Annotated in this window: 46 protein-coding genes and 1 pseudogene (1 of these 47 running past the window's edge); 28 read left to right on the top strand and 19 right to left on the bottom strand. The window is 57.3% G+C overall.

Features of this window, described 5'->3' with window-relative positions; all coding sequences use genetic code 11:
- The 5 genes and pseudogenes from ACI2JR_RS14175 to glgP form a co-directional block, all read left to right on the top strand.
- A pseudogene (locus ACI2JR_RS14175) lies at positions 1-105 on the top strand (1,4-alpha-glucan branching protein); the annotation flags it as partial.
- On the top strand, positions 102-2,078 hold the full coding sequence (glgX, locus tag ACI2JR_RS14170; protein WP_462478809.1) for a glycogen debranching protein GlgX: 1,977 nt from the start codon (positions 102-104) through the stop codon (positions 2,076-2,078). The pseudogene ACI2JR_RS14175 and the gene glgX, both read left to right, overlap by 4 nt.
- 80 nt (positions 2,079-2,158) lie before the next feature.
- Positions 2,159-3,454: a glucose-1-phosphate adenylyltransferase gene (gene glgC / locus ACI2JR_RS14165; RefSeq protein WP_132731594.1), complete on the top strand. Its 1,296-nt coding sequence runs from the start codon at positions 2,159-2,161 to the stop codon at positions 3,452-3,454.
- On the top strand, positions 3,454-4,887 hold the full coding sequence (gene glgA, locus ACI2JR_RS14160; protein ID WP_462478808.1) for a glycogen synthase GlgA: 1,434 nt from the start codon (positions 3,454-3,456) through the stop codon (positions 4,885-4,887). The genes glgC and glgA overlap by 1 nt, the downstream gene beginning before the upstream one ends.
- A gap of 17 nt (positions 4,888-4,904) precedes the next feature.
- The gene (glgP, locus tag ACI2JR_RS14155) at positions 4,905-7,352 is read left to right on the top strand and encodes a glycogen phosphorylase (protein WP_132731596.1); all 2,448 of its coding nucleotides are present in this window, start codon (positions 4,905-4,907) and stop codon (positions 7,350-7,352) included.
- Positions 7,353-7,421: 69 nt separating this feature from the next.
- Here the strand turns inward: glgP and glpD are convergent, their stop codons facing one another.
- Positions 7,422-8,930 carry a glycerol-3-phosphate dehydrogenase gene (gene glpD, locus ACI2JR_RS14150; RefSeq protein ID WP_132731597.1) on the bottom strand — a complete coding sequence of 503 codons (1,509 nt, stop codon included), beginning with the start codon at positions 8,928-8,930 and terminating at the stop codon, positions 7,422-7,424.
- 216 nt (positions 8,931-9,146) lie between these two features.
- Here glpD and glpE point away from each other — a divergent pair, with 216 nt between their 5' ends.
- The 3 genes from glpE to ACI2JR_RS14135 all read left to right on the top strand — a co-directional run bounded on the left by glpE (position 9,147) and on the right by ACI2JR_RS14135 (position 11,208).
- Entirely contained in the window at positions 9,147-9,473 is a 327-nt protein-coding gene (gene glpE / locus ACI2JR_RS14145) for a thiosulfate sulfurtransferase GlpE (RefSeq protein WP_462478807.1), read from the top strand.
- A 77-nt stretch (positions 9,474-9,550) separates the two neighbouring features.
- Positions 9,551-10,381 carry a rhomboid family intramembrane serine protease GlpG gene (gene glpG / locus ACI2JR_RS14140; RefSeq protein WP_462478806.1) on the top strand — a complete coding sequence of 277 codons (831 nt, stop codon included), beginning with the start codon at positions 9,551-9,553 and terminating at the stop codon, positions 10,379-10,381.
- A gap of 68 nt (positions 10,382-10,449) precedes the next feature.
- Positions 10,450-11,208 (top strand): DeoR/GlpR family transcriptional regulator, encoded by a 759-nt coding sequence (locus ACI2JR_RS14135; protein ID WP_004868507.1) that lies wholly within the window; start codon positions 10,450-10,452, stop codon positions 11,206-11,208.
- A 6-nt stretch (positions 11,209-11,214) separates the two neighbouring features.
- On the opposite strand, the gene malT is transcribed toward ACI2JR_RS14135, so the two are convergent.
- Complete coding sequence (gene malT, locus ACI2JR_RS14130) at positions 11,215-13,920, bottom strand: HTH-type transcriptional regulator MalT (RefSeq protein WP_462478805.1); 2,706 nt, start codon at positions 13,918-13,920, stop codon at positions 11,215-11,217.
- Positions 13,921-14,542: 622 nt separating this feature from the next.
- Between malT and malP the strand changes: the two genes are divergently transcribed.
- Entirely contained in the window at positions 14,543-16,933 is a 2,391-nt protein-coding gene (gene malP, locus ACI2JR_RS14125) for a maltodextrin phosphorylase (RefSeq protein WP_462478804.1), read from the top strand.
- A 10-nt stretch (positions 16,934-16,943) separates the two neighbouring features.
- Positions 16,944-19,040, top strand: a complete 2,097-nt coding sequence (gene malQ / locus ACI2JR_RS14120; RefSeq protein ID WP_132731603.1) for a 4-alpha-glucanotransferase — start codon at positions 16,944-16,946, stop codon at positions 19,038-19,040.
- 119 nt (positions 19,041-19,159) lie between these two features.
- On the opposite strand, the gene gntT is transcribed toward malQ, so the two are convergent.
- From gntT to gntX, 3 genes are all read right to left on the bottom strand, one after another.
- A complete protein-coding gene (gntT, locus tag ACI2JR_RS14115) occupies positions 19,160-20,476 on the bottom strand; it encodes a gluconate transporter (protein WP_132731604.1) in 1,317 nt (438 codons plus the stop codon).
- A gap of 352 nt (positions 20,477-20,828) precedes the next feature.
- Entirely contained in the window at positions 20,829-21,404 is a 576-nt protein-coding gene (gene nfuA / locus ACI2JR_RS14110; protein ID WP_132731605.1) for a Fe-S biogenesis protein NfuA, read from the bottom strand.
- Positions 21,405-21,462: 58 nt separating this feature from the next.
- Positions 21,463-22,137, bottom strand: coding sequence for a DNA utilization protein GntX (gene gntX / locus ACI2JR_RS14105; protein ID WP_462478803.1), 675 nt, complete (start codon positions 22,135-22,137; stop codon positions 21,463-21,465).
- Between the two features lie 38 nt (positions 22,138-22,175).
- Here gntX and bioH point away from each other — a divergent pair, with 38 nt between their 5' ends.
- Together bioH and ACI2JR_RS14095 are read left to right on the top strand one after the other, a co-directional pair.
- Positions 22,176-22,958 carry a pimeloyl-ACP methyl ester esterase BioH gene (gene bioH, locus ACI2JR_RS14100; protein ID WP_132731607.1) on the top strand — a complete coding sequence of 261 codons (783 nt, stop codon included), beginning with the start codon at positions 22,176-22,178 and terminating at the stop codon, positions 22,956-22,958.
- Between the two features lie 54 nt (positions 22,959-23,012).
- A complete protein-coding gene (locus tag ACI2JR_RS14095) occupies positions 23,013-23,162 on the top strand; it encodes a hypothetical protein (RefSeq protein ID WP_462478802.1) in 150 nt (49 codons plus the stop codon).
- Here the strand turns inward: ACI2JR_RS14095 and feoC are convergent.
- The 5 genes from feoC to greB form a co-directional block, all read right to left on the bottom strand.
- The gene (gene feoC, locus ACI2JR_RS14090) at positions 23,159-23,395 is read right to left on the bottom strand and encodes a [Fe-S]-dependent transcriptional repressor FeoC (RefSeq protein ID WP_132731677.1); all 237 of its coding nucleotides are present in this window, start codon (positions 23,393-23,395) and stop codon (positions 23,159-23,161) included. The genes ACI2JR_RS14095 and feoC overlap by 4 nt on opposite strands.
- A 9-nt stretch (positions 23,396-23,404) precedes the next feature.
- The gene (feoB, locus tag ACI2JR_RS14085; protein WP_132731608.1) at positions 23,405-25,723 is read right to left on the bottom strand and encodes a Fe(2+) transporter permease subunit FeoB; all 2,319 of its coding nucleotides are present in this window, start codon (positions 25,721-25,723) and stop codon (positions 23,405-23,407) included.
- A gap of 29 nt (positions 25,724-25,752) precedes the next feature.
- A complete protein-coding gene (feoA, locus tag ACI2JR_RS14080) occupies positions 25,753-25,980 on the bottom strand; it encodes a ferrous iron transporter A (protein WP_004868486.1) in 228 nt (75 codons plus the stop codon).
- 403 nt (positions 25,981-26,383) lie between these two features.
- A complete protein-coding gene (locus ACI2JR_RS14075) occupies positions 26,384-28,714 on the bottom strand; it encodes a Tex family protein (protein ID WP_462478801.1) in 2,331 nt (776 codons plus the stop codon).
- 101 nt (positions 28,715-28,815) lie between these two features.
- A complete protein-coding gene (gene greB, locus ACI2JR_RS14070; protein ID WP_132731611.1) occupies positions 28,816-29,289 on the bottom strand; it encodes a transcription elongation factor GreB in 474 nt (157 codons plus the stop codon).
- Positions 29,290-29,536: 247 nt separating this feature from the next.
- On the opposite strand from greB, the gene ompR reads away from it, so the two are divergent.
- Both ompR and envZ read left to right on the top strand, forming a co-directional pair.
- The gene (gene ompR, locus ACI2JR_RS14065; protein WP_006177890.1) at positions 29,537-30,256 is read left to right on the top strand and encodes an osmolarity response regulator transcription factor OmpR; all 720 of its coding nucleotides are present in this window, start codon (positions 29,537-29,539) and stop codon (positions 30,254-30,256) included.
- Complete coding sequence (gene envZ, locus ACI2JR_RS14060; protein WP_462478800.1) at positions 30,253-31,614, top strand: two-component system sensor histidine kinase EnvZ; 1,362 nt, start codon at positions 30,253-30,255, stop codon at positions 31,612-31,614. Before ompR ends, envZ begins: the two co-directional genes overlap by 4 nt.
- Before the next feature lie 111 nt (positions 31,615-31,725).
- Here envZ and pckA read toward each other — a convergent pair whose 3' ends face one another.
- The 5 genes from pckA to ACI2JR_RS14035 all read right to left on the bottom strand — a co-directional run bounded on the left by pckA (position 31,726) and on the right by ACI2JR_RS14035 (position 37,906).
- Complete coding sequence (gene pckA, locus ACI2JR_RS14055) at positions 31,726-33,348, bottom strand: phosphoenolpyruvate carboxykinase (ATP) (protein WP_462478799.1); 1,623 nt, start codon at positions 33,346-33,348, stop codon at positions 31,726-31,728.
- A 363-nt stretch (positions 33,349-33,711) separates the two neighbouring features.
- The gene (gene hslO, locus ACI2JR_RS14050) at positions 33,712-34,590 is read right to left on the bottom strand and encodes an Hsp33 family molecular chaperone HslO (RefSeq protein WP_132731614.1); all 879 of its coding nucleotides are present in this window, start codon (positions 34,588-34,590) and stop codon (positions 33,712-33,714) included.
- 45 nt (positions 34,591-34,635) lie between these two features.
- Positions 34,636-35,037: a ribosome-associated heat shock protein Hsp15 gene (gene hslR / locus ACI2JR_RS14045; protein WP_132731615.1), complete on the bottom strand. Its 402-nt coding sequence runs from the start codon at positions 35,035-35,037 to the stop codon at positions 34,636-34,638.
- A complete protein-coding gene (gene yrfG / locus ACI2JR_RS14040) occupies positions 35,034-35,717 on the bottom strand; it encodes a GMP/IMP nucleotidase (protein WP_132731616.1) in 684 nt (227 codons plus the stop codon). The genes hslR and yrfG overlap by 4 nt, the downstream gene beginning before the upstream one ends.
- Before the next feature lie 59 nt (positions 35,718-35,776).
- Positions 35,777-37,906: an intracellular growth attenuator family protein gene (locus ACI2JR_RS14035; RefSeq protein ID WP_462478798.1), complete on the bottom strand. Its 2,130-nt coding sequence runs from the start codon at positions 37,904-37,906 to the stop codon at positions 35,777-35,779.
- Between the two features lie 330 nt (positions 37,907-38,236).
- Between ACI2JR_RS14035 and nudE the strand changes: the two genes are divergently transcribed.
- A complete protein-coding gene (gene nudE, locus ACI2JR_RS14030) occupies positions 38,237-38,812 on the top strand; it encodes an ADP compounds hydrolase NudE (RefSeq protein ID WP_462478811.1) in 576 nt (191 codons plus the stop codon).
- A 59-nt stretch (positions 38,813-38,871) separates the two neighbouring features.
- On the opposite strand, the gene mrcA is transcribed toward nudE, so the two are convergent.
- The gene (mrcA, locus tag ACI2JR_RS14025) at positions 38,872-41,430 is read right to left on the bottom strand and encodes a peptidoglycan glycosyltransferase/peptidoglycan DD-transpeptidase MrcA (protein WP_462478797.1); all 2,559 of its coding nucleotides are present in this window, start codon (positions 41,428-41,430) and stop codon (positions 38,872-38,874) included.
- 118 nt (positions 41,431-41,548) lie between these two features.
- Here mrcA and ACI2JR_RS14020 point away from each other — a divergent pair, with 118 nt between their 5' ends.
- The 12 genes from ACI2JR_RS14020 to trpS all read left to right on the top strand — a co-directional run bounded on the left by ACI2JR_RS14020 (position 41,549) and on the right by trpS (position 51,635).
- Positions 41,549-42,340, top strand: coding sequence for a type IV pilus biogenesis protein PilM (locus tag ACI2JR_RS14020; RefSeq protein ID WP_132731620.1), 792 nt, complete (start codon positions 41,549-41,551; stop codon positions 42,338-42,340).
- Entirely contained in the window at positions 42,337-42,876 is a 540-nt protein-coding gene (locus tag ACI2JR_RS14015; protein WP_462478796.1) for a PilN domain-containing protein, read from the top strand. Before ACI2JR_RS14020 ends, ACI2JR_RS14015 begins: the two co-directional genes overlap by 4 nt.
- The gene (locus ACI2JR_RS14010) at positions 42,860-43,309 is read left to right on the top strand and encodes a HofO family protein (protein ID WP_132731622.1); all 450 of its coding nucleotides are present in this window, start codon (positions 42,860-42,862) and stop codon (positions 43,307-43,309) included. The genes ACI2JR_RS14015 and ACI2JR_RS14010 overlap by 17 nt, the downstream gene beginning before the upstream one ends.
- Positions 43,299-43,682 carry a HofP DNA utilization family protein gene (locus ACI2JR_RS14005; RefSeq protein ID WP_462478795.1) on the top strand — a complete coding sequence of 128 codons (384 nt, stop codon included), beginning with the start codon at positions 43,299-43,301 and terminating at the stop codon, positions 43,680-43,682. Before ACI2JR_RS14010 ends, ACI2JR_RS14005 begins: the two co-directional genes overlap by 11 nt.
- Positions 43,621-44,859, top strand: a complete 1,239-nt coding sequence (hofQ, locus tag ACI2JR_RS14000; RefSeq protein WP_462478794.1) for a DNA uptake porin HofQ — start codon at positions 43,621-43,623, stop codon at positions 44,857-44,859. The genes ACI2JR_RS14005 and hofQ overlap by 62 nt, the downstream gene beginning before the upstream one ends.
- A gap of 393 nt (positions 44,860-45,252) precedes the next feature.
- On the top strand, positions 45,253-45,774 hold the full coding sequence (gene aroK, locus ACI2JR_RS13995; RefSeq protein ID WP_004868452.1) for a shikimate kinase AroK: 522 nt from the start codon (positions 45,253-45,255) through the stop codon (positions 45,772-45,774).
- A gap of 56 nt (positions 45,775-45,830) precedes the next feature.
- Positions 45,831-46,925 (top strand): 3-dehydroquinate synthase, encoded by a 1,095-nt coding sequence (gene aroB / locus ACI2JR_RS13990; protein ID WP_462478793.1) that lies wholly within the window; start codon positions 45,831-45,833, stop codon positions 46,923-46,925.
- A gap of 84 nt (positions 46,926-47,009) precedes the next feature.
- A complete protein-coding gene (gene damX, locus ACI2JR_RS13985) occupies positions 47,010-48,290 on the top strand; it encodes a cell division protein DamX (RefSeq protein WP_462478792.1) in 1,281 nt (426 codons plus the stop codon).
- Positions 48,291-48,366: 76 nt separating this feature from the next.
- Positions 48,367-49,191 (top strand): adenine-specific DNA-methyltransferase, encoded by an 825-nt coding sequence (dam, locus tag ACI2JR_RS13980; RefSeq protein WP_132731627.1) that lies wholly within the window; start codon positions 48,367-48,369, stop codon positions 49,189-49,191.
- Positions 49,192-49,206: 15 nt separating this feature from the next.
- Positions 49,207-49,884: a ribulose-phosphate 3-epimerase gene (gene rpe / locus ACI2JR_RS13975; RefSeq protein WP_132731628.1), complete on the top strand. Its 678-nt coding sequence runs from the start codon at positions 49,207-49,209 to the stop codon at positions 49,882-49,884.
- Entirely contained in the window at positions 49,877-50,638 is a 762-nt protein-coding gene (gph, locus tag ACI2JR_RS13970) for a phosphoglycolate phosphatase (protein WP_132731629.1), read from the top strand. Before rpe ends, gph begins: the two co-directional genes overlap by 8 nt.
- On the top strand, positions 50,631-51,635 hold the full coding sequence (gene trpS, locus ACI2JR_RS13965; RefSeq protein WP_132731630.1) for a tryptophan--tRNA ligase: 1,005 nt from the start codon (positions 50,631-50,633) through the stop codon (positions 51,633-51,635). The genes gph and trpS overlap by 8 nt, the downstream gene beginning before the upstream one ends.
- An 88-nt stretch (positions 51,636-51,723) precedes the next feature.
- On the opposite strand, the gene cysG is transcribed toward trpS, so the two are convergent.
- From cysG to nirB, 3 genes are all read right to left on the bottom strand, one after another.
- Positions 51,724-53,097 (bottom strand): siroheme synthase CysG, encoded by a 1,374-nt coding sequence (gene cysG / locus ACI2JR_RS13960; protein WP_132731631.1) that lies wholly within the window; start codon positions 53,095-53,097, stop codon positions 51,724-51,726.
- A gap of 155 nt (positions 53,098-53,252) precedes the next feature.
- The gene (nirD, locus tag ACI2JR_RS13955) at positions 53,253-53,579 is read right to left on the bottom strand and encodes a nitrite reductase small subunit NirD (protein ID WP_132731632.1); all 327 of its coding nucleotides are present in this window, start codon (positions 53,577-53,579) and stop codon (positions 53,253-53,255) included.
- Positions 53,576-56,119 (bottom strand): nitrite reductase large subunit NirB, encoded by a 2,544-nt coding sequence (nirB, locus tag ACI2JR_RS13950; RefSeq protein ID WP_132731633.1) that lies wholly within the window; start codon positions 56,117-56,119, stop codon positions 53,576-53,578. Before nirB ends, nirD begins: the two co-directional genes overlap by 4 nt.
- 240 nt (positions 56,120-56,359) lie before the next feature.
- Here nirB and ACI2JR_RS13945 point away from each other — a divergent pair, with 240 nt between their 5' ends.
- Positions 56,360-56,912, top strand: the 5' portion of a protein-coding gene (locus tag ACI2JR_RS13945; protein WP_132731635.1) for a cytosine deaminase. Its footprint extends 770 nt past the window's final position; only the first 553 of its 1,323 coding nucleotides appear in the window; its start codon is at positions 56,360-56,362; its stop codon lies beyond the right edge, outside the window.

Below are 56,912 nucleotides of genomic sequence, written 5' to 3'. Positions count from 1 at the left end.
GGCGGCGTGGCAAGCGAGGCGATCGCCAGCCACGGGCGGGAGCATTCGCTGTCGGTGACGCTGCCGCCGCTGGCGACAATCTGGCTGGTGCGGGAGGCGCAATGACGATACTCGCGGCAGGAAAGCCCGCGCCGTTGGGCTCCAGCTATGATGGTAAGGGGGTGAACTTCACGCTCTTTTCCGTCCATGCCGAACGAGTGGAACTCTGCGTGTTCGATGCGCAAGGGAACGAGCAACGCTTCGATCTCCCCGCGCGCAGCGGCGATATCTGGCACGGCTGGCTACCCGGCGCCGGTCCAGGATTACGCTACGGCTATCGCGTTCATGGGCCGTGGGATCCGGCGCAGGGGCATCGCTTTAACCCGGCGAAACTGCTGCTCGATCCGTGCTGTCATCGGGTCGATGGCGAGCTGCCTGATGATGAGCGGCTCCACGGCGGTGACCCGCATCCCGACAACCGCGATAGCGCGGCGATCGCGCCGAAATCGCAGGTCGTGGATCTGCATTATGACTGGCAGAACGACGCCCCGCCGCGGACGCCGTGGGGCCAGACGGTTATCTATGAAGCGCATGTTAAAGGGCTGACCTGGCTGCACCCCGACCTGCCAGAGGCGATTCGCGGAACCTATAAAGCGCTCGGTCATCCGGTGATGATCGATTATTTCACCACCCTTGGCATTACGGCGCTGGAGCTGATGCCGGTGGCGCAGTTCGCCAGCGAACCGCGCCTGCAGCGCATGGGGTTGAGTAACTACTGGGGCTACAACCCGCTGGCGATGTTCGCGCTCGATCCGCGCTATGCCAGCGCGCCAGCGCGCGCGCTGGATGAGTTTCGCGATGCGGTGAAGGCGCTGCACGCTGCGGGGATCGAAGTGATCCTCGATGTGGTGCTGAACCACAGCGCGGAAATCGATCTGGAAGGGCCGACCTTTTCGCTGCGCGGGATCGATAACCGTATCTATTATTGGTTGAGAGACGATGGCGATTACTACAACTGGACCGGCTGCGGGAATACGCTCAACCTCAGCCACCCCGGGGTGGTGGAGTATGCCCGCCAGTGTCTGCGCTTTTGGGTCGATGAGTGCCACGTCGATGGTTTTCGCTTCGATCTGGCCTCGGTGATGGGGCGTACGCCGGAGTTTCGTCAGGATGCGCCGCTGTTTGAGGCGATCCGTAACGATCCGCGGCTGTCCGGGGGGAAGCTGATTGCGGAGCCCTGGGATATTGGCGCCGGGGGCTATCAGGTCGGTAATTTTCCACCGCTGTTTGCCGAATGGAATGACCATTTCCGCGACGTCGCAAGGCGCTTCTGGTTGCAGCAGAATGTGTCGTTGGGCGAATTCGCCCGGCGCTTTGCCGCCTCCAGCGATGTCTTTCAGCGTAACGGGCGTCAGCCTGCGGCGGCGGTGAATCTGGTGACCGCCCACGACGGGTTTACCCTGCGCGACTGCGTTTGTTTCAATCAGAAGCATAATGAGGCGAACGGTGAAGAGAATCGCGATGGCACTAACAATAACTACAGCAGCAATCATGGTATAGAGGGATTAGGCGGCAGTCTTGACGTGATTGAGCGGCGGCGGAACAGCATCCATGCCCTCCTGACCACGCTGCTGCTGGCGCAGGGCACGCCGATGCTGCTGGCCGGTGACGAACACGGCCATAGCCAGCATGGCAACAACAATGCGTACTGCCAGGACAATGCATTGACCTGGCTTGACTGGCGGCAGGCAAACCGCGGGCTGACCGCATTTACCGCCGCGCTCATTCATCTGCGGCGCTGCATACCGGCGTTAACCGACAATCGCTGGTGGCAGGAAGGGGACGGCAACGTTCTCTGGCTCAACCAGCATGGGCAACCGTTAACGGCCGACGAATGGCAGCACGGCGCCGCGCGCATGCAAATACTGCTCTCCGACCGCTGGTTGATAACGCTGAATGCCACCCCGGAGGTGGCGAATATGGCATTACCCGTGGGGGAATGGCACGCCGTTCCTCCTTTCGCCGGAGAGGACAATCCGGTCATCATGGCTGTCTGGCATGGGCCCGCGCACGGAGTGTGCGTATTTCAAAGGTCGTAAGCCCTGAAGCTTCCGGTTGCACTCGCGGCGGCTGCGCGGTGAGAAGGACGGGAAGGCTGGGATGTAAAAAGGAGTTAATCATGGTTAGGCTAGAAAAGAACGATCCGTTGATGCTGGCGCGTCAGCTGCCCATCAAAACCGTGGCGTTGATTCTTGCGGGCGGACGCGGTACCCGGCTGAAAGATTTAACGATTAAGCGTGCCAAACCGGCCGTCCATTTTGGCGGTAAGTTTCGCATAATCGATTTCGCATTATCTAACTGCATTAACTCAGGTATTCGTCGCATCGGCGTGATCACCCAGTACCAATCACACACCCTGGTACAGCATATTCAGCGTGGCTGGTCGTTCTTTAGCGAAGAGATGAACGAGTTCGTCGATTTGCTGCCGGCGCAGCAGCGCGTGCATGGTGAAAACTGGTATCGCGGTACGGCAGACGCGGTGACCCAAAACCTCGATATCATTCGCCGATACAAGGCGGAATATGTGGTGATCCTCGCCGGTGACCATATCTACAAGCAAGACTACTCGCGCATGCTGATCGACCATGTCGAAAAAGGGGCGCGCTGCACCGTGGCCTGTATGCCGGTGCCCATTGAAGAGGCATCCGCGTTTGGCGTCATGGCGGTAGATGAGAGCGATAAAATTATCGAGTTCGTCGAAAAACCGGCCACCCCGCCGGCGATGCCGAGCGATGCCAGCAAATCGCTGGCCAGTATGGGTATCTATGTCTTTGATGCCGATTATCTTTATGAGCTGCTGGCCGAGGATGATAACGACGAAAACTCCAGCCATGATTTCGGCAAAGATATCATTCCGAAGATAACCGAAGCTGGCATGGCTTATGCACATCCTTTCCCACTCTCCTGCGTGCAGTCCGACCCGGATGCCGAACCGTACTGGCGTGACGTGGGGACGCTGGAAGCCTACTGGAAAGCGAACCTTGACCTGGCCTCGGTGACGCCGGAGCTGGATATGTATGATCAGGACTGGCCGATTCGAACCCATATGGAGTCGCTGCCGCCGGCCAAGTTCGTGCAGGACCGCTCCGGGAGTCACGGCATGACGCTGAACTCGCTGGTTTCCGGCGGCTGTATTATCTCCGGCTCCGTGGTGGTGCAGTCGGTGCTGTTCCCGCGCGTGCGGGTGAACTCATTCTGTAACATTGATTCGGCAGTCTTATTGCCAGACGTGTGGGTGGGGCGTTCATGTCGCCTGCGCCGCTGCGTGATCGATCGCGCCTGTGTGATTCCGGAAGGGATGGTGATCGGTGAACACGCGGAAGAGGATGCGCGTCGGTTCTACCGCTCAGAGGAAGGTATCGTGCTGGTTACACGCGATATGTTGCGGAAGTTGGGGCATAAACAGGAGCGATAATGCAGGTTTTACATGTATGTTCAGAGATGTTCCCGCTGTTAAAAACCGGCGGTCTGGCGGATGTAATCGGCGCGCTGCCTGCGGCGCAAATCGCTGAGGGGATTGATACGCACGTGCTGCTGCCGGCGTTCCCGGATATTCGGCGCGGTGTAACCGATGCGCAGGTCGTGACGCGCAGGGAGACCTTCGCCGGGCGCATGACGCTGCTGTTTGGTCATTTTAACGGCGTGGGGATCTATCTCATTGATGCCCCGCATCTCTATGACCGTCCAGGGAGCCCCTATCACGATACCCATCAACATGCTTACACCGACAACGTGCTGCGTTTTGCGCTGCTGGGTTGGGTAGGCAGCGAAATGGCCTGCGGGCTGGACCCCTTCTGGCGTCCTGATGTCGTCCATGCCCACGACTGGCATGCCGGCCTGACGCCGGCCTATCTGGCGGCGCGCGGACACCTGGCTAAATCGGTCTTTACGGTACACAATCTGGCCTATCAGGGGATGTTCTACTCCTGGCACATGAACGAGATCGAACTGCCATGGTCGTTCTATAACATGCATGGTCTGGAGTTCAACGGTCAGCTCTCCTTCCTCAAGGCGGGCCTTTATTATGCCGACCATATTACGGCGGTCAGCCCGACCTACGCTCGCGAGATCACCGAGCCGCAGTTTGCCTACGGAATGGAGGGACTGCTGCGCCAGCGCCAGCATGAAGGGCGGCTATCGGGGATTCTGAACGGCGTGGACGGCAACATCTGGAACCCGGAAAGCGACCTGCTGCTGGCGGCGCGCTATGACCGCGACTGTCTTGAAGATAAGGCGGAGAACAAGCGTCAGCTGCAAATTGCGATGGGGCTAAAAGTGGACGACAAGGCCCCGCTGTTCGCCGTGGTCAGCCGTCTGACCAGCCAGAAAGGGCTGGATTTAGTGCTTGAAGCGCTGCCGGGCCTGCTGGAGCAGGGCGGGCAGCTGGCGCTGCTGGGGGCGGGCGATCCGGTACTGCAGGAAGGCTTCCTCGCCGCGGCCGCCGAACACCCGGGTAAGGTGGGCGTACAGATTGGTTATCACGAAGCCTTTTCCCACCGCATTATGGGCGGCGCCGACGTGATTCTGGTCCCCAGCCGCTTTGAACCCTGCGGCTTAACGCAGCTGTATGGCCTGAAGTACGGCACGCTGCCGCTGGTGCGGCGCACCGGCGGGCTGGCGGATACCGTGACCGACTGTTCACTGGAAAACCTGGCCGATGGCCTGGCCAGCGGTTTTGTGTTTGAAGACAGCAACGCCCTCTCGCTACTGCGGGCGATTCGGCGCGCATTCGTGCTGTGGTCGCGCCCGTCGCTCTGGCGTTATGTGCAACGTCAGGCGATGAATATGGATTTTAGCTGGCAGGTGGCAGCGCACTCGTATCGCGAACTTTATCAACGCTTGATGTAACCACAGGAGTCATTGCGATGAATGTACCCTTTAGCTACGCATCACCCACGCTGAGCGTTGAGGCGTTAAAGCACTCTATTGCCTATAAGTTGATGTTTATCATCGGCAAAGATCCGGCTATCGCCAACAAGCATGAGTGGCTCAACGCCACGCTGTTTGCCGTTCGCGACCGTATGGTGGAGCGCTGGCTGCGTTCTAATCGCGCCCAGCTTTCACAGGAAGTTCGTCAGGTTTACTATCTGTCGATGGAGTTTCTGATTGGTCGTACTCTCTCTAATGCCTTGTTATCGCTGGGTATCTATGAGGATGTGAACAGCGCGCTGGAAGAGATGGGGCTGAATCTTGAAGAGCTGATCGATGAAGAGAATGACCCGGGACTGGGCAACGGCGGGCTCGGGCGGCTGGCTGCCTGCTTCCTCGACTCTCTGGCGGCGCTAGGTCTGCCGGGTCGGGGTTACGGCATTCGCTACGACTACGGGATGTTTAAGCAAAACATCGTCGACGGGCGGCAGAAAGAGTCGCCGGATTACTGGCTGGAATACGGTAACCCGTGGGAATTTGAGCGCCATAACACCCGTTACAAAGTTCGCTTCGGCGGTCGTATTCAGCAGGAAGGAAAACACGCGCGCTGGGTTGAAACCGAAGAGGTTCTCGCCGAAGCCTATGACCAGATTATCCCTGGTTTCGATACCGACGCCACCAACACGTTGCGCCTGTGGAGCGCCCAGGCCAGCAGCGAGATCAACCTCGGGAAATTTAACCAGGGCGACTACTTCGCGGCGGTCGAAGATAAAAACCACTCCGAAAACGTATCCCGGGTGCTGTACCCGGATGACTCGACCTATTCCGGGCGCGAGCTGCGTTTGCGCCAGGAGTATTTCCTCGTCTCCGCTACGGTGCAGGATATCCTCAGCCGCCATTATCAGCTGCATCGAACCTTCGCCAACCTGGCGGACAAAATTGCGATTCACCTCAACGATACCCATCCGGTACTGTCGATTCCGGAGCTGATGCGCCTGCTGATTGACGAACACAAGTTTAGCTGGGATGAGGCGTTTGAAGTGACCTGTCAGGTCTTCTCTTACACCAACCATACGTTGATGAGCGAAGCCCTGGAGACCTGGCCGGTCGATATGCTGGGGAAAATCCTGCCGCGTCATTTGCAGATTATCTTCGAGATCAATGATTATTTCCTCAAGACGCTGCAGGAGCAGTATCCCAACGATACCGCGCTGCTGGGGCGCACGTCGATTATCGATGAGTCCAACGGGCGCCGCGTACGGATGGCCTGGCTGGCGGTGGTGGTGAGCCATAAGGTGAACGGCGTCTCCGAGCTGCACTCGAGGCTGATGGTGGAGTCGCTGTTTGCCGAGTTTGCGAAAATTTTCCCGATGCGCTTCACTAACGTGACCAACGGCGTCACGCCGCGGCGCTGGCTGGCGCTGGCGAACCCGCCGCTGTCGAAGGTGCTGGATGAGAATATCGGTCGCACCTGGCGCACCGATTTAAGCCAGCTGCAGGAGCTGGAGCAGCATATCGATTACCCGACGGTGAATCTGGCGGTGCGTCAGGCGAAGCTGGAGAACAAACAGCGGCTGGCGAACTTTATCGCTCAGCAGCTTAACGTGGTGGTGAATCCAAAAGCGCTGTTTGATGTCCAAATTAAGCGTATTCATGAGTACAAACGCCAGCTGATGAACGTGCTGCACGTTATTGCCCGCTACAACCGCATTAAGGCCGATCCTGACGCGGAGTGGGTACCGCGAGTGAATATCTTTGCCGGCAAAGCGGCTTCGGCTTACTACATGGCCAAGCACATTATTCATCTCATTAACGACGTGGCGGCGGTGGTCAATAACGATCCGCAGATTGGCGACAAGCTGAAAGTGGTATTTATCCCGAACTACAGCGTCAGCCTGGCCCAGCTGATCATTCCGGCAGCGGACCTCTCCGAGCAGATCTCGCTGGCGGGAACGGAAGCTTCCGGGACCAGCAACATGAAGTTCGCCCTCAACGGGGCGTTGACCATCGGTACTCTCGACGGGGCCAACGTCGAGATGCAGGAGCACGTCGGCGAGGAGAATATCTTTATCTTCGGTAATACCGCGGAAGAGGTGGAGGCGCTGCGCCGTAACGGCTACAAGCCGCGGGACTACTACGAGCAGGATCAGGAACTGCACCAGGCGCTGACGCAGATCGGCACCGGTCTGTTCAGCCCGGCGGAGCCGGGGCGCTATCGTGACCTGCTGGACTCGCTGATCAACTTTGGCGACCACTATCAGGTACTGGCGGATTTCCGCAGCTATGTGGATTGTCAGGATAAGGTGGATGAGCTGTATCGTCACCCGGAGGAGTGGGCCACCAAAGCGATGCTCAATATCGCTAATATGGGCTATTTCTCATCTGACCGTACGATTCAGGAGTACGCCGACCATATCTGGCATATCGATCCGGTTAGGCTGTAGCAGAGCGCACAGACAAAACGGGGCCCGAGGGCCCCGTTTTTTATCGCGCTTTGCCGTTCGCCGCGTGGCTTACGAGGCCAGAGAAAGTTCAGACTTTCCCACGTGCTGCGCCAGCCATTCGCTAATCCGCGCCTGCTGCTCCTTGCTCAGCCACATCCCCTGCTTGGTGCGGCGCCAGATCGCGTCATCGAGGCTGCGTACCCATTCATGCTCTACCAGGTATTGCAGCTCGGCTTCGTAAAACTCATGGCCAAAATCTTCGCCGAGATCGGCCAGCGATGTGGCCTGCGCGAGAAGCAGCTCGCTGTTGCTGCCGTAGGTGCGGGCGTAATGCCGCGCCATTGACTCGCTGATGAAGGAGAAGCGGCGGCGCAGTTTTGCGGCGTAATCGTCACGATCGCCGTCGATATCGCCGCCGGGCAGCACCGCGGTTTTGGTCCAGGCCGGGCCGATGCCTTTGTAGTATGGCGTCAGTTTTTCCAGCGCATGCTCGGCCAGCTTACGATAGGTCGTCAGCTTACCGCCAAATACCGACAGCAGCGGAGCCTGACCCTGTTCATCATGAATATCCAGGGTGTAATCACGGGTGATGGCCTGCGGTGAATCCGATTCGTCATCGCACAGCGGGCGAACGCCGGAGTAGGTCCAGACGATATCATCGCGGGACAGCGTCTTTTTGAAGTGCGCGTTATAGGCATTCAGCAGGTAGCCGATCTCCTGGTCATCGATCGCCACTTTTTGCGGATCGCCGTTGTATTCCACGTCGGTGGTACCGATGATCGAGAACTCATCCATCCACGGGATCACGAATACAATACGCTTGTCTTCGTTTTGCAGAATATAGGCCTGCTTCTGGGTATGTACCCGCGGTACCACGATGTGGCTGCCTTTAATCAGGCGAATACCGTACGGCGAGCGCAGGTGCATGCCTTCGTCAAAGAAGTGTTTGACCCAGGGACCGGTGGCGTTGACCAGGCCACGCGCCTGCCAGGTAAATTTCTCGCCGCTGTCGATATCTTCCGCCTCGACGATCCACAGGCCGTTTTCGCGTTTCGCGGAGATGGCGCGGGTGCGGGTACGCACCTCACCGCCTTTACGCACCACCATTTGCGCGTTAGCCAGTACCAGACGCGCATCGTCGACCCAGCAGTCGGAATATTCGAAACCGCGCACAATTTCAGGTTTTAGTACCGATTCTGCGCCAAATCGCAAGCTGGTTGAGCCGGGCAAACTGGTGCGTTTACCCAGATGGTCGTACATAAACAGACCAATACGGATCATCCACGCCGGACGCAGGTGCGGGCGATGCGGCAGGCGAAAGCGCATCGGGAAGGCGAGATGCGGCGCCATTTTTAACAGCACCTCGCGCTCGGCCAGCGCCTCGCTGACCAGACGGAATTCGTAGTGTTCGAGGTAGCGCAGCCCGCCGTGAATCAGCTTCGAACTGGCGCTGGAGGTGGCGCAGGCGAGATCGCGCGCTTCCAGCATCAGTACGGATAAACCACGCCCGGCGGCGTCTGCCGCGATACCGGCACCGTTGATGCCTCCCCCTATCACAATCAGATCTTTGGTTTCCACGTTCGCTACCTCTGGCACTTTCGTTTAAGCTCACAAATGTTCGATATCGCTCAATATAGCAAACAAACGCGCCTTTGGTAACATCAAAAAAACATTTCAGAGTGATGCATGTAACATATTGGCGTTTATTTCCCGTCTGACGGTAAACTAGACAGTAGAATCATGACCGGTTACCCGCCAGCAATATCACTCCGCTATATATAGAGAACAGAGCACATGGATCACTTTGAATGTATCAACGTAGAAGAAGCGCACCAGAAGCTGCAGCAGGCGATGGCAGTGTTGGTGGACATCCGCGACCCGCAAAGCTATGCGATGGGACATACGCCGGGTGCGTTTCATCTGACCAACGATACGCTGGGCGCGTTTATGCGGGATAACCACTTTGCGACCGCCGTGATGGTGATGTGCTACCACGGCAATAGCAGTAAAGGCGCCGCGCAGTACCTGCTGCAGCAGGGCTATGACAAGGTTTACAGCGTAGATGGCGGGTTCGATGCGTGGCATCGTCATTTCCCGGCGGAAGTCGAACACGGCTTGTAACAGGCCTTCGCGTCCTGCAACTCGCATGCGTTAGAGTATATACTAGCCCCCTTTGTGTGGAATAAGCGATCCGCTGTATGTTAATGATTACCTCTTTTGCTAACCCGCGCGTGGCCCAGGCGTTTGTCGACTACATGGCGACGCAGGGTATTATCCTGACCATTCAGCAGCATGATCAGAGCGACGTCTGGCTGGCGGATGAGAGCCAGGCGGGGCGGGTGCAGGCTGAACTGACGCGTTTTCTGGAAAACCCCGCCGACCCGCGCTATCTGGCGGCCAGCTGGCAATCCGGGCACACCAATAGCGGCCTGCGCTACCAGCGCTTTCCCTTTTTTGCCACCCTGCGCCACAACGCCGGGCCGTTTACATGGGCGATTCTGCTCGTCTGTATTGCGGTCTTTGCGCTGCAAAATATTCTCGGCGACCAGCCGGTAATGCTGCTGCTAGCCTGGCCGTATGACCCATCATTAAAGTTTGAAGTCTGGCGCTACTTTAGCCATGCTTTCATGCACTTCTCGCTGATGCATATTCTGTTTAACCTGTTATGGTGGTGGTACCTCGGCGGGGCGGTGGAAAAACGCATCGGTAGCGGCAAGCTGGTGGTGATTACCGTCATTAGCGCCCTGTTGAGCGGGTTTGTGCAGCATCAATTTAGCGGCCCCTGGTTTGGCGGTTTGTCCGGCGTGGTGTATGCGCTGATGGGCTACGTCTGGCTGCGGGGAGAGCGGGATCCGCAAAGCGGCGTCTATCTGCAGCGCGGCTTGATACTCTTCTCTTTAGTATGGTTAATTGCTGGATGGTTTGATGTTTTCGGCATGTCGATTGCGAACGGCGCGCACGTGGCGGGTCTGCTGACCGGGCTGGCGATGGCGTTTGTCGATACGCAACATGTGCGAAAGCGAACATAGAGACTCCTCATCAGGCGGTCTGCAACGCTCGCGCCTTTCTACGAGTCTTATAATCCCAGGGATATTTCATGAAACAAACACAACGTCATGACGCCATTATCGAGCTGGTAAAAAAACAGGGATATGTCAGTACGGAAGAGCTGGTCGAGCAGTTTGCCGTCAGCCCACAGACCATTCGTCGTGACCTGAATGACCTTGCCGAACAGAAGATGATCTTGCGTCACCACGGCGGGGCGGCGCTGCCTTCCAGTTCGGTGAATACCTCCTGGCATGACAGGAAGGCCACCCAGACTCAGGAAAAAGAGCGTATCGCCCGTAAAGTGGCCAGCCAGATCCCCGATGGCGCCACGCTATTTATTGATATCGGCACCACGCCGGAAGCGGTCGCGCACGCGCTGCTTGAGCATAACGATCTGCGTATCGTCACCAACAACCTTAACGTCGCCACCACGCTGATGGTGAAAGAGGACTTCCGCATTATTCTGGCGGGCGGCGAACTGCGCAGCCGGGACGGCGGTATTATTGGCGAAGCGACGCTGGATTTTATCTCCCAGTTCCGCCTCGATTTCGGCATTCTCGGTATCAGCGGCGTGGATAGCGACGGTTCGCTGCTGGAGTTTGATTACCATGAGGTTCGCACCAAACGCGCGATTATCGAAAACTCACGTCACGTGATGCTGGTGGTGGACCATTCGAAATTCGGCCGGAACGCGATGGTGAATATGGGCAGCATCAGCATGGTCGACGCGGTCTACACCGATGTGATGCCGCCGGCAGGCGTACTGAAGGTGATTACGGATAACAACCTTCAGCTGGAGCTGTGCTAAACGGCGTCAGACGCCATATCCCATCATTTTAAGCAACCGCTGGGCATGCTGAACCGCATCCTGGCGGTGGGCGACTCCCAGCTTTTGGTACAGGTTACGAATATGGGTTTTAATGGTTGTCGCCGCGACGTCGAGCTCGCCGGCGATCTGCTCGTTGCTGTAACCGGAATAGATCAGGCCTAATACCTGCCATTCACGCTGGGTCAGCGGGCTGGTGCGAATCAGCTCCGGAACTTCCGGATGGCTGAGCAGGCGCTCGACGAAACCTTCATCGAAATGGGCAAACTTGTGGCGATGATGCTGGTTGATATCGCGCAGGATACGCTGGGCGCGGTGCTGTTCCAGCTCCGGCAGCGTATTCAGCTGAATCAGCTGACGTAGCTGCTGCGCCATGGCTTCGCCTTCAATAACAAAGTGGTTGATGAACCCGGTGCGGTTGGCCAGCGCGAGCGCCTCCAGCAGGACTTTTTGCGCTTCACTCTTGCGCCCCGCCTGCCAGTAAAGCTGGTTGAGCAGCAGAAGGTTGCGGTTAATATCGCTCATCAAACGCAGAGAGCGGGCATTGTCGTTCAACTCTTCCAGTACCATTTCCGCCGAGTCGAAATCACCCAGCAGAATCTGCGCCCGGGCGATGTTGCGCCACTGGCTTTGCAGGAAATGGTTATTGGCGAATTCGGGTTTCGGCGTCTGGCGCAGCCAGTTGGCCGCCGCGGCTTTATCGCCGACCATCTGCCAGTAGATCACCCGGACTTTATCGGCATTCGACACCCAATCGCTATGGTAGTTGCCGTTACCGAGCAGGTTTTCCAGGCGATTCAGATGGCTGCGGGCGTTATCCAGATCGCCGCGCGCCAGCGAGCATTGCACCATTAATGCCAGACACTGCAGCTGCTGTTGCGGTTGATAGGTTGCGAGGACATTCATCCCATTACGCGCCGACGCCTCCGCTTCGTCCAGCCGCGCCCAGGCCCACAGCAGCTGGGCACGAATGCGCAGCAGAAATTCATGCATCGGCAGCTGTTCGAGGTGTTGTTCGCGGATCAGCTGGAACGCTTTTTCCTGAACCTCCCACGCGGCCTGCAGGAAACCCTGAGCAAACAGAATCTCGCTTTGCTGGATCATGCTCCACAGCGCGTAGTGCCAGATATCGTGGCGGCGGGCCATCTGTTCCGTTCGCTGCATCACCGCCAGCGATTTACTCAGCTGGCCTTTGCAGTGCAGCACTTCGCCGTGGACCGAGGTGGCGACGATGCGGCTGTAGTAGCTGGCCAGCGGCAGCTCTTCTAATGCCACCATCGCCAGGCGCTCGGCCTCTTCCTGATCGCCGGCATTAATGGCCACCTGCGCCCGCAGGGCGTTGAAATCGCCGTGCATCGCGGTATCCATCTTCACATCCATCTCCTGCTCGGCGCGGGCCAGCAGGGTGTTGACTTCACTGTAGCGATGCTGGCTCTGCATCAGCCAGGCCTGCAGCAGAATCAGCCGCGGGTTTTCCAGCAGATTGGACCACGGCAGCGCCGCCAGCGACTGCTCGAGCAGCCCCAGTTCGCTGTGGTTGAACATTCCCCAGGCGTGATTGAGCAAAATGTCACGCAGCATTTTCGCGTCGCCGGCGGCCAGCGCGTGGTGGATCGCTTCGCTGGGGAAGCCCAGCGCCATCCAGCCTTCGGCGGCCGAGCGGTGAATTTCCGGTAATTCGGTCGCCAGCTCCCACTGGCAGCGCTGGCGCAGGAAGTTGCCGAATAGCGGGTGATAGCGGAACCACTCGCCGGAGTCGTCCATTCGCTGCATGAACAGCCCCTGCCGTTCAATCTCTTCCAGCTGCATCTGACCGTTCTCTTCTCCGGTCACACGCACGATGAGCGCATCGTTCATTGAGCGCAGCAGCGCGCTCTTCAGCAGCACGTTGCGGGTGCGGGCGTCGACATTATCCAGCACCTCATCCACCAGGTAATCGGAAAGATGGCTGGCGTTAATTCCGGCAAGGCGACGAGCGGAGTGTTGCGCGGAGGAGTTATTCTGACGGGCAGAGAGGGCGATCAGCTGCAGCGCCGTGGCCCAGCCGGCGACGTCGTCGCACAGCCTGCTGCTGTCGTCCGCCTCAATGGGCGAGGCCAGACGACAATCGAAGAATTGTTTGGCTTCCTGATGGGTAAACGCCAGCTGTTGGCTGCCGATCTCCAGCAGCTGATCGCGTACGCGCAGGTTGGCGATACCCAGCTGCGGCAGGTTACGCGACAGCACCACCAGGGTCATATTTTCCGGCTGATGGCGGAGGAAGAAGCGCATTGCGTCATGGATCACCGGGTTATTGATCAAATGATAATCGTCAATCACCAGGAACAGCGGACGCTGCCAGTCGGCAAGCTCAATGAACAGCTGTGCGAAAAGCGAGGGCAGGCTGGCATACTGGCGTTTTTGCACCATGGTTTCGCTGGCGACGCAGTGGCCGCCGGTCGCCTGCTGAATAGAGGCGATCAGATAACTGGCAAAACGCTCCTGTTGGTTATCGCCTTCATCCAGCGAGAACCACCCGAGTTCATTTTTCCCCGCCGCCCATTGAGAGATGAGCGTGGTCTTGCCGTACCCAGCCGGGCTGGTGACCAACACGAGACGGTAATTGTTGGCGCCGGAAAGTTTCGCCAGGAGTCGCTCGCGAACCACGGTGTGTTCAAGGCGGACTGGTCGACTTAATTTAGACGGAATCAACATAGTTAATCATTTCGCTGTGCAAGAGAGGATTTGCGATTTTTTTTGCGCTTCGTAATTAATAACTAATAAGGTCGGCGATATTGAAAATTATTGCAAGTTATGTCCGATTTTTATGCTCTTGAATTTGCACCAGCTCACAAATTCAAAATTACAACACCTGCTTTATAAAACCGGTACCAGTGCGCGTGGCTTCTGGGTTTCACCGCGTTTCGGGTAGGCGAAAATCAGTGCCACTCCAGTTTTTCGTAGTTGTATGTTTTTATTAAGTTAATGTCAGTAAAATCTTATAAATCATCGATTCAAGGTATTTTTGTCAGCAATCAGGGTTATTTTTAGACAACGCTTGTTTTTATTTGCTGATAATTGCGCGAGGGTATTTTATTTAACCCTCTGTCTCGGTCTGTAACATAATTTTTGCGCACTGGCGGTTGGCAACATCGTGTTTCGAAACGGTGATTTTTTCAGCATATTTTTCGCGCTCGGTTACCGTTATAGTGGTCAGGATCACACTTTTCGCTCATCCCTGCTGCTCCTCCCTACCTAATCCCCGCCGGGATGAGGACGTCGCTGCAGGAGGTCGGCACACTAACGCCAACGTTTTAGTAAAGGACCCGGATTTCTTATGTCACAGACTTCTTTTAATAAAGATCGGTTTCAGGCTGCACTGACGCGTCAGTGGCAGCACCTTGGCTTACAGTCCGCTTCTGAGATGACTCAGCGTCAGTGGTGGCGTGCCGTGAGCGGCGCTCTTGCCGAGCTGCTGGCCGCTCAGCCGGTCGCCGAACCGGTCAAAGGACAACGTCATGTTAACTACATCTCGATGGAGTTTTTGATTGGCCGTCTGACCGGTAACAACCTGCTGAACCTGGGCTGGTATCAGGGGGTGAGCGATGAGCTGAAAGCCTATGATATCCACCTGACCGATCTGCTGGAAGAGGAGATCGATCCGGGGTTAGGCAACGGTGGTCTGGGCCGTCTTGCGGCATGTTTCCTCGACTCGATGGCTACCGTAGGCCAGTCGGCAACCGGCTATGGCCTGAATTATCAGTACGGTCTGTTCCGCCAGTCTTTCGAGGATGGCCAGCAGGTCGAAGCGCCGGATGACTGGGGGCGTAGCCGCTACCCGTGGTTCCGTCATAACGATCGGCTGGACGTTCAGGTCGGGCTCGGCGGTAAGGTGAGTAAAGATGGACTCTGGCAACCGGCCTTTGTGATCACCGGCGAAGCCTGGGATCTGCCGGTGCTGGGATATCGCAATAACGTGGCGCAGCCGCTGCGTCTGTGGCAGGCGACGCACGCGCATCCGTTTAACCTGACAAAATTCAACGACGGCGATTTCCTGCGCGCTGAGCAGCAGGGCATTGACGCGGAAAAACTGACAAAAGTGCTCTATCCGAACGATAACCACCAGGCCGGGAAAAAGCTGCGTTTGATGCAGCAGTATTTCCAGTGCGCCTGTTCGGTTGCCGATATTCTGCGTCGCCATCACCTGGCGGGACGTAAGCTGGCGGAGCTGGCGGATTACGAAGTGATCCAGTTGAACGACACCCACCCGACCATCGCCATCCCTGAACTGCTGCGCGTGCTGCTGGATGAGCACCAGCTAAGCTGGGACGATGCCTGGGCGATCACCAGCAAAACCTTCGCTTACACCAACCACACGTTGATGCCTGAAGCGCTGGAGTGCTGGGATGAGAAACTGGTGAAAGCGCTGCTGCCGCGTCACATGCAGATCATTAAAGAGATTAACGATCGGTTTAAGAAACAGGTCGATCAAACCTGGCCTGGCGATAAGCAGGTATGGGCGAAACTGGCCGTGGTGCACGATAAACAGGTACGCATGGCCAACATGTGCGTGGTCAGCGGCTTTGCGGTCAACGGCGTCGCGGCGCTGCACTCCGACCTGGTGGTGAAGGATCTGTTCCCGGAATATCACCAGCTGTGGCCGAATAAATTCCATAACGTCACCAACGGTATTACGCCGCGCCGCTGGATCAAACAGTGCAACCCGGCGCTGGCGGCGCTGTTTGATAAAACGCTGAAGAAAGAGTGGGCTAACGATCTCGATCGGCTGATTAACCTGGAAAAATACGCCGATGACGCGTCGTTCCGGCAGACCTGGCGCGACATTAAGCAGGCGAATAAAGTGCGTCTGGCGGAGTTTGTGAAGGCGCGTACCGGTATTGAAATCAACCCGCAGGCGATTTTCGATATCCAGATTAAGCGTCTGCACGAGTACAAACGTCAGCACCTCAACCTGCTGAACATCCTGGCGCAGTACAAAGAGATTCGCGAAAACCCGCAGGCCGACCGCCTGCCGCGCGTGTTCCTGTTTGGGGCGAAGGCGGCGCCGGGCTACTATCTGGCGAAGAATATTATTTTGGCCATCAATAAAGTCGCGCAAGCGGTGAATAACGATCCGCTGGTTGGCGACAAGCTGAAAGTGGTGTTCCTGCCGGATTACTGCGTCTCCGCGGCGGAAATGCTGATTCCGGCGGCGGATATCTCAGAACAGATCTCCACGGCGGGTAAAGAAGCTTCCGGTACCGGCAATATGAAGCTGGCGCTGAACGGCGCGTTGACCGTCGGTACGCTGGACGGGGCGAACGTGGAAATCGCCGAACAGGTCGGCGAGGAAAACATCTTTATCTTCGGCAATACCGTGGAACAGGTGAAAGCCTTGAAAGCCAAAGGCTACGATCCGCTGAAATGGCGTAAGAAAGACAAGCTGCTGGATGCGCTGCTGAAAGAGCTGGAAAGCGGTAAGTACAGCGATGGCGACAAGCATGCCTTCGATCCAATGCTGCACAGCCTGCTGAAAGGCGGCGACCCGTATCTGGTGCTGGCGGATTTTGCTGCCTACGTGGCGGCGCAGAAGCAGGTCGATGAATTGTACCGTGATCAGGAGGCCTGGACGCGGGCGGCGATTCTGAATTCCGCCCGTTGCGGCATGTTTAGCTCCGACCGCTCAATTCGCGATTATCAACAACGTATCTGGCAGGCAAAACGCTAAGGACAGGCCGATGGAGACAAAACGCCTTGATAACGCCGCGCTGGCGGCGGGGATAAGTCCGGACTACATCAACGCCCACGGGAAGCCGCAGTCGATTGCTGCGGCGACGAAAAAGCGTCTGCTTGATGCTATGCATCGTACGACAACCGCCACGAAAGTGGCGGTGGACCCGCTTGCGGCGGTGCAGGTTTTCACCCACGGTAAAAAAATGTCGCTGCCGGTGGCCGGCCGCGGGGACTACCAGTGGCTCCTTACCACTGAGGAGGGGAAGCAGTATCAGGGCAAAGTCAGCGGCGGTGAAACGCTGCCGCTGCCCGCCAAACTGCCGGAGGGCTATCACACGTTGACCCTCACCGATGACGGGGAACGCTGGCATTGCCGGGTGATTGTGGCCCCCGTACGCTGCTACGAGCCGCAGGCGCTGAAAGAGGGCAAAAAGCTATGGGGCGCCTGCGTTCAACTGTATACGCTGCGCTCGGAGAAGAACTGGGGGATTGGCGATTTTGGCGATTTACGGGCGATGCTGCCGGAAATCGCTCAGCGCGGCGGGTCGTTTATTGGCCTTAACCCGATTCATGCGCTCTATCCGGCCAACCCGGAGAGCGCCAGTCCCTATAGTCCCTCTTCCCGCCGCTGGCTCAACGTTATCTATATTGACGTAAACGCCGTCGACGATTTTCGCCTGAGCAAAGAGGCGCAGGCCTGGTGGCAATCCCCGGCGACGCAGCGGGCGCTGGAGGCCGCACGTCAGACCGATGATGTGGATTATACCGCCGTGACCGCGTTGAAAATGACCGCGCTGCGCATGGCCTGGAAAGGATTTTCCGCCCGTAACGATGAGGCGATGACGGCGTTCCGTCAGTTCGTGCTTCGCGAAGGCGAAAGCCTGTACTGGCAGGCGGCGTTTGATGCGCTGCACGCCTGGCAGGTGCAGCAGGATCCGCTGCGCTGGGGCTGGCCGGCATGGCCGAAGGCGTACCAGGATATCAGCAGTCCGGAAGTCAAAGCGTTCTGCACGGAACAGGCGGATGAGGTGAGCTTCTATCTCTGGCTGCAGTGGCTGGCGTATTCCCAGTTCGCCGAATGCTGGCATACCAGCCAGCACGATGCGATGCCGATTGGTCTGTACCGCGACCTGGCCGTAGGGGTTGCTGAAGGGGGGGCGGAAACCTGGTGCGACCGCGAGCTGTATTGTCTGAAAGCCTCCGTGGGGGCGCCGCCGGACATTCTTGGCCCGCTGGGACAGAACTGGGGCCTGCCGCCGATGGATCCGCATATCATCGTAGCGCGCGCCTATGAGCCGTTTATCGAGCTGCTGCGCGCCAACATGCAAAACTGCGGCGCGTTGCGTATTGACCATGTGATGTCGGTTCTGCGCCTGTGGTGGATTCCCTATGGTGAAACGGCCGATCGCGGCGCCTATGTGCAGTATCCGGTAGATGACCTGCTGTCGATTCTGGCGCTGGAGAGTAAGCGTCATCGCTGCATGGTGATCGGCGAAGATCTGGGTACCGTGCCGGTGGAAATTGTCGGCAAGCTGCGTAAGAGCGGCGTCTATTCCTACAAGGTCCTCTATTTCGAAAACGATCATGAGAAGACCTTCCGCGCGCCGCAGACCTATCCGGAGCAATCCATGGCGGTGGCGACAACGCATGACCTGCCGACGCTGCGCGGATACTGGGAAAGCGGCGACCTGACGCTGGGGAAATCGTTAGGCCTGTATCCGGATGAGGGGGTGCTGCGCGGCCTGTATCAGGATCGCGAACGGGCGAAGCAGGGGCTGCTGGATGCGCTGCATCAATACGGCTGCCTGCCAAAACGCGCCGGGCATAACGCCTCGCTGATGGCGATGACCGCGACCCTGAATCGCGGAATGCAGCGTTATATCGCCGACAGCAATAGCGCGCTGCTGGGTCTGCAGCCGGAAGACTGGCTGGAGATGGCCTCCCCGGTCAACATTCCGGGCACCAGCACCGAGTATCCGAACTGGCGACGCAAGCTTTCCACCACTCTTGAGCAGATGTTTGCCGATGAGCAGGTGAACAAGCTGATTAAGGATCTGGATAAGCGGCGGAAAGCGGCAGCGAAGGTCGGCAAGAAGAGATAAGCGCTGTGAATTTCCCCGCTCGCCTTTTGCTGAGCGGGGGCTGGCGCCGTTATCCGGGCAAACGGAATAAAAAAAGCCGGGTCGCGTGATGCTGACCCGGCTTTTTTATGCCCGCAATCTTACACGACCATTCCCAGCAGCAGACAGCCCACCAGGCCGCAGACTGAGATGATGGTTTCCAGCACCGACCACGACTTAATGGTTTCCCCGATAGTCAGGTTGAAGTATTCCTTAAACAGCCAGAAGCCCGGATCGTTAACGTGAGAGAAGATAACGCTCCCGGAGCCGACGGCAATAACCATCAGTTCCGGGCTGACGCCGGTGGTGGCAATCAGCGGTGCGGCAATCCCGCCGGCGGTGATGGCGGCAACGGTCGCAGAACCGAGCGCAATACGCAGTACCGCAGCGATAGACCAGGCCATAAACAGCGGGGACATATTGGATTCATGCATGATAGAGGCGATGTATTTATCCATGCCGCTATCCACCAGCACCTGCTTGAAGGCGCCGCCGCCGCCGATGATCAACAGCATCATGGCGATGATTTTGATCGACGAGGTCAGCGTGTCGTTGATCTGCTCCATCGAGCGTCCGCGGTTGAGGCCAAAGGTGAACAGGGCGATAAGGACCGCAATCAGGGTCGCCATCACCGGGTCGCCGAAGAACTCGGCAATCGGCAGGAAGGCGTGGCCTTTTGGCAGGATCATCTCGGCAACGGCACGCATCGCCATCAGGATCACCGGTACCAGTGAGGTCCAGACGCTGACGCCAAAGCCTGGCATCTCTTCTTCGGTGAAGGTTTTCGGGTTATGCAGCCCTTCCGGAATCGGCTTATCGATGCCTTTCAGGAAGCGGGCGAACACCGGACCGGCAAGGATAACCGTCGGGATAGCCAGAATTGTGCCGTACAGCAGGGTCTTACCCATATCGGCGTGGAAGATGGTGGCAATCGCCGTTGGGCCCGGGTGCGGCGGCAGGAAGCCGTGGGTCACCGAGAGCGCTGCGGCCATCGGAACGCCGACGTACAGCAGAGGGATGCGGGCGGAGGCGGCGATGGTGAACACCAGCGGCAGCATCAGGACGAAGCCCACTTCATAGAACAGCGCAAAGCCGACGGTAAAACCGGTCAGCACCACGGCCCATTGAATGTGTTTTTTACCAAACCTGGCGATAAGCGTCGTGGCAATTCGCTGCGCGCCGCCGCAGTCCGCCAGCAGCTTACCCAGCATAGCGCCAAAGCCCATGATCAGCGCAAGACTGCCGAGCGTGCCCCCCACGCCGTTTTTGATGGAGACAATAACTTTATCCAGAGGCATACCTTGCATAAGTCCGACGGCAAGTGCCACCAGAACCAGTGCGATGAAGCCGTTCATTTTGAAACGGATCATCAGCAGCAATAGCAGGGCAACCCCGATAGCAACGATGACTAATGGCATAATTTACCTGGCCTTTCATTTGTTATGGGTAACGTCAAATTTCAATCTGTTTTCGTTGGATCCAGCTGAGGATTTCAACGGTATGGCGCCATAAAATCGACTATCACTCTTAAGAGAAAGGATAGCTGGCTATTTTTGTAGCAGCGGTGCCTGAAAGGGATGATACGGGTAACATATGCAGGTTGAGAATCACCCGCCCGGGGAAAATTTTAAATATGAGACTTAAGTCATACTCTTTCCCCGGTTTTTGCCGGGTCGTTTAGCGGTAAATGTTGTGCGGTAACATCAGAAGGGCGGCCCGGCGGATGAAGCACCGCCGGGCTTGACGAAGGGGAAGCGGTCGCGCTCAGGCTTAGTAGTAGGAGTGCTCGCCGCGCTGGTGCTCGGTCAGATCGCGCACGCCTTTCAGATCCGGGAATTCGTTCAGCAGCTGCTTCTCGATCCCTTCTTTCAGGGTCACATCGACCATCGAGCAGCCGTTACAGCCGCCGCCAAACTGCAGAATTGCCAGACCGTCTTCCGTGATTTCCATCAGCGTAACGCGCCCGCCGTGACCGGCCAGCTGCGGGTTGATCTGCGATTGCAGCATATACTCCACGCGCTCCATCAGCGGCGCGTCATCGGAGACTTTGCGCATCTTGGCATTTGGCGCTTTCAGCGTCAGCTGTGAACCCAGCTGATCGGTAACGAAGTCAATTTCAGCGTCTTCCAGGTACGGCGCGCTGAGTTCGTCGACATACGCAGTCAGTTGCTCAAACTTCAGCGCTGTGTCGGTGTCTTCCACCGCATCCGGTGGGCAGTAGGATACGCCGCACTCAGCGTTTGGGGTGCCGGGATTAATCACAAATACGCGAATTTGTGTCCCTTCTTCCTGATTTACCAGAAGTTTGGCAAAGTGCGCTTGTGCAGCATCGGAAATACGGATCATAGCGTTGGCCTAATAGTTGAGTATTGTACTGGGTTATAATACGCCCATCAGCAGGGGTCTACAAGGTACGGCACACACACCATACCTGAACCGTCGCGGCGCCGTTTCGCAAAAGCAGGCGGGAAATTTCAGCGACGGTGCTTCCGGTTGTGACGACATCATCCACAATGGCGATATGGTGGCCCTGAACCGGTATTTCAAGCTGAAAGGCATTTTTCAGGTTCTGTTTGCGCAATCGCGCTGAGAGCTGATGCTGGGTCGCGGTGCGTCGGTTCCGGCGGAGCGCATCATTGTGCCATGCGCAGCGCAGCCAGCGCGCCAGCGGGCGGCACAACAGATCGCTTTGATTGAAGCCTCGCCGCCACTGGCGACGTTGCCACAGCGGTACGCTGACCAGCCGGTCTGGCCGGGGTAAGCCTGTGCTCTGGCGAACGCGCAGCAACAGTAGCCGCGCCAGCGCTGGCGCCAGCTCGGGGCGGCGAGAAAATTTCAGCTGGTGGATCAAACCGCTCAGCGGCGGCTGATAGCCATTTACCGCCACCAGCCGCTGCCATGGCGGCGGCTGTTGTAAACAGCGCCCGCAGGGAAGCATGCCGACTGCCGCAGGCAGGCCGCACTGCGAACAGAGCGGGAGCGGGTGGGTCAGGGAGGCGGCGCATCGGGAGCAGATCCCCCAGCCGGCGATGGCCAGCGGCATTTGGCATAGCCAGCATAAGCTGTGTGCTGTTAGCATATTTCCCCTCATGTCAGGTAGAAAGAGAACAGTAACTGATGAACGACATCTGGTGGCAAACCACCGGCGAAGGAAATTGTCATCTTGTGCTGCTGCACGGATGGGGGCTGAATGCCAAAGTATGGGATAGCGTGACGCCGGAACTGGCTTCCCACTTTACGCTGCATCTGGTCGACCTGCCGGGATATGGTCGCAGCCGCGGTTTTGGCGCCTTGTCACTGGAAGAGATGGCGCAGCAGGTGCTGAATAAAGCGCCGGAGCAGGCTATCTGGCTGGGCTGGAGTCTCGGTGGTCTGGTCGCCAGCCAGGTCGCCCTGCGTCACCCTGAGCGGGTGCAGGGGCTGGTGACCGTCGCCTCTTCTCCCTGCTTTGGCGCCGAGGGCGACTGGCCCGGTATTAAAGCGGAAGTGTTGAGCGGTTTTCAGCAGCAGTTGAGCGAAGATTTTCAGCGCACCGTGGAGCGTTTTCTGGCGCTGCAAACGATGGGAAGCGACAGCGCGCGCCAGGATGCCCGGGCGTTGAAAAACACCGTGCTGTCCTTACCGATGCCGTCCGCGGAAGCGTTGAATGGCGGGCTGGAGATCCTCAAAACCGCCGATTTACGCCAGCCGCTGGCGGCCTTAACCGTGCCGTTCCTGCGCCTGTATGGCCGACTGGACGGCCTGGTGCCGCGAAAAATCGTGCCGCTGCTGGATGAGCGGTGGCCGCACAGCGAATCGATGGTCTTTGCAAAAGCGTCCCATGCCCCCTTTATTTCGCACCCGCAGGCGTTTTGCGAGACGCTGCTGGCGCTGAAAAACAGGCTGAACAATGCTGGTTAGCGAGCTGTGGCAACGATCCTGCTCGTAGCAATACTCAGGTGGTCACGGAGGGAAATGATTTCAGTCGTCCCCGTGAGCTGTAAAAGCAACCTGATGGAGAAGGCGGATGCGCTGGGCGGCAAGTATTATGTGGTGATTGCCGGAAAGAAAAACGAAAAAGCGGGTCTCAGGACCCGCTTTGGTTTTCCCATTCCACAGGCTTAGCGCAGCGCCCACCATTCCCGTAAACAGGCTTTTCCCTCCGGGCAGCTTTTACAACTGCCGGACAGACAGCCGTCCCGGTCTTCCGCGAGGCGCACCGCTTTACCCATGGCTTCCAGACGGCTCAGCATGGCGTCGATCAGCGGCTGCGGCGTATGCAGGCGGGCGCTGAGCTGCTCTGCTTCCATACGCCCTTGCAGAGCCAGCATATCGCGTACTTCAATCAATGACGCCATCATGACTCCTTAGTGGCAATCACCCGCCGGGCTCTGGCAGCAGGATGAGGGGGTTTTGCGCGTCGCCAGCAGCGAGATGTCCACCCGGCTACGGGCCCGACGCAGCAGGCCAAAGACCACCACGTTGAACAGCACTACCGCCAGAATGCACACCAGGCTATAGCGTGGATGCTGGCTGAAGCTTACGGTTTGGTAGTACAGCGTCGACAGTGAATAGGCGATGTTCAGCCCCCACAGGATAGAGAATGACATCCAGCCGCGGCTGGATTCGCGAGCGACGGCCCCCATCACCGAGATACACGGAATATAGAGCAGTACGAAAATCAGATAGCTGTATGCGGCGGCGGCATTGCCGAATTTGCTGCTCATCACGCCCATGGCGCCGGTTTCCATTTCACCATCGCCCTTGCTGGCTTCAATCGGGTTAGCCAGTACGCTCAGGCTGAAGGTGTCTTTCAGGCTCTGCCAGGTTTCATCCACCGCGGCCAGCAGTTCGTCACCGAGGTGGAATTCCTGCGGATTAAACGCTTCGTTCTGAATGTTTTCGGCGGTGTAGAGCGTGTTCAGCGTGCCGACGACCACTTCCTTTGCCATCGCGCCGGTAAATAGCCCGACGGTGGCCTGCCAGTTGTCTTCATGCACGCCAATCGGTTTAAACACCGGGGTAATCAGACGGCTGACGGAGGCCAGCGCCGAATCGTTGATGTTGTCCACCAGCTTGCCGCCGAGCGAGAAGCTGTTCAGGGCGCTGATGAAAATACTGACGATCACGATAACTTTACCGGCGCGCAGCACGAAGCCTTTCAGGCGTTGCCACGTCTGGATAATCAGGCTTTTGATATGCGGTACGTGATAGACCGGCAGTTCCATCACAAACGGCGAGGCTTCGCCGCGCATGATGGTGTGTTTAAGCATCAGGCCGGTAAGGATCGCCATCACGATGCCGAGCAGATACAGGGAGAAAACCGCCAGCGCTCCGTTTTGTCCAAAGAAAGCGGCGGCGAAGACGGCGAAGATCGCCAGGCGCGCGCCGCAGGACATAAACGGCGCCATCATGATGGTCATCAGACGTTCACGCGGTGCATCCAGCGTCCGTGCCCCCATCACCGACGGGACGTTGCAGCCGAAGCCGACAATCAGCGGTACGAAAGATTTCCCCGGCAGGCCCAGCGCCTGCATCAAACGGTCCATGACGAAGGCCGCCCGCGCCATATAGCCGGAATCTTCGAGGAAGGAGAGGAACAGGTACATCATGCCGATTTGTGGCACCAGCGGTAGCACGGTGTTGATACCGCCGCCAATCCCCTGGGCGAGAAAAACGGTCAGCCAGTCCGGGAAATGCAGGGTATAGCCCAGCCACTGAATACCGTGGATAAAGATAGCGACGGAACCGGCGTCAAAAATAGGCTGCAGTGCGCCGCCGATATTGATCGCCAGTAAAAACATCAGGTACATGACAAACAGAAAGATAGGCAGCCCCAGGACGCGATTAAGGATGATTTTATCCATCGCGGTGGTGAAGCGGCTTGGCTCTGCGGTCAGCGTGTTGCTGACGGCGTCGCAGATGGCGGCAATACTTTGGTAGCGGGCATCGGCAATATGCAGGGCCGGATCGTCAATATCGGCGCTCAGGCTGGCGAGGGCCGCATCCAGCTTATGTTCGGCGTCGCCGGCATAGGCGCGGCTGTAGATATCGCCTTCCAGCATCTGCAGACCCAGCCAGCAGCGCTGACGCGGCGGGATCTCCTGAGCCATCACCTGCGCCAGCTTTTCCGCTTCGCGCAGCAGCGGCTGCGGATAGTGCACCAGCTCGAGCGTTGTATTTTGCTGATGGCGATCGACGGCCATTTTCAAGGCTTCGATCCCGCGGCCACGGGTGGACACCAGCGGAATAACCGGGCAGCCAAGGCGGGCGGCAAGGGCGTCAACATCGATACGGATTTTTTGCTTCTCGGCAATATCCAGCATATTCAAGGCCACGATGCAGGGAATGCCCAGCTCCAGCAGTTGAAGAGTCAGATAGAGGTTGCGCTCGAGGTTAGAGGCGTCGACGACATTAATCAGCATGTCCGCATCGCCGCTGAGGATGTAGTGACAGGCGATCTGCTCATCCAGCGAGGTCTGGGAAGAGATGGTGGTCAGCGAGTAGGTACCCGGCAGGTCTACCAGCGTGACCTGGTGGTCGGTGGTGGTGAAAGCCCCTTCTTTGCGCTCGACGGTGACTCCCGCCCAGTTGCCTACACGCTGACGAGCGCCGGTCAACTGGTTGAATAATGTGGTCTTGCCGGAATTAGGATTACCAATTAAACCAATGGTTAATTTTTTCATATTTCAAACTCTGAGTGCCGAACCTGACGTTATTGTGCAACCGCTTCCAGTTCTATTAAATCGAGATCTTTTTTACGTAATACCAGGCTAACGCGCCGGGTTTCGATATGAACAGGATCGCCAAGCGGCGCCACGCGGACCACATTAAAAGAAGAGCCTGGCAGCATTCCAAGAGATAACAGTTTCTGGCGATAAGCCGGGCTAATATCGCGAGAGAAACCCGTAATTTTCCACGCACTATCAGGAGTGAATTGCATAGGACCTACTTGTAATCGCTAACTGAGCGAGAGTTTACCCTGTGCGGCAATCGCACAGCACCGGGGAGTCAAGCCAACGGAGAAGAATATATATTTACTACGAATAATGATAATGAGAATGGTTTTTATCATCAATGTATTATGCGGGGAATAAGCCGCTTTGGCCGGGAATTCACCGTTTTTTTGATATGACTCAAGGTCTGTGCTGCCGGGGGGAATAATTTTGAAATTAATTATTTCAATAAATGTTTAAAGAAGGTTTCATTGGTTAATGGAATGAAGCTTTAATCACTCTGTTATTTACGCGATTTTATTCCCCGGTTAGCGGAATATAACAACAGTCCGGGCGTTATTGTTGCAGGGAGCGAAAAATAGCCCCCCGTAATGAGGGGCTGAGAAAGGATTAGCGTTTTTTACCCATTGCCGCCGCCAGCGCATCCATCATCGCGCTATTGCCGCCCGCATGCGTCTCGCGCTCGCGGGGTTTCGCCGCTTTCGCCGCCGGGCGGTTGCCCTGCGCACGCTCGTTACCGCCGCCGCGCCGCGCGTTGCCCTCACCGGGCTGTTCATCCAGACGCATGGTCAGCGCAATACGTTTACGCTGCAGATCGACTTCCATGACTTTAACCTGCACGATATCGCCAGCTTTGACCACGGTATGCGGATCTTCGACGAATTTATTCGACAGCGACGAAATATGCACCAGGCCATCCTGGTGGACGCCGATATCGACAAAGGCGCCAAAGTTGGTCACATTGGTGACCGCGCCCTCCAGCACCATGCCCGGCAGCAGGTCATTCATGGTTTCCACGCCATCGGCAAACTTCGCGGTTTTAAACTCCGGACGCGGGTCGCGGCCGGGTTTTTCCAGCTCTTTGATGATGTCAGAAACGGTCGGTACGCCGAATTTGTCATCGGTGAAGTCGGCCGCTTTCAGGTTGCGTAGCTCGCTGCTGTTGCCCATCAGCTCTTTTAACGCCTGTTCAGTTGCCGCCAGAATGCGCTCCACCACCGGATAGGCCTCCGGGTGAACGGTGGAGGCGTCCAGCGGGTTATCGCCGTGGTTGATGCGCAGGAAGCCCGCACACTGTTCGAAGGCTTTGGGGCCGAGGCGGCTGACTTTCAGCAGCTGCTGACGATTCTGGAACTGGCCGTTTTCATCGCGCCAGGCGACGATATTTTGCGCCATCATCCGCGTCAGACCCGCGACGCGGGTGAGCAACGGTACCGAGGCGGTATTCAGATCGACGCCGACGGCGTTAACGCAGTCTTCGACAACCGCATCCAGCTTACGCGCCAGCTGCGTCTGGCTGACATCGTGCTGGTACTGGCCCACGCCGATAGATTTCGGATCGATTTTGACCAGCTCGGCCAGCGGATCCTGCAGGCGCCGCGCGATCGACACCGCGCCGCGCAGGGAAACATCGAGGTCCGGGAACTCGAGGGCCGCCAGTTCAGAAGCCGAGTAGACCGATGCCCCGGCTTCGCTGACGATCACTTTCTGCGCGGTGACTTTCGGGAACTGCTGCTGCACATCGAGGAAGAAGCGTTCGGTTTCGCGTGAGGCGGTGCCGTTACCGATCGCTACCAGCTCAACGTGGTGTTTCTCACACAGCGCCGCGACGGCCGCCGCCGCTTTAGCCGCCTGGCCGGTATGCGGGTAGATGGTATCGGTGGCGACCAGCTTGCCGGTGCCATCCACGACGGCGACTTTCACCCCGGTACGCAGCCCCGGATCGAGACCCATGGTGGCGCGTAATCCGGCAGGTGCGGCCATCAGCAGGTCGTGCAGGTTGCGGGCAAAGACGTTAATCGCTTCGTCTTCCGCGCGTTCACGCACGGTGCCCATCAGCTCGGTCTCCAGGTGCATCAGTACCTTGATGCGCCATGTCCAGCTCACCACCCCTTTGCGCCAGCTATCCGCCGCGGCGTTGTTCAGGCGCAGGCCCAGGTGGTTGATAATGATATGTTCGCAATGGCTCTCTTTCGGCGGCTCGTCAAACTGCGGATCGGCATTCAGGGCGAGCTGCAGTATGCCTTCGTTGCGGCCGCGGAACATGGCCAGCGCGCGGTGTGAAGGGACGCTGGCAATCGGCTCATGGTGATCGAAGTAGTCGCGGAATTTTGCCCCTTCCTCTTCCTTGCCGTTCACCACGCTGGCGACCAGATGCGCATTCTTCCACAGATAGTCGCGAACCTTTGCCAGCAGGGCGGCGTCTTCGGCGAAACGTTCCATCAGAATGTAACGCGCGCCATCGAGAGCGGCTTTGGTATCGGCGACGCCCTTGTCGGCGGCGATAAACTTCGCGGCTTCAACTTCCGGCTCGTGGGACGGCTCGTTCCACAGCAGATCCGCCAGCGGCTCCAGCCCGGCCTCAATAGCGATTTGCCCACGGGTGCGGCGCTTCGGTTTATACGGCAGGTACAGATCTTCGAGCTCGGTTTTGCTCAGCGTGGTGGTAATCGCTTTTTCCAGCGCGTCGGTCAGTTTGCCCTGTTCGCCGATCGATTTGAGAATCGACTGACGGCGGTCTTCCAGTTCACGCAGATAGCCGAGGCGGGTTTCCAGATTACGCAGCTGCGTGTCATCCAGACCGCCGGTGACTTCTTTACGATAGCGTGCGATAAACGGCACGGTGTTCCCTTCATCAAGCAGGCGAACGGCAGCTTCTACCTGTTCAGCCCTGGCCTGAAGTTCACCCGCAATAATGCGGCAGAGCGAATCATTCATCATGTTTATTTCATCTTGTGGATCGAAAATCAGGGGATAGTTATACGGACTGGCACGGCAAAATGCCAGTCGCCGCACGAGGCTCTCAGATTGTTCCGGACGTCTTATTTCACATATTCGATGGCATTCACGTACCAGCTCGCTTCACCGGCGGGCGTGTTGACCACCGCCAGATCGCCAACCTCCTTTTTCAGCAGCGCGCGGGCCATCGGCGAGTCGATGGAGATGTAGTCTTTGCGCCCGAAGATTTCATCGTAGCCGACAATGCGAAAGCGCCTGGTATCTCCGTCATCGTTTTCGATTTCAACCCAGGCGCCGAAGAACACTTTTCCTTCCTGCTGCGGGGAGTAATCGACGATCTTCAGGTTTTCCAGGCATTTGGTCAGATAGCGTACCCGGCGGTCAATTTCACGCAGGCGCTTTTTATTGTACTGATAGTCGGCATTTTCGCTGCGGTCGCCGAGGCTGGCGGCCCAGGTCACTTTTTTGGTGACCTCGGGACGTTCTTCACGCCACAAGTAGTCCATCTCTTTTTTCAGTTTTTCATACCCTTCACGGGTAATCAGCGGCGTTTTCATTAATCGTTCTACCTTCTGAGCGTCGGGTATTGCGCAGGATGTTGTGCGGTTGCGCACGGTTTGTCATACGTAATAATACCGACAGGATAAATAATGTGTCTTATGATTAAATGTATACTTAAGCTGCTGTTAAATATGCTTTGTAACAATTTAGCCTGGAATATATACCAGATTTAGCTGGTCGGCGACCCGGGCTTTTTTGAGAATACGCACTGACAATTGCAGTGAACCTTTGGGAGTATAAACAATGCAAGAGAATTATAAGATTCTGGTTGTCGACGACGACATGCGCCTGCGTGCGCTGCTCGAGCGTTATCTGACCGAGCAAGGCTTCCAGGTTCGAAGCGTCGCAAACGCCGAACAGATGGACCGCCTGTTGACCCGTGAGTCCTTCCACCTGATGGTGCTGGATTTGATGCTGCCGGGCGAAGATGGCCTCTCCATTTGCCGTCGTCTGCGTAGCCAGAGTAACCCGATGCCGATCATTATGGTGACGGCGAAAGGGGAAGAGGTTGACCGTATCGTCGGCCTCGAAATTGGCGCGGATGACTATATCCCGAAACCGTTCAACCCGCGTGAGCTGTTGGCCCGTATCCGTGCCGTGCTGCGTCGTCAGGCGAATGAGCTGCCGGGCGCGCCGTCGCAGGAAGAGGCGGTGATTGCCTTTGGTAAATTCAAACTCAATCTCGGCACCCGCGAGATGTTCCGTGAAGATGAGCCTATGCCGCTTACCAGCGGGGAGTTTGCGGTTCTGAAAGCGCTGGTCAGCCACCCGCGTGAGCCGCTGTCCCGCGATAAGCTGATGAACCTCGCCCGCGGTCGTGAATATTCGGCGATGGAGCGCTCCATCGACGTGCAAATCTCCCGCCTGCGGCGGATGGTTGAAGAGGATCCGGCGCACCCACGTTATATCCAGACCGTGTGGGGGCTTGGTTACGTATTCGTGCCGGACGGCGCTAAGGCATGAAACGCGTGCGCTTTTCGCCGCGCAGCTCATTTGCTCGCACCCTGTTATTGATTGTCACCTTGCTGTTTGTCAGCCTGGTGACGACCTATCTGGTGGTGCTGAATTTTGCGATCCTGCCGAGTCTTCAGCAGTTTAATAAGGTGCTGGCCTACGAAGTCCGTATGCTGATGACCGATAAACTGCAGCTTGAAGACGGCACCCAGCTGGTGGTGCCGCCGGCGTTTCGGCGCGAGATTTATCGCGAGCTGGGCATTTCGCTCTATTCCAATGAAGCGGCGGAAGATGCAGGCCTGCGCTGGGCGCAGCATTATGAGTTTTTAAGTCAGCAGATGGCGCACCAGCTCGGTGGGCCCACCGAAGTACGGGTCGAGGTGAATAAAAGCTCCCCCGTGGTGTGGTTGAAAACCTGGCTGTCGCCCAATATTTGGGTGCGGGTGCCGCTGACGGAAATCCACCAGGGCGATTTCTCGCCGCTGTTCCGCTATACCCTGGCGATTATGCTGCTGGCGATTGGCGGCGCCTGGCTGTTTATCCGTATTCAGAACCGGCCTCTGGTCGATCTTGAACATGCCGCGCTGCAGGTCGGGCGAGGCATTATTCCGCCGCCGCTGCGGGAATACGGGGCATCAGAGGTTCGCTCGGTGACCCGGGCCTTCAATCATATGGCCGCGGGGGTAAAACAGCTGGCCGACGACCGTACCCTGTTAATGGCCGGGGTGAGTCACGATCTGCGTACGCCGCTGACGCGTATTCGCCTGGCGACGGAGATGATGGGGGAAGAAGATGGTTACCTCGCCGAGTCGATTAACAAAGACATCGAAGAGTGTAACGCCATCATCGAGCAGTTTATTGATTACCTGCGTACCGGGCAGGAGATGCCGATGGAGCTGGCGGACCTGAACTCGGTATTGGGCGAAGTCATCGCGGCGGAGAGCGGTTACGAGCGGGAGATTGCCACCGACCTGCAGGCGGGAGAGATTCCACTGCGGATCCATCCGCTGTCGATCAAGCGTGCGTTGGCCAATATGGTGGTCAACGCCGCCCGGTATGGTAACGGCTGGATTAAGGTCAGCAGCGGCAGCGAAGCGAGCAGCGCCTGGTTCCAGGTCGAGGATGATGGCCCCGGGATTAAGCCGGAACAGCGTGAGTATCTGTTCCAGCCGTTTGTCCGCGGCGACAGCGCCCGTAGCACCAGCGGTACCGGTCTGGGGCTGGCGATTGTACAGCGTATTATCGATAACCATAACGGCCGCCTGGAGATTGGCTCCAGCGAACGGGGTGGGCTGTTGATTCGCGCCTGGCTGCCGATTCCGGTCCAGCGTGCGCTGACCCCGACGAAGCCGGGTAAAGAGAGTTAATCAGCCTGCTTCACGGTCCTGCCCGCAGCCGCAAGCGCTGATATCCGGATCGGCGGGATGGCGGGCATAAAAAAGCCGGGCGTTGCCCGGCTTTTTCTTTACGTCCGTCGGTTAGCGCTTCGGACCGGCCGCAACCAGCGCCGCGCCCGCAGGCGTATCGGTATATTTCTCGAAGTTTTCCACGAACAGCTTCGCCAGCTGATCGGCTTTTTCCTGCCACTGCTCCGGCGAACCATAGGTGTTACGCGGATCGAGAATATGCGTATCCACACCCGGCAGTTCGACAGGAATCTGCAAATCGAACATCGGCAGGGTGAAGGTTTCCGCGTCGTCCAGTGAGCCATCGAGGATTGCGTCGATGATGGCGCGCGTATCTTTAATCGAGATACGTTTGCCGGTGCCGTTCCAGCCGGTGTTAACCAGATAGGCCTGCGCCCCGGAAGCCTGCATGCGTTTCACCAGCACTTCTGCATATTGCGTCGGGTGCAGCGACAGGAAGGCTGCGCCGAAGCAGGCAGAGAAGGTTGGCGTCGGCTCGGTGACGCCGCGCTCGGTGCCGGCCAGCTTGGCGGTAAAGCCGGAGAGAAAGTGGTACTGCGTCTGGTCAGCGGTCAGACGCGATACCGGCGGCAGCACGCCGAAGGCATCCGCGGTCAGGAAGATGACTTTGGTCGCATGGCCGGCTTTTGAAATCGGCTTAACGATGTTCTCGATATGGTCGATCGGGTAGGAGACGCGGGTATTCTCGGTTTTTGAGCCATCGTCGAAATCCACGCTGCCGTCAGGACGAACCATGACGTTTTCCAGCAGCGCATCGCGGCGGATGGCGTGATAGATATCAGGCTCGGCGGCTTCGGAAAGCTTAATGGTCTTCGCATAGCAACCGCCTTCGAAGTTGAAGACGCCATCGTCATCCCAGCCGTGCTCGTCATCACCAATCAGGCGACGTTTCGGATCGGTGGAGAGAGTGGTTTTGCCGGTACCGGAAAGACCGAAGAACACCGCAACATCGCCTTTTTCGCCGACGTTTGCCGAGCAGTGCATCGATGCAATACCCTGCAGCGGCAGCAGGTAGTTCATGATCGAGAACATCCCTTTCTTCATTTCGCCGCCGTACCAGGTCCCGCCGATCAGCTGGATACGCTCGGTCAGGTTGAAGGCGACGAAGTTCTCAGAGTTCAGACCCTGTTCCTGCCACTGGGGGTTAGTGCATTTTGCGCCGTTCATGACGATAAAGTCCGGAGCAAAGTGAGCCAGCTCTTCATCGGAAGGGCGGATGAACATGTTTTTGACGAAGTGCGCCTGCCAGGCCACCTCGGTAATGAAGCGTACGCTCAGCCGCGTGTCGGCGTTTGCGCCGCAGAACGCGTCAACGATGAACAGACGCTTGCCGGAGAGCTGACGGGTGACCAGTCCTTTCAGATGCTGCCAGGTTTCCTGAGAGAGCGGTTTATTGTCGTTCTTGCCATTGCCTTTATCTGACCACCACACGGTATCGCGGGTGGTATCGTCACGAACGATATACTTATCTTTCGGCGAACGACCGGTAAAAATACCGGTATCGACGGCGATGGCGCCAAGATTGGTCAGTATGCCACGTTCATACCCTTCCAGGGTGGGGTCGAGTTCTTCGTGATACAACGTATCGAAGCTGGGATTGTGAACGATATCCTGGACGTCGTTGATACCATAAGCCTTGAGATCCTGCGGGGTTAAACCATTATTAACGCGCATGTCACTGCTCCTTAGCCAATAATATATACTGCTTTAAATTGTAGGGGTTATTTCGGGGTACAGACCGCGACCAGGCTCATAGATTTACGTATCTCGACAAACGCCTTACTTACGAAAAACACGGTGACTCCTGTCACGAAACATGCGCGATTATCTCAGGAAAATGGCTGTTGGTGGGTATAGATGTTTCTTATTGGTTAAAAAGTAATTAAAAAAACTGCCGAAATGTGAATGTAATCGCTTTCTTGAAAGAAAATTACGTAACTCTTTCAGTGAAAATCGATTCATCTCGCGAGGAAATAGTTGACGCCGGTCGCGGCGGAGGCAGAAAACCTCCGCCGCGTTGCCCGGCGGGCATGGAAATCAGTGAACCTGAGGATCGGCCGGAGAGGCGTTATTGCGGATCTCGGCGATATCCATCGCATTGAAGAGATAATGATTGCCGCAGTAATCGCAGTGCATATCAATTTCACCTTCGTCGGCCAGAATGCTGTCGATCTCTTCGTCCGGCAGCGTTTTCAGCGCACCCGCGCAGCGCTCGCGGGAGCAGGTGCATTTAAATTCCACGTTCTGCGGATCGTAAACGGTCACCTCTTCTTCGTGGTACAGACGCCACAGGACATCGGTCGCCGACAGGGTGAACAGCTCCTCGGCTTTGATCGTCTCAGTCAGGGTCGCCAGATGCTCGAAATCAGCGCTCTGGGTCTCTTGCGCCGGCATGACCTGCAGCAGCATTCCGCCGGCCATCGGTTTACCTTCATGCTCGCCGGTACGAATGACCAGACGCGTCGGCAGCTGTTCAGAACGCTGGAAGTAATCTTCCAGACAGGCGGCCAGCGTTTCGCCTTCCAGACCCACCACGCCCTGATAGCGCTCACCTTCATCCGGAGAGATGGTGATGACCAGGTAACCGTTACCGACCAGCGTTTTCAGATCCGCATCTTCCGGAATGTCGCCCTGAATCCGCGCTACGCCGCGCAGCTGCTGCTGGTTGGTCCCGTTGATCACCGCCAGAGACAGGGGACCGTCGCCCTGCAGCTGCACGGTGATATCGCCGGCAAACTTCAGCGTGGCGGTTAGCAGGCTGGTGGCCACCAGCAGCTCAGACAGCACGGTTTTGACCGGCTGCGGGTAGCTATGGTTAGCCAGAATCTGTTCCAGGGTGTCCGATACGGTAACCAGTTCACCGCGTACGGCATAGTTTTCAAACAGATAACGATGTAATTGATCGTGTTGAGTCATAATAGTCTCTCTTGCGGGCAACCGCGCGCCTACAGGTATAGGCGGTTATTCACTGTCGCCGTGTTTAAATCTCATCAGGTCGCGGCGCTCTTTCTTGTCCGGACGTCTGTCGGGATGCGGCATGGTTAGCGCGTTCATTTTGCGCGCCAGCGCCATTTTCTCGCGTTTTTCAATGCTCTCTGCCGTCTCTTCATAGAGGGCGACGGCTTCGCTGGCTGGCCTGCGCTGCCCGGTGATGCCTTTGACCAACAGGGTGCGTTCGTCATTCCCCTGGCGTAGCGTCAGGGTGGCGCCCGGTTCGACGACTTTACCCGGCTTAGTGCGCTGTCCGTTATAGTGCACCTTACCGCCTTCAATCATCTCGCGCGCCAGCGCACGGGTTTTATAAATGCGGGCTGCCCAAAGCCATTTGTCCAGCCTGATGGCCTCGACGGGCTGTTCTTTCATGGCCTCTCCTTTGGGGTCAGAGAAGGGATCAGACGCCGGTAATCGTTCAGCCCGGGGTGGCGGGCATAGCTTTTTTCCGCCAGCCCGGAATCCGGATTGGTGACGCCCAGGCAATAGCGGATGCCAAATTGCGCCGCGGCATCCAGGATCGCTTCACTATCATCGACAAAGAGCGTTTTGCGCGCATCGAAGCCGGTTTCATCCGCCACCGCGCGCCACAGGCGCTGATCTTCTTTCGGATAACCAAATGTGTGGGTGGAAAGCAATAAATCAAGGTGTGCGTCGAGACCGGTATGCTTAAGCTTCACCGCCAGGTTATGCGGGTGAGCGTTGGTCAGCAGGATGCGCCGCTTGCCGCTGGCTTTGAGCGCGTCAAGAAACGGCACGGTATCTTCACGCAGCGCCGCTCGCGGCCCCTGCTCGCTGGTCATCGCACGAATATCCAAATTCAGACGCTCGCTCCAGTAGTCCAGACAGTACCAGTTTAGCGTATGCTGCACCGCGTGATACTCCTGGTGCATGGCCGCTTTGGCTTCTTGCAGGTTGAGCCCACGCGCGGCCCCCCAGGTCTCCGGAACCAGCTTTTGCCAGAAATAGTTGTCGAAAGCGAGGTCGAGCAGGGTGCCATCCATATCCAGCAGAACGGTATCAACCTCTTGCCAGGCGATATCAAAGTGCATGGTGAGTCTCCAGCGAGGGGAAATGCGCGACAGGGTATCACACCCCATCGCGCAGGGAATTACTCTTGATTATCCAGCGAGGGGATGAGAACCGGGTTCAGACAGTTTTCATAATACTTCTCAATATCTTCCATCCGCTGACGATGGCGCTGGTAGCGGCGAATCGCGAGGATACCGTGATAGGACATGCAGCCCAGCATGGTCAGCAGCAGCAGCGTCGTACCCAGATAGCGCCACAGGCCAGAACGATCGGGAATGCGGTGCAGATTAATGTGCTGCGTGCCGTTGGCGTCGGTATAGAGATTGGTGACGATCCCTTCGGCGTGGAACGGGGTGTGCATCAGCATGCCGGCCAGCCGCTGTAGTTCGCCCCACTGCTCATGAGCCGGATAATCATACAGGCTGATGGTCGGCCACGGCTGACTCACCAGGTCGCTGCCTTCATCGCTGGCAATCAGGAAACCACCGGGAGCAGGGCTGTTCAGCGCCTGCGCCGCGCGCGACGTTTCGCGAATCACGAACGGGGCCGTCGACGTGGTCACCAGGTTTTCCAACGACTCCGCACTCACCGGGCGCAGTAGAACGTTGACGCCATCCAGTTTGCCTGAGCTGGCGCGTTTGGTCAGGGAGTCCCAGTTGCGGGTATTGCCGAGATTCACCAGCGCGTTTTTCAGGCGGGTACAATCGTCCGCCGCCGCGCACAGATTATTGGTTTTAATGACGATATCGCCAAAATCATCCAGCAGCACCATCCCTGACTTCTGAATCGCCGAGCGCAGCGCCGGGCTGACATGTGAATCATCGTCCGGGTCAGGATGCAGCTGACGCTGAACAGATTGCATAAGCGCGGTGGCTTTACTGACGACGTCGGACTCCGGCAGCGGCAGGGGAGGCGCATCATTCCAGATGATTTGCGAGCAATCAAACGGCATAAACGGCGAATTCTCTTTCGCAGTCCAGGTGTCCGGAGAGTGGATATTACACATCCCGGTCCCCTTCAGGTGCAGCGTATCGCCGATCCGAACCTGCGACTTTTCGAGCTGGGCAACGGTCGTGGCTTCAATCGTTTGCGCCCCCTTCAACCATGAGAGGGTGAATTTAAACGGCATATTCAGCGGCACGCTGGCCCACAGCATCACGACCACCAGCAGCGCGCCCGTGGCGATGATGGCGCTCCGTAGCCAGTACTGCAGGGGGAAGTGTTTAACCTCATCATGCAACGACAAGAAACGCCCCTGACGGACGACGTGGCGATTGAGATAGATATCGACATCCGTCTGCTGGCCGAGGTCCTGAGCGATCCACGGCTGCCAGTGACGTGGGTAGATAAGGTCGATGATACCTAAGGAGATGTTATTGATGTGCTCCTGGTCGTTTTCACCAAACAGGCCCCAGCGTTTGGGCATGCCGCGCAGACAGTGGATCTCGCGGAGCGCGGTTTTACTTGGTGGCGCATAGATGCCCCACAGCCCTGCCGCCAGCAGCACCAGCCCTCCGCCCAGCAGCCACGGAGTAAACACATAGGGGCTTATCAGGCTGAAGTAGAACAGCAGGAACGCGGTAACGATAAAGACCGCTTCCCGTAGACCGTCCGGTCGGCTGAGGGCGTGTTCTTCATGGGTCTCCTGGCGAATACTCAGCAGCTCGATCTGTTCGCTCTCTTCCCCACGGATTGAGGCCTGGGTTGCCGACGCTCGCTCAAGCGCGTAGCTCCGCGCCTCCTGCGGGTAGTCGCTGAGCATGTGGCCGTTGAGCGCAATCACTAACGGCAGGCTATCGGTCGGGATCAGTTCGACGCTGTTTTCATCATTGATATGCTGTTCCCAGAACGGTGGCAGATGGACTTCCACCGAGTCGAGGAAGTAGCGCCATTTGTTCGGGTCGTCAGTGGTAATGCCGTAACGGGTGATGGCGCGGGTGACCGTAAAGACGGTCTCGCTCTGCGCCGTCAGCGTCAGTTCGGCAGGCGCAACGCTGGCCCCCGATGCCGGCACCTGCTGAGCGCGGTTGAGACCTTCGAGGTACTTCTCTACCGCGCGACGTTCCTCTACGGAAAGCTTGCGCGTCGTGGCGTCGCTAAAGGCATGCAATAAGGGGAGGCGGCGACGTCTGGCATGCGATCGATACCACCACCCGATAAGCAATGCGCAGATTAGCAGAGCTGTGAAAGAAATCAGAAAGGTGCCCATGCCCATCCCATCATAGTTATTCTTTTCTTATCTTACAGGTGTCGTTGGTTGCTATTAACACTTAGCGTGAACCTGCGGTTTGCTATCGGCAGATGTCGTGTAAATACGGGAAAATTTGTTGTGCGATACAGCAGCATACAAGCTTATCAAAAACGTTAAAATGCAGGAATCGGTAAATTCTCAAATACATTTCAACCTATTGACTTTTTTATCTTTATGATTCTTCCACTTTATTGGCTAAAGTTACAACTATGTAAATTAGTAGCGAATTGAATTGCCGAAACCGTGCTGCGTATCGCACAATGACTTCTGGAATCACAGCATAGATCGATAACAATGAGCAAATCATTACAAAAACCCACCATTCTCAATGTTGAAACGGTAGCGCGTTCGCGTCTTTTTAACGTTGAAAGCGTGGACCTGGAGTTCAGCAACGGCGTGCGTCGCGTTTATGAACGCATGCGGCCTTCTACGCGTGAAGCCGTGATGATTGTGCCGATTGTCGACGACCATATCATTCTGATTCGGGAATATGCCGTTGGCACGGAATCCTATGAGTTAGGTTTCTCTAAAGGGCTGATTGACCCGGGTGAAACCGTGCTGGAAGCCGCGAACCGCGAGCTGAAAGAAGAAGTCGGCTTCGGCGCGCATAAGCTAACGTTCCTGAAAAAACTGAGCATGGCGCCATCGTACTTATCCAGTAAGATGAATATTCTGGTGGCGGAAGATCTGTATCCGGAATCGCTGCCGGGTGATGAGCCGGAACCTTTACCGCAGGTGCGCTGGCCGCTGTCGCAGCTGATGACGCTGCTGGATGAAGAAGATTTTAATGAGGCCCGGAATGTCAGCGCGCTGTTCCTGCTGCGCGAGTGGCTCATGGCGCAGGGGCGGCTGTCGCCCCGGTAAGGTAATTGCCGCGGCCGGAATGACGGAAAAAGAAAAAGCGCCCGCAGGCGCTTTTTTTGTCAGAACAGTTCGTGGGTTTCGCCACCGCCATCGGTGATGGTCGTCCCCACTTCATGTACCGCCTGGTGAGTTGGCTGAGTGCCATCAATGAAGTATTCGGCGCGGCTGTTACCGCCGTTTGCCAGCTGGCCGGTACTGCGGTCAATATTGACCGTCACCACGCCAGGCGGCGGCGTTAATGGCTCTTCCGGCACACCTTCCAGAACGCGTTTCATAAAATCATCCCAGGCCGGCTGGGCGCTTTTTGCCCCCCCTTCGTAACCGGAGATCTGATCCTTAATGGCGCCGGATGCGGTGGTCCGTCCCAGATCGCGACGATGATCGTCAAAACCAATCCACACCGAAGTGACGACCCCCGGGCCATAGCCGGAGAACCACGCATCTTTCGAGCTGTTGGTGGTGCCGGTTTTACCGCCAATATCGTGGCGTTGCAGATCGCGGCCGGCACGCCAGCCGGTACCCATCCAGCCGGGCTCGCCGAAGATGTTGCTGTTCAGCGCGCTCTTAATCAGGAAGGCCAGAGGCGTGTTAATCACATGCGGCGCGTATTCCGGGGTGCCGGTTTGGGCGACCAGCGCCTGGTTGGCCTGTTCAAGCTGCGGCTGTGGCGGCACGGCCGCATTTTGTGGCGTCTCAGAGGTGGCGACGTCTTCGACATCTTTATCCTCCAGCACGTTGGATTTCGGCGTATCGCCGTAAATCACCGGCGAGTTGCACTGCGGACAGGCAACTTTCGGTTTTTCTTCGAACAGCACTCCGCCCTGATCGTTCTCAATCTTGCTGATAAAGAACGGCGTAATCAGGAAGCCGCCGTTGGCCATCACCGAGTAGCCTCGGGCAACCTGCAGCGGCGTAAAGGAAGCGGAGCCCAGCGCGAGGGATTCGGTATGGACGATATTTTGTGCCGGGAAGCCGAAGCGCTGCAGGTATTCCGCGGCGTAATCCACGCCCATCGCGCGCATGGCGCGAACCATCACCACGTTTTTCGATTGCCCCAGCCCCTGACGCAGACGAATAGGGCCAGCATACTGCGGTGGTGAGTTTTTCGGCCGCCAGTCAGAACCGGCACCGGCATCCCAGCGCGAAATCGGAACGTCGTTCAACATACTCGCCAGGGTTAAACCTTTATCCATCGCCGCCGTGTAGAGGAAGGGCTTAATGTTGGAACCTACCTGGCGCAGGGCCTGCGTCGCACGGTTGAATTTACTCTGATTAAAATCGAACCCCCCGACCAGCGCGATAATAGCGCCGTTTTGCGGGTTGATGGAAACCAGCGCCGAATTCACATCCGGTAGCTGCGATAGCCACCAGCTGCTGCCCACCTGGCGAACCCAAATCTGCTGTCCGGCCTGCAGGACATCGGTCACTTTACGCGGCGTGGCGCCCTGTTGAGTATCGGAGATAAAGCGTCGCGCCCAGCGGACGCCCTCCATATTCAGCGCCACCGACGTTCCGTTACTTAACAATGCGACCGCTTCCTGCGCATTCGCCGAGGTCACGACGGCCGGTGAGAGCGGGCCGTAGCTGGGCTGGTTTTTCAGCGAGGCGATGATTCTGGCGTTATCCCATGGCGTCTCGCCCACCTTCCACAACGCGTTCGCCGGGCCGCGATAGCCGTGGCGCATATCGTAATCCAGCACGTTATTGCGTACCGCCTGCTGTGCAGACTGCTGGTTTTTGCGGGTGATGGTGGTGTAAACGCGGTAGCCATCTTCATACGCCTGTTCCCCGTAGCGGCTGACCATCTCCTGACGGACCATTTCGCTGAGATAAGGTGCGGAGAAGGCGATTTCCGGCGCATGGTAACGCGCATCGATCGCTTCGCTACGCGCGCGATCGTACTCGGTTTGCGTGATATAGCCTTCGCTCAACATCCGCGCCAGCACGACGTTGCGACGAGCGGTCGCCCGGTCCAGCGAGTACAGCGGGTTAAACGTCGAGGGGGCTTTGGGCAGACCGGCAATCACCGCCATTTCGCTCAGGCTAAGCTGGTCGACAGATTTACCAAAATAGACCTGCGCCGCTGCGCCGACGCCATAGGCGCGGTAGCCGAGATAGATTTTATTCAGGTACAGCTCAAGGATTTCGTCTTTATTCAGCAACTGCTCGATCCGGATCGCCAGGAAAGCTTCTTTGATCTTACGCATCAGCGTCTTCTCCGGACTCAGGAAGAAGTTACGCGCTAACTGTTGCGTGATCGTACTGGCGCCCTGTGAAGCATGGCCAGAGAACATGGCGATGCTGGCTGCACGGAAGATACCGACCGGATCGACGCCATGATGTTCATAGAAACGGCTATCTTCGGTGGCAATAAACGCTTTTACCAGTTCAGGCGGCATTTGCTGCAAGGTGACGGGAATACGGCGTTTCTCGCCATATTGCGCGATAAGCTCGCCGTCCGCGCTATAGACCTGCATCGGGATCTGCAGGCGCACATCCTTCAAGGTCGCGACGTCGGGGAGCTGCGGCTCAATATATTTATAAAGGCCAAAAATCGAGCCTGCACCCAGCAGAACGCAACAGACTGCAAGGATCAATAGATACTTTACGAACTTCACCGGAGATTTCCCATCTAGTTTAATTTGGGCAGTTTATAAACAAACGCGCGGTAGTATAAAGGCAAGCCTGGTGCATTGATAGAGTCGAGCCGTAATGGCGGACAAGGAGATCGTAAGCATGGCTTTCAGTAACTGGCGAATAGGAATGCATATTCAGCAGGATGCGGTGTTTCTGGTGGCGCTGCGCTACGCGCGTTCCCGTTGGGCGTTGTGCCGCTGGTGGCATATCCCCCTCGCGCCCGGGATCGTACGTCAGGGGATGGTGGTCGATGTCGCGGCGCTGGCTAAAGCGTTGCAGAGCTGGCGGCGAGAGCTGCCGCTGCAGCATCGGGTGAGCATTGCGTTTCCGGCCGGACGCACGTTACAAAAAAGGCTGCCGCGTCCTCAGCTCGCGCTGAGCGAGAGCGAACAGGCGACGTGGATAGCCAGCGTGATGTCGCAGCAGCTGGAAATGCCCGCTTCCGCACTGTGCGTCGATTATACCGCCGCCCCGGCAGACAAAGAGTGGCGGGTCACCGCGGCGCAGCGTCCGGATATTGACCGGCTGCGTCAGCTCGCAGAGCGCTTAACGCTGAAGGTCGTGGCCATTGTTCCTGATGCCAGCGCGCTTGCCGCGTTTTTACCCTGGCTACCCTCCGACTCGCCAGGTCTGGCCTGGCGCAATGGCCCGCATTGGCTGTGGGCAACCCTGGAGGGATGGGGCAGCGCGGCATGTGCTGAAGCCCCCTCCGCGTCTCAACTTTCATCATTGATAAACGTCGGGCCCCTTTGGCTTTGTAGCGATCGTTCGGCCGCTGAACCCTGTTTTGATCCCTGGAGCGTGATTCACCGTCTGCAGCCACCGCTTCCCCGCAGCGGCGAGCGCTTTGCCATTGCGCTTGGCCTGGCGTTAGGGCGTCATTCATCATGACCAGAGCAATCAATTTTCTCCCATGGCGTGCAACGCGCCGACGCCAGCAGCGCCGTATCGGGCTGCTGTATGCCGTCGGGTTCCTGCTGGCGCTGTCGACCATCGCGCTGGCAAACCGGGCGACGCGTCATGCTGATGAGGTGCTCGCTGCGGCGAGATCTGCGGGCGAAAGCCAGCTTTATTCCGCGCTCCGGCAGCGTGAAAGCGTGATGCGGGAACAACAGCAGCAGCTCGAACAGCGACGTCTGCGACAGCAGAAGAGAGCGCTGACCGCTGCCTGGCAGCCAAGATTACGGATTATCGCGACGCGCCTTCCGGACCACGCCTGGTTAACCCGGCTGGAGTACCAGCACAATGCCCTGACGTTACAGGGACTGGCGTTGAATCTGCAGGCCTTAGCGAGCCTGGAGAAGGGGCTGAGTCAGGTCATGGGTTTTCGGCCCGCCACAGCCGGTGAAACGCGTCGCGATGCGCAGGGGCGCTGGCAGTTTAGTTTTTCCCTGGCCGGAGATGGCGCCGATGAAGGCATACATTGAACGCTGGCTGGCGGCCGCTGCCTCGGTACGCGGTGGGCGAGTCGCGCTGCCGCTCATTCTGGTATTGCTGATCGCTGGCGATTTCTGGCTGTCAGCGCCGTCTCCGCCGCTTGCCGGCGATGGGCATCCTGGCCTGCGCCAGCAGTGGCTCAGGCTGATACCGCTGCAGGCTGCTTTACAAAGCGATATCGCTGATGAGCCGAAGACGCCAATATTTTCCCCCATTACGCTGCCGGTTGCTGGCGCGACGCTAATGGCCTGGCGTCCCGCGGGAAGAAGCGGAGAGATGTTACTGGCAGTGCGCTGGCAGGCGGTACCGGCGCTGTTTTCCTGGCTGGCTGACTGCGGGATGCGCGCAACGGCGTTTTCGCTGCGCCCTGAAAAGGGCACCCTGCAGCTGACGCTACAGCTGGAGGCCGAAGATGCGGAGTAAGGGCTGGTATTTGCTATGGCTGCTGCCGCTTTCCCTGCTGGCTGACGATCGCGATCCTTTCCTGCCGCCGGAGGATCGCTGTCAGACGGCGCAGCTGGCGCAATGGCATTACGGCGGGGCGGTGGGAGATCCGCAGCGCTGGGTCGGTCTTCTACGAGACCCCGGCGGGAAATGGCGCCGGGTGAGGGGCGGTGAGTCTTTGCCGGCCGGCTGGCGGATCCGTCAGCTGACGACGGAGAAAATCGAAATAACGACAGGGCCGGAATGCGAGCCGCTGCATTGGGCGTGGCTGCGTGAGGAGGGCGATAAAAATGGTGCGATGGATAAGCCTGCTGTTTCTGCTGCCTGGGCTGGTCACGGCGGCAAAAAATGATCAACCGGTATCGTTGGTGGTCGATGAAGTACCGGTCGCCCAGGTGTTGCAAAGCCTGGCGGAGATTCAGCAAATGAATCTGGTGGTGGCGCCGGATGTCAGCGGCACGGTCTCGCTACAGCTGAAAAATGTTCCCTGGCAGCAGGCGCTACGGTCGGTGATTGATAGCGCCGGGTTGATGTTTAGCCAGCAGGGCACGGTGCTGCATGTGCATACGCTGGCCTGGCAAAATACGCGGCAGGCGCAACAAGAGGCGGCGCGCGCGAAGCAATTGCAGAATCTGCCTTTGCAGCGGCTGAGCGTGATGCTGCAGTATGCCGATGCGAGCGAGCTGGCAAAGGCCGGGGATAAGTTGCTCAGCCCGCGGGGAAGCCTGACGGTGGATAAACGCACCAATCGCCTGTTCATTCTCGACGATGCCGCTCATCTGTCGGCGCTGACAGCGTGGGCCCAGGAGATGGATCTGCCGGTCGGGCAGGTCGAGCTGGCGGCACATATCGTCTCCATGAGTGAAACCAGCCTGCGTGAACTGGGGGTGAAATGGAGCATGGCCGAGGCCAGCAGCGCGCCGGCTTCCGGTAAGCTGACGACCTTAAGCAGCCAGCAGGCGGTGACCGATGCCAGCACTCGCGTGGGGTTTAATATCGGCCGCCTGAGCGGGCGATTGCTGGAGCTTGAGCTTTCGGCGCTGGAGCAAAAGCAGCAGGTGGAAATCATCGCCAGCCCGCGACTGCTGGCTTCCCATATGCAGCCCGCCAGCATCAAGCAGGGTAGCGAAATTCCCTACCAGGTCTCCAGCGGCGAAAGCGGCGCCACGGCGGTTGAGTTTAAAGAGGCGGTACTGGGAATGGAGGTAACGCCAACGGTGCTGCAGCAGAATCGCGTGCGCCTGAAGCTGAGGATTAGCGAAAATACGCCCGGCCAGGTCCTGAAACAGGAAAATGGCGAGGTGCTAGCCATCGATAAACAGGAAATTGAGACGCAGGTGGAAGTAAAAAGCGGTGAAACGCTGGCTCTGGGCGGCATATTTTCGCAAAAAAAGAAATCTGCCCGCGACAGTATTCCGCTGCTTGGCGATATCCCGCTCCTCGGCCAGCTGTTTCGTCGGGACGGTAAAGATAATGAACGGCGTGAACTGGTTGTCTTCATTACCCCACGAATTCTGGCAGTGAATTAAGCCCTTTTTCTTGCTAAACACGTTTCAGGTGTTTGACGTGGGGACGGATTTAGCATACAAGGGGTACCGATTTGAGAGTCGGGTTCGGCATCAATCCTCCCTTTTTGTCCGGTGATTTATCCACAAGATCATTCAGGATGCGTCGAGGCGGTAAGCTGGTCTCCCCCCGGAAACATAGATAACTATGCATCCGGAGGCGGATAAGTGCAGCCGACGGCGAGGTAGTTTGCATAATGACGAGTATATTCAGTTGCCAAACCTGCCTGAGTATTGAGATAATTTTTAGTCTGACTCTCGCTCTATTGCATATGAGGTTTCAGTTCATGTCCTGCTGCGCTGGGTGTTCGCGAAGCGGGTTTACCATTAACGAATAGTCTTAGTAGTACCGAAAAAATGGCAGAGAAACGCAATATCTTTCTGGTTGGGCCTATGGGTGCCGGCAAAAGCACTATTGGGCGCCAGTTAGCCCAACAGCTCAATATGGAATTTTACGATTCTGATCAAGAGATTGAGAAACGCACTGGCGCAGATGTGGGCTGGGTTTTCGATGTCGAAGGTGAAGACGGCTTCCGCGACCGTGAAGAAAAGATCATCAATGAGTTGACGGAAAAACAGGGAATTGTGCTGGCGACTGGCGGCGGCTCTGTAAAATCCCGTGAAACGCGTAACCGTCTCTCCGCCCGCGGCGTGGTGGTCTACCTGGAAACAACGATCGAAAAGCAGCTTGCCCGTACGCAGCGTGATAAAAAGCGTCCTCTATTACAAGTTGAAGCGCCGCCTCGCGAAGTCCTTGAAGCGTTGGCTGACGAACGCAACCCATTGTATGAAGAGATTGCTGACGTCACTATCCGTACCGACGATCAGAGCGCGAAAGTGGTGGCAAACCAGATTATTCATATGCTGGAAAGCAATTGATTCTGGCTTAATAAAGAGCGTCAGAGTAATAAAGCAACTGAGGTGGACGTCGCGTTATGGAGAGGCTTACTGTAACCCTCGGGGAACGTAGTTACCCGATTACCATCGCGGCTGGTTTGTTTAACGATCCAGCTTCCTTCCAGCCACTGAAATCAGGCGACCAGGTTATGCTGGTCACCAATGAGACGCTGGCGCCGCTTTATCTGGATAACGTCCGTTCCGTGCTGGAGCAGGCGGGAGTCAACGTAGACAGTGTCATTCTACCCGACGGCGAGCAGTATAAAAGCCTGACGGTGATGGATACCGTTTTTACCGCTCTGCTGCAAAAACCGCACGGCCGTGACACCACCCTGGTGGCGCTCGGCGGCGGCGTCGTCGGTGATTTAACCGGCTTTGCTGCAGCCAGCTATCAGCGTGGCGTACGGTTTATCCAGGTTCCAACTACCCTGTTGTCGCAGGTAGATTCCTCGGTTGGCGGCAAAACGGCCGTCAATCATTCCCTCGGTAAAAACATGATTGGTGCCTTCTGGCAGCCCGTGTCCGTGGTCGTCGATCTTAACTGTCTCAGGACGTTGCCGCCACGTGAACTCTCTTCCGGGCTGGCCGAAGTCATTAAATACGGCATTATCCTCGACGGTGAATTCTTCAACTGGCTGGAAAGCAACATCGATGCGCTGATGGCGCTGGATGAGAAGGCGATGGCGTACTGTATTCGTCGTTGTTGTGAGCTGAAAGCCGAAGTTGTTGCCGCCGACGAGCGTGAAACCGGGTTACGTGCTTTACTCAATCTTGGGCATACTTTTGGTCATGCGATTGAAGCTGAAATGGGCTACGGTAACTGGTTACATGGTGAAGCCGTCGCTGCCGGGATGGTGATGGCCGCACACACCTCCGAACGATTAGGGCAGTTCAGCGCTCAGGATACGCAGCGTATCATCACGCTGCTGCAGCGTGCGGGCTTGCCGGTACGTGGGCCGCAGGAAATGACGGCACAAGCGTATCTGCCCCACATGATGCGTGATAAAAAGGTACTGGCGGGCGAAATGCGACTGGTGCTACCGCTCGCAATAGGGAAAAGCGAAGTCCGCGGCGGAGTGTCGCATGATGTAGTTCTTGGCGCGATCGCTGATACTCAGCTAGCGCAACAATAAGAAGGTCTAGCCGCGTTCGCGCGGCGTTATCATTTCAGGTGACATGCAATAGTCGTGAGCATAAGCCTTTTAGTGGGGTGTTAAATGGATGAATTCAAACCAGAAGACGATCTGAAAGCCGATCGCAACGATCGTCGAACTGGTCGTTCCCGTCAGTCTTCCGAGCGTGATAGCGATCCGCAGATCAATTTTGATGATGTCGATCTTGAGGCGGACGACAGCCGTCCGACGCGCGCCAGCAAGGCACGCCGTGAGCGCGATGAAGAAGAGTATGAAGAGGACGTAGAGTCTGCAGAGGACGACGAGTCCGAAGAGCCTCAGGTCGAGCGCCGTCCGCGTAAGCGTAAGAAAGCGCCCGCGAAGCCAGCCTCGCGCCAGTATATTATGATGGGGGTGGGGATTCTCGTGCTGCTGTTGCTGATCGTGGGCATCGGTTCCGCACTGAAGTCGCCATCCTCCTCCAGTGAACAAACCGCATCAGGCGAGAAGAGCATTAACCTCTCAGGCGATGGGTCTGATGGTAATGGTCAACCTGCCGCTCAGGACCAGACCGCGGCTAACAATCCGCAGCAGGACGTTTCGCTGCCGCCGATTGCCTCTAACCCGACTCAGGGTCAGACCGTGGCTGAGCCGGAAGGACAGCAGCGCGTTGAGGTGCAGGGCGATCTGAATAATGCGCTGACGCAACAGCAGGGCCAGATTGACAGCGCGGTGGCGAACTCCACGTTGCCGACCGAGCCTGCGACCGTTGCCCCTGTCCGCAACGGTACCGCTCCGCGTCAGGCCACCGCTGAGCGCCAGACTGCCGCCGCTCCGCGTCCGGTAGAGCGTAAGCACACGGTCATTGAGCCGAAGCCGGTGGCGAAAGCGCCTGTTGAAGCGAAGCCGGTACAGCCGAAACGTGTCGAAAGCACCGCCGCCGCCCCTGCGAAAGCGCCTGTCGCTCAGCCGAGCAAGCCTGTGGCAACCGCACAGACTAAACCTGCTGCTGCGACTGCACCTGCTGCTTCGGCGACGCCTGTGGCTACGGCGAGCGCAGCGACTGCGGCGCCAGCGGCTGTCGCTGGCGGTAAAACCACCGGCGATGTGAGCTCGATGAAGTCTGCGCCGTCTGGCAACTATACCCTGCAGCTCAGCAGCTCCTCCAACTATAACAATCTGAATAGCTGGGCGAAGAAAGAGAAGCTGGATAAGTATGTTGTCTACGAGACCACCCGTAACGGTCAGCCATGGTATGTACTGGTCAGCGGCATTTACGCTTCGAAAGATGAAGCGAAACGTGCTGTCGCCACTCTGCCAGCTGACGTGCAGGCGAAAAACCCGTGGGCAAAACCGCTGCATCAGGTCCAGGCTGACCTGAAATAAGCGCGGTGTAGTCTTAAGCGCAGGGTGCTGTCGGAGCTTTCTCCACAGCCGGAGAATGTGTAATTAGTTAGGCAGCATGAAAAAGAATCGCGCTTTTCTGAAATGGGCAGGGGGGAAATACCCCCTGCTTGACGATATAAAAAAACACTTGCCGCAGGGCGATTGTCTGATTGAGCCCTTTGTGGGCGCAGGGTCGGTATTTCTCAATACCGACTTTTCTCGTTATATTCTGGCGGACATTAACAGCGATCTGATCGGTCTTTACAACATCGTCAAATCGCGGACGGATGAGTATGTTAGCGCGGCGCGTGAAATGTTTACGCCCGAGAACAACGCGGCAGAGCAATACTACCAGTTCCGTGCTGAATTCAACCAAAGCCAGGATCCGCTGCGTCGTGCGGTGCTATTCCTGTACCTGAATCGTCATGGCTACAATGGCCTGTGTCGCTACAATCTGCGCGGTGAGTTTAACGTACCGTTCGGCCGTTATAAGAAGCCCTACTTCCCCGAAGCCGAGCTGTATCATTTTGCCCAGAAGGCGCAGAATGCGTACTTCTACTGCGAGTCGTATGCCGACAGCATGGCGCGAGCAGATGGTTCGTCGGTGGTCTATTGCGACCCGCCGTATGCGCCGCTGTCGTCCACTGCCAATTTTACGGCTTATCATACGAACAGCTTTAACTCCGAGCAGCAGGCCCATCTGGCGCAGCTGGCGGAAGGCCTGCTCGAACAGCGGGTTCCGGTTCTGATTTCCAACCACGATACGGCGCTCACGCGCGAATGGTATCGTCAGGCGAAACTGCACGTCGTCAAAGTGCGACGCAGTATCAGCAGCAACGGTGGTACCCGAAAGAAGGTGGACGAGCTTCTGGCTCTTTACCGTCCGCCCAAGACTAAATAATTCAAGGAGATGCGGATGAAGCAGTATTTGATTGCCCCTTCGATTCTGTCGGCTGATTTTGCCCGTCTGGGTGAAGATACCGCCAAAGCGTTGGCAGCGGGTGCCGATGTCGTGCACTTTGACGTCATGGACAACCACTACGTGCCGAATCTGACCATCGGCCCTATGGTGCTCAAAGCGCTACGCGACTATGGCATCACCGCCCCTATCGATGTGCATCTGATGGTGAAGCCGGTCGATCGCATCATCCCTGATTTCGCCGCGGCGGGCGCCAGCATCATTACCTTCCATCCGGAAGCTTCCGAACATGTCGACCGTAGCCTGCAGCTAATCAAAGAGCAGGGCTGTAAAGCAGGTCTGGTGTTTAATCCCGCCACGCCGCTGAGCTACCTTGATTACGTGATGGATAAGCTGGATGTCATTCTGCTGATGTCCGTAAACCCCGGTTTTGGCGGCCAGTCTTTCATTCCGCAGACCCTGGATAAACTCCGCGAAGTCCGTCAGCGCATCGATGCGTCGGGTTACGATATTCGCCTGGAGGTCGACGGCGGCGTGAAGGCCAGCAACATTGCCGATATTGCGGCGGCGGGCGCGGATATGTTTGTCGCCGGTTCGGCGATTTTCGGCCAGCCGGACTATAAACAGGTTATCGATCTTATGCGCAGTGAATTAGCAAAGGTTAGTCATGGATAAATTACTCTCTGTTCGCGGCGTCGCCTTTGACCTTGACGGCACCCTGGTAGACAGCGCGCCGGGTTTGACCGCCGCGGTCGATAGCGCCCTCTATGCGCTGGAGCTGCCGGTGGCGGGTGAGGCGCGTGTTGTCACCTGGATCGGCAACGGTGCGGATGTTCTGATGGCGCGCGCGCTGGACTGGGCGCGTCAGGAACGCGCAACGCAGCGCGCTGCGATGGGCAAACCTTCTGTCGATCATGATGATATCCCGCAGGCAGAGCAGCTCACGCTGCTGCGTAAACTGTTTGACCGGTTCTATGCCGAGGCCGCGGAGGAGGGAAGCTTCCTGTTCCCGGCGGTGGCCGATACGCTCGGCGCCCTGCATGCGAAAGGTCTGCCGCTGGCGCTGGTGACCAACAAACCGACGCCGTTCGTCGCGCCGATGCTGGAAGCGTTGGATATCGCTAAATATTTTAGCGTCGTGATCGGCGGCGATGATGTGCAGAACAAAAAGCCGCATCCGGAGCCGCTGCTGCTGGTGGCGCAGAAACTGGGGCTGGCGCCCGATGAGCTGCTGTTCGTCGGCGATTCACGCAATGATATTCAGGCGGCCAAAGCGGCGGGCTGCTGCTCAATCGGCCTGACCTACGGTTATAACTACGGTGAGTCGATTGCGCTCAGCGAACCGGACTATATCTTCGACCAATTTAATGAACTTTTGCCCGCTCTCGGGCTACCGTACAGTGAAAATCAGGAATTGAAAAATGACTAAGCCCATCGTTTTTAGTGGCGCACAGCCCTCAGGTGAATTGACCATTGGCAACTATATGGGTGCGCTGCGTCAATGGGTAAACATGCAGGATGACTATCACTGTATTTACTGCATCGTTGACCAGCATGCGATTACCGTCCGCCAGGACCCGCAGCAGCTGCGTAAAGCGACGCTGGATACGCTCGCGCTGTATCTGGCCTGCGGTATCGACCCGCAAAAAAGCACGATTTTTGTGCAGTCACACGTGCCGGAGCACGCGCAGCTAGGGTGGGCGTTGAACTGCTATACCTATTTCGGCGAACTGAGCCGCATGACGCAGTTTAAAGACAAGTCCGCGCGCTATGCCGAAAACATCAATGCCGGCCTGTTCGACTACCCGGTGCTGATGGCGGCGGACATTCTGCTGTATCAGACTCACCAGGTTCCGGTTGGCGAAGATCAGAAACAGCACCTGGAGCTGAGCCGCGATATCGCGCAGCGCTTCAATGCCATCTACGGCGACGTATTTAAAGTTCCTGAGCCGTTTATTCCTAAATCCGGCGCCCGCGTGATGTCCCTGCTTGAGCCGACGAAAAAGATGTCCAAGTCGGACGACAACCGCAATAACGTGATTGGCCTGCTGGAAGATCCGAAATCGGTAGTGAAAAAGATTAAGCGTGCCGTGACCGACTCCGACGAGCCGCCGGTTGTGCGCTACGACCAGCAGAATAAGGCCGGCGTCTCCAACCTGCTGGATATTCTTTCCGGCGTTACCGGCCAGAGCATTGCGGAGCTGGAGCAGCATTTTGCAGGTAAAATGTATGGCCACCTGAAAGGCGAAGTTGCCGATGCGGTCTCCGGTATGCTGCTGGAGCTGCAGGAGCGTTATAACCGCTTCCGTAACGACGAAGCGTTCCTTAACCAGGTGATGAGAGACGGCGCCGAAAAAGCCAGCGCCCGTGCCTCTCAAACGCTGAAAGCGGTATACGAAGCGATCGGCTTTGTCGCGAAACCGTAAGCGAAAGGCGTACCGGTAACAACAAGGGCGGGGTGAATCCCGCCCTTTTGCTATCTGGCGTTTGCCGGCCTGTATGCGGACAACGCCGTCAGTGATGTGAGAACCAGTTGAGCTTATCGCGTAGGCTGACCACCCGGCCGACGATAATCAGCGCCGGGCTGGCCATCTGTTGCGCCAGAATATCCAGCCGATCGAGCGTACCGACCACCACTTTTTGACTGACCGCCGTGCCGTTTTCCACAATGGCTGCCGGCATATCTGCCGCCATGCCGTGAGCGATGAGCTGCTCTCTGATCGCCGGCGCCTGATTGAGCCCCATATAAAACACCAGGGTCTGCTTTTCTACCGCCAGGTTGGCCCAATCCAGCTCGCCGCCGGTTTTCAGGTGTCCGGTGACCAGGCGCACGCCCTGGGCGAAATCGCGATGGGTGAGCGGAATACCGGAATAGGCCGAACAGCCGGAAGCGGCGGTAATCCCCGGCACCACCGAGAAGGGGATGCCGGCGTTGCACAGGGTTTCCAGCTCTTCGCCGCCGCGCCCGAAGATAAAGGGGTCGCCGCCTTTCAGACGCACCACGCGACGTCCGTTCTGAGCTTCGCGCAGCAGAATCTGGTTGATCTCTTCCTGCGGCACGCAGTGGTAGCCGGCGCGTTTACCGACGAAAACCCGATCGGCGTCGCGACGCACCAGATTCATAATATCGTCGGAAACCAGGCGGTCATACACCACGACGTCCGCCTGCTGAATCTGCTGCAGCCCTTTGAGGGTCAACAGCCCGGCGTCGCCGGGGCCGGCGCCAACCAGCACCACTTCGCCGCGATGATCCAGCGGCTCTGTCAGCAGCTGTTCGGTGGTATCGGCAACGGCCTGGCGGTCTTCGTTGGCCAGCGACTGCGCCAGGCGGTCGTTGACGAACAACTTCTCCCAGAAACGTCGACGTTCGCCAACCGTCGCAAACTGTTGTTTCACCCGCGAACGCAGCTGGCCGGCATAGTGCGCGAGCTGGCCTAAATGGAGCGGCAGAATGGATTCCAGCTTCTCCCGCAGCAATCGTGCCAGCACCGGCGAGGTGCCGCCGGATGATACGGCCACCATCAGCGGCGAGCGATCGATAATGGACGGCATAATAAAGCTGGCCTGCTGCGGCGCATCCACCACGTTGCAGAATATCCGTCGCGCCTCTGCGGCGTCGCTGACCTGCTGGTTTACCTCTTCATCATCGGTGGCGGCGATAGCCAGCCAGCAGGCGTCGAGGAGCGCGGGGTTAAACCGGCCTTTTGCCAGCGTCAGCATCTGCGAATCCGCCCACACCTGGAACTGCGGCGAGAAGTCCAGCGCATTGACCGTTAATCTGGCCCCGGCATCCAGCAGCAGACGCGCTTTGCGTTCGGCAACGTCACCGCCGCCGACCAGTAAGCAGTCGCGGTTGCGCAATTGGCAGAAAATAGGTAAGTGATCCACGGAACGTCCTCGCAGTAAAGCAGTGGGAGAGGGTAAGCGGTCGTAGCATAACAGCAGAGGGTTGGCACAATATATGAATTTTCGGCTGCCTACCGCTTAGTTGGCATAAGAAGAGAATATGGTTCCCGCCGTGGCGCGGCGGGAACCTCAGGGCATCATGCCTTCAGCTGAACGGTGCCGTCTTTCACGCGAGCCTCGAAATGGGCAACGGAGTGGCTTTCATCTTCCATGCACCGGCCGTCACGCAGGCGAAAGCGCTGCTTTTTCAGCGGGCTGGCGACCCACAGGTCACCGTCGTGTTCGGCAATGATGCCGCGTGACAGTACGCTGGCGTTGAAAAAGGGGTCAATATTGTCGATCGCAAAGACCCGATCGTCATGGTAAGGCCGGAACAGGGCGACCTGTTGCTGACCAAGCAGCGCGCAGACGCCGGTTGCCGGCAGGATATCGTCAATCTTGCAGATGTTTATCCACTGGCTCATGCGTTTTCCTCCACCAGAGTGACCGGGATACGTTCGTACGGCGTGGCCGGGCGATGCTGCTCGCGTTCCGCGACAATCTGCACATTTGGGTCGCGCAGGTTGCTGTTGATAAAGTGTTTGAAGCGGGTTTGCGCCGCCGGGTTGTTGACCGTTTCGCTCCATTCGCAGGCGAAAGCGTCACGCAGGCGCGCCAGCTCTTCTTCCAGATGCGCGTTGAGGCCCAGCTTGTCGTCGATAATGACGCTACGCAGGTAATCGATACCGCCTTCCATGTTGTCTAACCACGGCGCGGTACGCGTCAGCTTATCGGCGGTGCGGATGTAGAACATCATGAAGCGATCGAGATATCTGAGCAGCGTTTCACGATCGAGGTCGGCGGCCAGCAGATCGGCGTGGCGAGGTTTCATCCCGCCGTTACCGCAGACGTACAGGTTCCAGCCTTTCTCGGTAGCGATAATGCCGACATCTTTCCCCTGCGCTTCCGCACATTCACGGGTGCAGCCGGAGACGCCAAACTTCATTTTGTGCGGGGTTCGGATCCCTTTGTAGCGATTTTCCAGCTCGACGCCGAAGCCCACGCTGTCACCCACGCCGTAACGGCACCAGGTGCTACCGACGCAGGTTTTGGCCATACGCAGCGCTTTCGCATAGGCGTGGCCGGTTTCAAAACCCGCTTCAATCAGCTGACGCCAGATTTCCGGCAGATCGTCTTTTTGCGCGCCGAACAGGCCGATACGCTGTGAACCGGTGATCTTGGTGTAGAGGTTATATTCGCGGGCGATGCGGCCTACGGCCAGCAGGCCTTCCGGCGTAATTTCACCGCCAGCGGAACGCGGAATGACCGAATAGGTGCCATCTTTCTGGATATTGGCGAGGAAGTTATCGTTAGTATCCTGCAGCGGCGTATGCTGCGGCTTAAGGATGTACTCATTCCAGCAGGAGGCCAGCAGGGAGCCCACGGTCGGCTTACACACTTCGCAGCCGTAGCCTTTACCGTGTTTTTCCAGCAGTTCTTCGAAGCTTTTAATGCCTTCCACGCGAATAAGGTGGAACAGCTCCTGACGAGAATAGGCGAAGTGCTCACACAGGTTATGGTTGACTTCGATCCCCTGTTTCGCCAGTTCGGCGTTGAGTACCTGGGTCACCAGCGGGATACAGCCGCCGCAGCCGGTTCCGGCTTTGGTTTCTGCTTTCAGCGCGGCGACGGTATGGCAGCCCTTGTTGATCGCGGAAATCAGCATACCTTTGGTGACGTCGAAGCAGGAACAGATCTGCGCACTGTCCGGCAGTTTATCGACGCCAATCGCCGGTTTGCCGCTGCCTGCGTGGGCCGGCAGGATCAGCGAGTCCGGGTTTTCCGGCAGTTCGATGGTGTTCAGCACCAGCTGCAGCAGATTGCCGTAGTCGCTGGTATCCCCGACCAGTACCGCGCCGAGCAGGGTTTTGTTGTCTTCACTGACGATCAGACGTTTATAGACTTCTTTGCTTTCATCAAGATAGACGTAGCTACGCGCGCCTGGAGTACGGCCATGGGCATCGCCAATACCGCCAACGTCGACGCCGAGCAGCTTCAGCTTGGCGCTGAGGTCCGCCCCGGTAAAGCGGTTGTCGTTGCCGAGGAGATGATCGACGGTGACCTGCGCCATTTTATAGCCCGGTGCCACCAGACCATAGACGCGGTTATTCCAGCTGGCGCACTCGCCGATGGCATAGATGTCCGGGTCAGAAGTTTGACAGGTATCATTCACCACGATACCGCCGCGCTGAGCGACCGCCAGACCGCATTGGGTGGCCAGCTTATCACGTGGGCGGATACCGGTGGAGAAGACGATAAAATCGACCTGCAGCTCGCTACCGTCGGCGAATTGCATGGTTTTGCGCGCTTCGCTGCCCTGCTGGACAATCTCTTTGGTATTTTTGCTGGTATGAACCTTTACGCCCATGCTTTCGATTTTACGCTTCAGCTGCTCGCCACCCATGTTGTCGAGCTGCTCAGCCATCAGCATTGGGGCAAATTCGATCACGTGGGTTTCGACGCCGAGGTTTTTCAGCGCGCCGGCGGCTTCGAGACCTAACAGACCGCCGCCGACCACGGCGCCGCGTTTGCTGCGACGGGCGCAGGCTTCGATAGCGTTCAGATCTTCAATGGTGCGGTAGACGAAACAATCCTGAGTGTCTGCGCCTTTGATCGGCGGGATCCACGGATAAGACCCCGTTGCCATGATCAGCTTGTCGTAAAATACGGTACGTCCCGCGCTGGAGTGAATGACTTTCTCCTGGCGGTTAATGGTAATAGCGCGTTCACCGATCAGGACTTTAACGCCATGTTTCTCGTAAAAACCTTCACGGACCAGCGAGAGTTCTTCGGCGGTGTGATGGGAGAAGTAAGACGACAGGTGGACGCGGTCGTAAGCGATACGGGGTTCTTCACAGAACACGGTAATGTCGAACTGTCCGGCAGGCGCCTTATCAAGAAGCTCTTCGATAAAGCGATGGCCAACCATGCCGTTACCGATAATAGCGATTCTGACTTTGCTCATTTTTGCCTCGATTTCTTTTCTATTACCGCCTACCTTAACGATTCAGCCAGGAGGCTTATTGATACAAATCAATTTCACTCCGGCCTACCACTTAATGGGTATGGCTATGATTTTTCTGGATTTTTATAAGTTATGGAAAACTCACGCTTTTCCTTTTTGTTGCTTTTGTGTACAAAATGAACGAGAGGAAAGTCGTATGTCCGGAGTGAAAAATCGGTACTTTTAACGGGAGTCATCACGATGACAGCAGTTCCGCTTTGGTTGATTCAGAACGTACGCCTGCCGGATCGCGACGGGTTATGGCAGATAGCAATAGATAAAGGCTGTTTTGGCGATATCACTCCGATGGGCGCAGCGCACAGCGAAAGTTATGAAGTGCTTAACGCCCGCGGCGGGTTGGCTATCCCGCCGTTTATTGAGCCGCATATTCACCTGGATACGACGCAAACCGCCGGTGAACCCCGCTGGAACCAGTCCGGAACGCTGTTTGAGGGCATTGAACGCTGGGCGGAACGTAAAGCGCTGCTGAGTCACGAGGATGTGAAAGCCCGGGCGTGGAAAACCCTGAAGTGGCAAATTGCCAACGGAATTCAGTATGTCCGCACCCATGTTGACGTCTCTGACCCGACGCTGACGGCATTAAAGGCGATGCTGGAAGTCAAGCAGGAGGTCGCGCCGTGGGTAGACCTGCAGATCGTCGCCTTCCCCCAGGAGGGGATTTTATCCTACCCCGATGGGGAGGCGCTGCTTGAAGAGGCGCTACGGCTTGGGGCCGACGTGGTGGGAGCGATTC

The organism is Klebsiella sp. NPDC088457 (genome assembly GCF_044900465.1).
Classification (GTDB): Bacteria; Pseudomonadota; Gammaproteobacteria; order Enterobacterales; family Enterobacteriaceae; genus Klebsiella.
This window is presented reverse-complemented; position numbering and strand designations above follow the sequence as displayed.

Bases quoted from the DNA above. Each gene is read 5' to 3' on its own strand.
- glgX (WP_462478809.1), top strand. From the start codon at position 102: ATGACGATACTCGCGGCAGGAAAGCCCGCGCCGTTGGGCTCCAGCTAT.
- glgC (WP_132731594.1), top strand. From the start codon at position 2,159: ATGGTTAGGCTAGAAAAGAACGATCCGTTGATGCTGGCGCGTCAGCTG.
- glgA (WP_462478808.1), top strand. From the start codon at position 3,454: ATGCAGGTTTTACATGTATGTTCAGAGATGTTCCCGCTGTTAAAAACC.
- glgP (WP_132731596.1), top strand. From the start codon at position 4,905: ATGAATGTACCCTTTAGCTACGCATCACCCACGCTGAGCGTTGAGGCG.
- glpE (WP_462478807.1), top strand. From the start codon at position 9,147: ATGGATCACTTTGAATGTATCAACGTAGAAGAAGCGCACCAGAAGCTG.
- glpG (WP_462478806.1), top strand. From the start codon at position 9,551: ATGTTAATGATTACCTCTTTTGCTAACCCGCGCGTGGCCCAGGCGTTT.
- ACI2JR_RS14135 (WP_004868507.1), top strand. From the start codon at position 10,450: ATGAAACAAACACAACGTCATGACGCCATTATCGAGCTGGTAAAAAAA.
- malT (WP_462478805.1), bottom strand. From the start codon at position 13,920: ATGTTGATTCCGTCTAAATTAAGTCGACCAGTCCGCCTTGAACACACC.
- malP (WP_462478804.1), top strand. From the start codon at position 14,543: ATGTCACAGACTTCTTTTAATAAAGATCGGTTTCAGGCTGCACTGACG.
- malQ (WP_132731603.1), top strand. From the start codon at position 16,944: ATGGAGACAAAACGCCTTGATAACGCCGCGCTGGCGGCGGGGATAAGT.
- gntT (WP_132731604.1), bottom strand. From the start codon at position 20,476: ATGCCATTAGTCATCGTTGCTATCGGGGTTGCCCTGCTATTGCTGCTG.
- nfuA (WP_132731605.1), bottom strand. From the start codon at position 21,404: ATGATCCGTATTTCCGATGCTGCACAAGCGCACTTTGCCAAACTTCTG.
- gntX (WP_462478803.1), bottom strand. From the start codon at position 22,137: ATGCTAACAGCACACAGCTTATGCTGGCTATGCCAAATGCCGCTGGCC.
- bioH (WP_132731607.1), top strand. From the start codon at position 22,176: ATGAACGACATCTGGTGGCAAACCACCGGCGAAGGAAATTGTCATCTT.
- ACI2JR_RS14095 (WP_462478802.1), top strand. From the start codon at position 23,013: ATGATTTCAGTCGTCCCCGTGAGCTGTAAAAGCAACCTGATGGAGAAG.
- feoC (WP_132731677.1), bottom strand. From the start codon at position 23,395: ATGGCGTCATTGATTGAAGTACGCGATATGCTGGCTCTGCAAGGGCGT.
- feoB (WP_132731608.1), bottom strand. From the start codon at position 25,723: ATGAAAAAATTAACCATTGGTTTAATTGGTAATCCTAATTCCGGCAAG.
- feoA (WP_004868486.1), bottom strand. From the start codon at position 25,980: ATGCAATTCACTCCTGATAGTGCGTGGAAAATTACGGGTTTCTCTCGC.
- ACI2JR_RS14075 (WP_462478801.1), bottom strand. From the start codon at position 28,714: ATGATGAATGATTCGCTCTGCCGCATTATTGCGGGTGAACTTCAGGCC.
- greB (WP_132731611.1), bottom strand. From the start codon at position 29,289: ATGAAAACGCCGCTGATTACCCGTGAAGGGTATGAAAAACTGAAAAAA.
- ompR (WP_006177890.1), top strand. From the start codon at position 29,537: ATGCAAGAGAATTATAAGATTCTGGTTGTCGACGACGACATGCGCCTG.
- envZ (WP_462478800.1), top strand. From the start codon at position 30,253: ATGAAACGCGTGCGCTTTTCGCCGCGCAGCTCATTTGCTCGCACCCTG.
- pckA (WP_462478799.1), bottom strand. From the start codon at position 33,348: ATGCGCGTTAATAATGGTTTAACCCCGCAGGATCTCAAGGCTTATGGT.
- hslO (WP_132731614.1), bottom strand. From the start codon at position 34,590: ATGACTCAACACGATCAATTACATCGTTATCTGTTTGAAAACTATGCC.
- hslR (WP_132731615.1), bottom strand. From the start codon at position 35,037: ATGAAAGAACAGCCCGTCGAGGCCATCAGGCTGGACAAATGGCTTTGG.
- yrfG (WP_132731616.1), bottom strand. From the start codon at position 35,717: ATGCACTTTGATATCGCCTGGCAAGAGGTTGATACCGTTCTGCTGGAT.
- ACI2JR_RS14035 (WP_462478798.1), bottom strand. From the start codon at position 37,906: ATGGGCACCTTTCTGATTTCTTTCACAGCTCTGCTAATCTGCGCATTG.
- ACI2JR_RS14020 (WP_132731620.1), top strand. From the start codon at position 41,549: ATGGCTTTCAGTAACTGGCGAATAGGAATGCATATTCAGCAGGATGCG.
- ACI2JR_RS14015 (WP_462478796.1), top strand. From the start codon at position 42,337: ATGACCAGAGCAATCAATTTTCTCCCATGGCGTGCAACGCGCCGACGC.
- ACI2JR_RS14010 (WP_132731622.1), top strand. From the start codon at position 42,860: ATGAAGGCATACATTGAACGCTGGCTGGCGGCCGCTGCCTCGGTACGC.
- ACI2JR_RS14005 (WP_462478795.1), top strand. From the start codon at position 43,299: ATGCGGAGTAAGGGCTGGTATTTGCTATGGCTGCTGCCGCTTTCCCTG.
- hofQ (WP_462478794.1), top strand. From the start codon at position 43,621: ATGGTGCGATGGATAAGCCTGCTGTTTCTGCTGCCTGGGCTGGTCACG.
- aroK (WP_004868452.1), top strand. From the start codon at position 45,253: ATGGCAGAGAAACGCAATATCTTTCTGGTTGGGCCTATGGGTGCCGGC.
- aroB (WP_462478793.1), top strand. From the start codon at position 45,831: ATGGAGAGGCTTACTGTAACCCTCGGGGAACGTAGTTACCCGATTACC.
- damX (WP_462478792.1), top strand. From the start codon at position 47,010: ATGGATGAATTCAAACCAGAAGACGATCTGAAAGCCGATCGCAACGAT.
- dam (WP_132731627.1), top strand. From the start codon at position 48,367: ATGAAAAAGAATCGCGCTTTTCTGAAATGGGCAGGGGGGAAATACCCC.
- rpe (WP_132731628.1), top strand. From the start codon at position 49,207: ATGAAGCAGTATTTGATTGCCCCTTCGATTCTGTCGGCTGATTTTGCC.
- gph (WP_132731629.1), top strand. From the start codon at position 49,877: ATGGATAAATTACTCTCTGTTCGCGGCGTCGCCTTTGACCTTGACGGC.
- trpS (WP_132731630.1), top strand. From the start codon at position 50,631: ATGACTAAGCCCATCGTTTTTAGTGGCGCACAGCCCTCAGGTGAATTG.
- nirD (WP_132731632.1), bottom strand. From the start codon at position 53,579: ATGAGCCAGTGGATAAACATCTGCAAGATTGACGATATCCTGCCGGCA.
- nirB (WP_132731633.1), bottom strand. From the start codon at position 56,119: ATGAGCAAAGTCAGAATCGCTATTATCGGTAACGGCATGGTTGGCCAT.